The sequence below is a fragment of the Pseudomonas sp. fls2-241-R2A-110 genome, assembly GCF_030209165.1.
Lineage (GTDB): Bacteria > Pseudomonadota > Gammaproteobacteria > Pseudomonadales > Pseudomonadaceae > Aquipseudomonas.
Window position 1 is genome coordinate 1 of record NZ_JARVSN010000048.1, and the last position, 47,989, is coordinate 47,989.

The following is a 47,989-nucleotide window of genomic DNA, read 5'->3' on the forward strand; positions in this document are numbered from 1 at the left end:
CGCTTGGTTACTTGGCGCTTCTCCAAGTGACCCGCCGTCAGGGCGGAACCAATAGTCGCCATTACCGCAGAAACGGATATGTACCCAACCTCAACCTCAACCTCAACCCTAACTCCAACTCCAAAGCGTTCTTAACTGAACAGCTGTGTCTGGCGAATGAGTTTTCTGGACCGTGTAACCCGTCACACCGGTTGACGTTTCTGCAGCCAACTCAGAAATCCACCTTTCTTGATCGGCGCCGGTTTGGCCAGCAACGCCAACCGACTGTTTTGCGTACGCACCGCTTGCAACTTGTTCAGCGCCCGACCCACTTCAACCCGTTGCTCCATGCACTGGCGAGTCAGGGACTTGTCGATCCGGTAAATGATGCACGACGTCAATGTAGTAAAGGTCGCCTGGGACGGCGTGTCGGTGAGGATGCTTTGTTCGCCCATCACTTCGCTGGGGCCCATGCGTCCGGCTTCGGTTTGCCCGGTGCCATCGGGCACGGTGGCGCTGACCACACCCGTGGCGATCACCATCAGGCTGTCCGGTACGTCGCCCAATGCCAATACCACCTGGCCTGCGGCGTACTGCTGCGGGACCATAGACTGAGCCATCTGGTCACGCTCATCCTCGCTCAGGGAACGGAAGATTTTCACTTCATCAAGCAATGCCCGCGCGCGGGTCGTCGGCTCAATTACGCCATCGAGCTGCCGGGAAATACCCGCCGCTTCCAGGTGCCGATGGGCCAGGTCGAACAGTTGGTTGCGCACCTCGCTCTTTTTCCCAAGCTCGGCGATAAAGCCGCTGGCCACGTATACGGACATGGTTTCGCCGGCCTCTTTGAGCACCGCTTTGGGGGCCGGATTGAGCAGCAAGCTGCTGCTGCCCTGCAGTGTGCGCTCCAGTGCATCCAGCACCCGACGCGGGCGAATGTGGTTGGGCACCTGAATACTGATCGACACCCCGTGCATGTTGGCGGGACGACTCAGGTTGACGATTTTCGCTTTCGCTGCGACTGAGTTCGGCACCACCGCCGTGCTGCCGGCACTGGTCAGCAGGTGAGTCGCGCGCCAGTCGATGTCGAGCACTTTGCCTTCGACGCCATCGATCACGATCCAGTCATCGACCTGATACGGCTTGGTGGTGTTGAGTACGATCCCGGAAAACACGTCGCTCAAGGTGCTTTGCAGCGCCAGACCGACAACGATGGCCACCACCCCGGACGTCGCCAGTAACCCTTTGACCGGCAGTTCCAGCACATACCCAGCCGCCGCCACGATGGCCACCAGAAACACCAGCGCGCCGATGACATCTTGCAGCAATCGACCGCTGTGACCGATGCGACGCATCAGCACCAGGCCGATGACTTCGGTGAGTACCCGTGCCGCGTACAACCACCAGAGAATCCCCAGCGCCGTGGCGCCCAGTTGCACCACGCGATCTTCGGCAAACTGCGGCGCCAGCAAAGGGCTGACACCGGCGTTGATGACCAGTGCGCTGAACATCACGAACAGCGCCAGCCGCACACCGACCCGGGTAACGCGATGCTTGAACGGCGCGAGTTGCCAGAGCACCGCGTCGATCACCAGCAGCAGGGCGCTCCAGGACAGCAAATGAGCAAGGACGAAGGACATGGGGAAACTCCGTTTTCAAAAGGCAGACGGGAAAAAGCCTGCACGAGGGCAGGCTTTTTGGCAGTGCTTAGTTCAGATGAGTCTTGAGTTCCAGTGCCGCCTGACGCACCGCCGCTTTCACTTCCGGAATCTGGCTCAGCGGATTGAGCAAGCCGAAGTCGTGAATCATGCCGTTGTAGCGCACCGCCGTGACTGGCACACCGGCGGCGTCGAGGTGGCGGGCATAGGCTTCGCCTTCGTCACGCAACACGTCGAACTCGGCGGTTTGCACCAGCGCGGCGGGCAGGCCTTTGAGCTGCTCGGCGCTGGCTTGCAACGGTGAGGCATGGATCTGCGCACGCTCAGCCTGGTCGGTGGTGTAGTTGTCCCAGAACCAATTCATCATGCCTTTGGTGAGGAAGTGGCCCTCGGCAAATTGCTGGTACGAGCCGCTGTCGAACTGCGCGTTGGTCACTGGCCACATCAACAGCTGGAAGCGCAGCGCCGGGGTTTTCTGTTCCTTGGCCATCAAGGCCACGACTGCCGCCATGTTGCCGCCGACGCTGTTGCCGGCCACGGCCAGGCGCTTGCCATCGACGCCGATGTCTTTGCCGTGTTCAGCCACCCAACGGGTCGCGGCGTAGGCCTGGTTGATTGCGGTCGGGTAGTGCGCTTCCGGCGACGGGGTGTAATCGACATACACCGCGACCGCGCCGGAGCCGACCACCAGGTCGTGGATCAGGCGCTGGTGAGTCGGGTAATCGCCCAACACCCAACCGCCACCGTGGAAGAACATGAACACCGGCAATTCGCCTTTGACCTTGGCCGGCCGCACGATTTTCAGGTTGATGGTTTGTCCATCGACCTTGATGGCGCGGTCGCTGACGTCCACACCCGACAGATCAACCTTCACCGAGTTTTGCGCACCGGTCAGAACCGCACGGGCATCGACAGGGCTCAGCTGTTCAAGCGGCTTGCCACCACCCGCCGCCAGGGCTTCGAGGAAAGCTTGGGTCGTGTGTTCGACACCCGGGCTGCCAGCGGCAAAAGCGTTGCCGATGGAGAGGGCGAGGAGGGAGGCAGTCAGGGTTTTTTTGACGATGTTCATGGGTTAAATCCTTTTTAAGTTTTTCGACGTTGAGTACCTAAGGGTCAGGTTGCTGCCGGCTCTGTCGTTCAGGCCTCAGCAACACCGTGGACACAGATTAATGGGGTGCCGAAAACGGAAAAAGCGGCTATAAAGTGTTTGACTGTCAACCAGGGCGCGACAATGAACCCGTTCGAAGATATGCGTATTTTTTGCCAGGTCATGGACTCCGGCAGTTTCACCTCGGCAGCGGATCAATTGGGGCTGTCCAAGCAGTTCGTCAGCCGACGCTTGATGCAGCTTGAAGAGCGGTTGGGCGTGCGCTTGCTCAATCGTTCCACACGACGGCTGGACGTCACGCCACTGGGGCAGAGTTATTACGAGTCGGCTCTGCGCCTGCTTGGCGAAGTCGAGCAAGTGGAGCAGGGCATCGCCGGTCAGACCACCGAGCCACGCGGGACCATTCGCGTGAGCGCACCGTTGTCGTTTGCGCTGGCGCATCTGGGGTGTTTGTTGCCGGTGTTTTTGCAGCGCTATCGCGACGTCACCGTGGAGGTGGATTTGAGCGACCGCCCGGTGGATTTGCTCGGCGAGGGTTACGACCTGGCGCTGCGCATCGGCACCCTGGAAGACTCAACGCTGATTGCACGCCGCATCGCCGCGATCCAGCGCGTGTATTGCGCCAGCCCGGCTTACCTGACCGAGCGCGGCACGCCGCTCAAACCGGAAGACTTGCACAGCCATGATTGCCTGCCCTACGGCCACGGTCGTCAGGTGCAATGGCGTTTCGAAGGGCAGGGCAAGCCGCTGACAGTCAACGTGACCGGCAGGATGCGCGTCAACAACGGTGAACTGCTCAGGGATGCGGCGGTGGCCGGGATGGGGATCACGTACTTGCCGACGTTCATTGTTGGCGCGGCGCTGAAGGATGGCCGGCTGGTGTCGGTGCTGGACGAGTTTCGTCCGCCGCCACTGACGTTATCGGCGGTGTACCCGCAGCATCGCCAGAGTTCGCGCCCGGTGCAGGCGCTGATCGAGTTTTTGCGCGAGCGGCTGGATCAGGCTGAAGTTGGGTTGTAGAGCCGAACACAATTCCACTGTGGGAGCGACGGTGCGACGATTCGACTTGCTCGCGATAGCGATCTGTCATTGAGCAATGATGTCGACTGATCCACCGCTATCGCGAGCAAGCTCGCTCCCACAGGGTTTTGTAGTGATCTTTCGATCAGTGGATATCAGGTCCTTTTGTCATCACCTGGTTCACCACCGACATGAACACCATGGTCATCGCCGATTTCACCGGCACGATGAACACCGTGGTCATCGCCGATTTCACCGGCACGATGAACACCGTGGTCATCGCCGATTTCACCGGCACGATGGACGCCGTGGTCATCGCCGATTTCACCGGCACGATGGACACCGTGGTCATCACCCATTTCCCCTGCGCGATGAACGCCGTGATCATCGCCCGCTTCGGAGTGAGTGCCGCTGCGCCCCGATGAAGCCGAGTCGCCGGAGTGTCCCGGGCCATGATCGCTGCCGCTGTGACTGCTGCCGCTATTGCCGCCGCCGCTGCCACTGTTGCCGCCGCTGCCGCTTCCACCGTGACTGCCGCCATTGCCGCCGCCACCGCTTCCACCACTGCCGCCGCCACCGCCATTACCACCACCACCTCCACCGGATCCGCCGCCACCACCGCCAGAGCCGCCACCGCCGCCACCAGAGCCGCCCCCACCACCGCCAGAGCCACCGCCGCCTCCGCCGCCACTACCACCTTCCTTGGCCTGAACACTCGACACACCGGACAGGCTGTCCGGTATCAATACCGTAGACGCCGACAGAACTGCGCCAATAGCTACTGCAAGTAAAAGCTTGTTGATGTGCATGTCGTTCTCCGTCTTTTTATTCAGGTTGGAACGTTGATGAACAATGCAACGTGCTGCTCGATTCATAGGGTGAACACCACAGCGCGCCGATTAATTCAGTTGCACCTTGGATGAGCGATGAACGGTACAACTCAACCCCGTTCCAGAGGGTCAGTGAATACTTGAGGCCAGCTCGAAAATCGGGATGTACATCAGGATCACGATGACCCCGATCAGCAGGCCGATGAAGGTCATGAGCAAGGGTTCGAACAGGCGCACGAACCATTCGATCCAGCGGCTGATTTCCTCGTCGTAGAAGTCGGCGCTGCGCTCCATCATCTGGCCAAGGTTGCCGGACTGTTCGCCCGCACGCAGCAGGCGCAGGGACACCGGAGTCACCAAGTGGTTGAGTTCCAGCGCGGTGGACAGCGATTGCCCCTCGCGTACCCGTTCGCAGGCCTGGTCCAGGCGTGCGCGGGAGGCGACGGTGAGCAGGCCGCGGACCATGCCCATGGCGGTGACGAGGGGGATTCCGCCTTGTAGCAGGATTCCCAGCGAGCGATAGAAGCGCGCCAGTTCGTACATGAAGATGCGCTGATGGACCGCCGGGAGTTTTTCGATCACCCGGTCCACGCCCCGACGAAACGCCGGTTGGCGTTGCAGAAAGACGAGGGCGACGATGATTGCCAGCAAGGCGCCGAAGAATTCCCCCTGGTGCGCGTGCAGGAACATCCCGCTGCTCATCAGCACTTGCGACAGCCACGGCAGGTTCGACCCCAGGCCTTCGAACACCAGACTGAAGCGCGGCACCACGTAGCCCATCAAAAACAGCACCACGCCACCGCCCACCACCAGCAACAGCAGCGGATAGATCGACGCGCTGACGATTTTTTGCCGAACTTCGTCCATGCGCTGGCGATAGCTGACATAGCGGCCCAGGGCATCGCCCACGGCACCGGTCTTCTCGCTGGACTGCACCAGCGCCACATACAACGGAGGGAACACCGCCGACAACTGCGCCAAGGCCTGGGAGAACGATTTGCCTTCATAAAGCAGGCGCACCAGTTCGCTCAAGGTTTTGCGGGCCTGTGGCGCGGTTTCTTTCTCCGCCAGGCTTTCCAGCGCATCGATCAGCGGCAGGCCTGCGTTGAGCAGCGTGGTCAACTCCTGGCTGAACAACACCAGGTTGAAGGTCTCGCGCTTTTGCAGCCGCAACGCGCGCCAGTGTCGCTCGGCGTGCAGGCTGACCACCCGCAAGCCCTGGTCCTCGACGATGTGCCGGGCTTCACTGTGGCCGGGTGCCTCGACGGTCATCGAGACCACACCGGCCTTGCCCACGGCCTTGAGATGAAAGCGCATGGTCGCTTCTCCCGTCACTGCCAGCTGGTGATTTCGGCGTTTTCGCCTTCGCCGCCGGGTTGGCCGTCCTTGCCCATGGACAGCAAGTCGTACTCGCCGTTTTCACCGGGGCAGCGGTAGGTGTAGCTACGGCCCCACGGATCCAGCGGCAATTTTTTCTGCAAGTAAGGCCCGGTCCAGTGGGTTTCATCGCTGGGCGCGGTGATCAGCGCCTGCAAACCCTGTTCGGTCGACGGGTAATGGCCAACCTCAAGGCGGTAAAGATCCAGGGCTTTGCCCAGGCCTTCGATTTGCGCCTTGGCCACCTTCACTTCGGAGCGGCCCAGCTGGGCGAAATACTTCGGCGCGACGATGCCGGCCAACAGCCCCAGTACCACCAGCACCACCAACAGTTCGAGCAGGGTGAACCCGCTTTGAGTACGCGGGGCGGAACGCAAACGCTGATTCATGATGACCTCACACAGTCGGCAGAAGGGTCGCCATGAAGGCCTATGCAATTGCCATGCTCACCCCCACCCATCCTTGTTCAAGCCCCGTATTACGGGGCTTTGCGCTTTCGGCACAGTGCTTGCGTATGGCTGGTTCACTACCGGCCATTGGGGCATTACCCCCATTTTTCGGGGCCGGGCAGGGGAGGAAAAATAATGAAAACACTCACCGCAGGACTGCTCGGCTGTTTGCTGCTGACCAGCGTCGCCCAGGCTGATGTGTTCGTTTCCGTGGATGCCAAGGGCAGCTACGTGCTGTCCAATGTTCACCGTCCCGGCCGTAAGTACGAGCGGGTTATTCATGAGCCGGAAAAAGCGCTGGTCAGCCTTGATCAACAGCCCCAGATGATTGCTCGGCAGCCCTATGCCGAACTGGTTTCGGCGGCCGCCACGGCCAATGAGTTGCCGGCGGCGTTGCTGCATGCAGTGATCCGCGAGGAGTCGCGCTACAACTCGGATGCGACATCGCCCAAAGGCGCCGGCGGGCTGATGCAGTTGATGCCTGAGACCGCCCGGGAGATGGGGGTCAAGAATGTCTACGACCCGAAAGCCAACATCCAGGGCGGCGCCAAATACCTCAAGCACCTGATGACACTTTTCGACAATGACATTGCCCTCGCCGTGGCGGCCTACAACGCCGGGCCGCAAGCGGTGCTCAGCCGTGGCGGGGTGATCCCGCCGTTCGCCGAAACCCAGCGTTACGTGCCCAGCGTCCTGCGCCAATACCGCCGCTTGCAAGGCCTGGCGGTGGACGCGCCGTTGTGATCGGCAGGCTTGGGGACGTTCCCCCAATGTTGGGGTAACAGGGACCGGGCCGAAAAGTGGGGAATAAATGGGGAATATCCCCCGAGTTATCAAGTCGTTGCGCTAACTAACTGAAATATAACTAAATTATTTATGGCATGCGGTTTGCTCAAGGGGATTTGTCGAGATTTTCCCTGTGAGCACCCACAGCGAGGCCCGTGATCATGACCGGCATACCCCACGCTCATCACCTGCTTAACCTGCTGCTGTTTCTAGCGCCAATGTTTGGCATCGAGATGGCAGAAGCCGCCGCACGCTGCGAGCGTAATCTGGTGGCCAACATCGTGGCGCTCGACCAGCCTTTGATGTTCAACCGCCTCGGTGCGCAGAACGCCAATGGCATGATGTTCGCCCTGCGGCGTGACGTGGTCGACGACCGCAATATGTCCCTGGCCCAGGGCGGCGCGGCAGTGCCGGGCAAAGTCTCGCTGCGGCCCGACAAGCGTCCGCGTCCTTTGGTATTAAGGGTGGCCGCCGGTGACTGCCTGACCATCAACCTGCAAAACCTGCTGGCTTACCAGGCCAACCCCGGCGGCCACGAAAACGCCGATGGCGGGGTCGAGGGCGAAATCGAAGTAGGCAACGTCGACCACTTCAAAGTCGATGAGCAAGTCACCGACCGGCATGTCGGCTTCCAGGTCAACGGCATGCAAGCGGTCAACAGCATCGATGACATTGCCTCGTACACCGGGCGCAATGCCAATGCATTGATCGCTCCCGGCGGCACCCGTTCCTACACCTTGTACGCCGAGCGCGAAGGCGCGTTCGCGGCCAGCAGCCGTGGCGCGACCTTCGGTGGTGAAGGCGATGCGGGCAACGTGGCCAACGGCCTGTTCGGCCAGGTGGTGGTGGTGCCGAAGGGCGGGCGCACCTACCGCAACACCGTTACCGAAGAAGAGATGCGCCTGGCCAGTGTCGGGCGCACGCCGGCCGGTCAGCCGATCGTCGATTACCAGGCACGCTACCCTCAGCGCGAACCGTGGATCCGTGAAGGCAAGGCCGGCACGCCGATCATCAGCATGGTCGACGGCAATGAAATCATCTCCAGCGAGAGCGACGCGATTGTGATGGGCAGCAATGCCGACGGCAGCTTCCCGCCATCGACCTATCCGCTGGAAGCCATTGGCAAACGCAACCCGGCGATCCCCAACCGCCTGGAGCCATTCCGAGATTTCGCTTCACAGTTCCAGGATGAAACCGCTGCCACCCAGGCATTCCCCGCTTACTGGGCGGACCCGGTTATGGCTCACGTGCTGGAGCCGACCCGCGATTCGTTCATGATCAACTACGGTTCCGGCGGCATGGGCGCCGAGGTCGTCGCCAACCGCTTGGGCGTGGGGCCAATGCACGATTGCCTGTCCTGCGCCTATGAAGAGTTCTTCCTCAGCTCGCACACCGTGGGCGACGTCGCGATGCTTGTGGACGTGCCGGCCAACGCCGGTCTGGAAGGCATTCGCCCCGGTGAAACACCGCGCGCCGATCAGGTCGGGGTCAAGGCGACCATGGCGCTGTATCCGTCCGAACCGTCCAACGTCAACCACAGCTACATCGGCGACTTCGTCAAATTCCGCAACACCCACAACGGTCACGAGCAGCACATTTTCCATCTGCACGGCCATCAATGGCTGTTCAACCCCAACGACGACAATTCCGACTATGTCGACGCCCAAGGCATCGGCCCGGGTGCCGGCTACACCTATGAAATCGCCAACGGCGGTTCAGGCAACCGCAACCGCGTTGCCGGCGATGCGATCTACCACTGCCACTTCTATCCGCATTTTGCGCAAGGCATGTGGAGCATGTGGCGGGTCCATGATGTCTTCGAGGAAGGCACCAAACTCGAAGTCTCGCAACAGAGCGTCGACGGTTTTCACAGCGAACCTTATGCCCTGCGCAGCGGGAAACCGGCCGCCGGTGCCCGGGCCTTGCCCGATGGCGAAATCGTTGCCGGTACGCCGATTCCTGCGGTCGTGCCGTTGCCAGGCAAGGCGATGGCGCCGATGCCAGGCAAAGTCGCGGTGGTGCCGAAAATCGGCGAAACCCTGGTCGCCGGTGGCGATGACGATGAAGCGGGTGACGACGGCGAACACCACGGTGGCAGCGGCGGCGCTCAGGCCATAGGTTCCCTGGCACTGGTGGATCGCAGTGAAGCCAACCGCAATGCCGACGGCAGCCTGAAAAACCCGGGCTATCCGTTCTGGATCGGCGGCATGGAAACGTCGGTTGGCCAACGCCCGCCAACCCCACCGCTGGACATGCTCGACTCTGCCAAGGCGCAAGCCCTGAAAAGCAGCGGCAATGCCTTGTGGGCCAACCTCGATCCGGCGCAGTCCGGTGGTTGGGACGGCGGCCTGGGACGTCATTCGCTGGGCGGATTTTCCTCCGGTGGCCAGGCGCACACCGTGACCACGTCCCTGGATTTCTCCAAGGAAGTGACCCGCGCCAAGCCGCTTTACGTGCCTGAAGAAGGCACCGAAGTTGAACAGGCGGCCATGGCGTTCCACGCCAAAAAGGAACACCCAAGCTTCGCCGTGCTGCCGGGCAACCAAGTGGTGGCGCGCAACTTCCGCACCAACGGTGCGTTGCCGATGGCCGGCGCGCCGTACTACGAACCGTGCATGGACGATCGGCAAAAGCGCCTGACCAGCAGTGCCGGCATCGGCGAGTTCAATAGTGGCGAGCGAGTCGATGGCATGTCCTATAGCGGTTCCTCGACGTTCACCGCCGACCGGCCGCGCATCTACAAAGCCGCGAACATCCAGTTCGATGCGGTCTACAACAAGGTCGGTTACCACTTCCCGCAAGCGCGCATTCTGGCGCTGTGGGAGGACGCCTGGCCGGTAATCACCAAGCAGCGTCCGCCGGAGCCGCTGGTGATGCGCATGAACACCTTCGACTGCGTGCAGTACCAGCAAACCAACCTGGTGCCGGCCGTCTATGAAATGGACGACTATCAAGTGCGCACACCGACCGACGTGATCGGTCAGCACATCCACCTGCCGAAATGGGACCTGACGGCCGCCGACGGTTCGGCCAACGGCTGGAACTACGAAGACGGCGTGCTTTCCCCAGGTGCCGTGCAAGAACGCATCCACGCCATTCGCGAGTTCAACCAGTGCCAGGGCACCGATCCCCGTGACGGCACCCCGGCCTGCCCGAACGCCAAGAGCCACCCGTACTTCGGCCAGTTTGGCCGCGCCGATTGGCTCGGCGCGCGCACCGCGATGCAACGCTGGTTTGTCGATCCGGTGGTGAACAGCAAAGGCGTCGACCGGGGCCTTGGGACCATTTTCACCCACGACCACCTCGGCCCATCGACTCACCAACAGATTGGCCTGTACGCCACCGTGCTGGCTGAACCGGCCGGTTCGACCTGGTTCCACGCCGAAACCGGCGAGCCGTTGTACAGCGGCGCACGGCAGGACGGCGGGCCGACGTCGTGGCAGGCGGTGGTGTCCACCGGGGACCTGGACGGTGACGGCAAGAACGACAGCTTCCGTGAGTTCTTCCTCGAATACAGCGACTTCCAGCACGCCTATGAAGCCGGTGTGTATGTTGGCGCCGGCCCTAACGGCGTGCCCAATGCACAAGCCTTCCCGGCCACCGCGGACAGCTTCCGCTACGCGATCAACCCGCCGGTGCGCAAAGAAGCCGAGACCTTGCTGGAACAAGTGATCGAGGCGCGCGGTGGACTGACGCCCGGTTGCCCAAGCCGGCCTTGCCCACAAGCCATCTCGGTCGATGACCCCGGCATGTTCGTGGTCAATTACCGCAACGAACCGCTGGCCCTGCGGGTGTACGACCCGAACAAGGTCGGCCCGGACGGCAAGCGTGGCATGCAGGCCGACGGCCTGGGCGGTGACCTGGCGTACGCCATGCAAAGCCGCACCGACCGCGCGATCCCGGCGATGAACCTGGCGCCGAACCTGATTACCGCCGCCACCGGCCCAACCGGCGGCACCACGCTGTTCCCGCCGCACATCAACCGTGGCGGCGCGGAACCGGGTGACCCGTTCACCCCTATGCTGCGCACCTACACCGGTGACAACGTGCGGCTGCGGGTGCATGCCGGCGGTCACGAAGAAGAGCACAACGTGACCCTGCATGGCGTGAAGTGGCTGCAAAGCGGTTCCGGTTACGGCAACAGCTCCAACTCCGGCTGGCGCTCTTCGCAAATGATCGGGATTTCCGAGCAGATGGGCTTCATTGCGCCGGTCTCGATGATGTCCAGTGCTGCGGCGACCACGGGCGATTACCTGTACTCGATGGACGCTTCTCTGGAAGGCTACTGGAGCGGGATCTGGGGCGTGATGCGCAACTACACCGCGCAACGCAGCGACCTGTTCGCGCTGCCGAACAACCCGAAACCGGCCGGTGTGCGCAACACCGTGGCGTTTGACGGCGTCTGCCCACGGATCAGCGCCAACCCGAACGGCATCGGCACGCGGCCGACGGTGCAACGCAACTATGAAGTGGTTGCCGCGCTGGCCAATGACATCCTCGGCAATCCGTTGAACCTGTCCATGGGCGATCCGGCCGGCATCGGCCAACACGTCGGCGGGCCGTTGAATGCAGCAGGTGGGACCCTGGTGTACAACTCGCGAGCCGTGAACATTCCTCAGGTCACGGTCAGTGATCCTCAGGAGGGGACGACGTTTACCATCGGCGGGCAAAGCGGGCCGCTGCATGACCCGACCGCGATCCTGTATGTGCGCAAATCAGACCTCGATCCGGTCACCGGCAAGCTCAAACCCGGTGTGCCTGTCGAACCGCTGGTGCTGCGCGCGACGGCGGGTGACTGCATCAACATCACCCTGGAAAACCGCCTGCCCAGCGTGATGCCGGACTTGACCCAGACCGCGACAGTGATGGGCATGGTCAAGCGCGATCGCAACAATGGCGAGGGTTCGACGACCTTCAGCAATAACCTGATGCGGCCCTCCAGTACCGTGGGCCTGCATGCACAATTGCTGGCGTACGACATCACCAAATCCGACGGCACCAACGTCGGCACCAACCCGATCCAGACCGTGCCGCCACGGGTAGGCAACACCGGGGCGTACCCGACCCGTACCTATCAGTACTACGCCGGGCACCTGGAGCGCGAAGGCAAACCGATCTCGCAACTGGGCCGCAACGTCGACAACATCAACGCCACGGCCGTGGAGTTCGGCGGGTTGAATTTCACCCCGGCGGACGTGATCAAGCAGCCGCAAAAAGGCCTTGGGGGTGCGATGAGCATCCTGCCGATCGGCGCCACCTGGGTCGATGATGCGCGCAAAGTCTCGGCGACTGTCACCGCGCCCGGGCAAACCACCTACCGCGATTTTGCGATGGTCTGGCAGAAGGCCTTGAACATGCGCTGGGCCAACGGTCGTCCGGTGGAAGGCATTGCCTCGGAGGCCGGTGTGCCGACGGATCCGCAGGACAACTCGAGCATGGCCATCAACTACAAGACCGAGCCGATGTGGTTCCGCTTCGGCCTGCCACCGGACGCGCCGTTCGGCCACGCCGACGGCCATGGTTACGGTGACGTTCCCAACGCGCACATGGCCTTCAGCAACGCGCTGGTGGGAGGCGATCCGCAAACGCCGGTGCTGTATGTGAAACCGGGGCAACCGTTCCGTACCCACATCCTGATGCCGACCGGTGGCAGCCGTGGTTCGACCTTCCAGCTCGATGGTCACGTCTGGTCGGTGAACCCGTTCCAGTCGGAGAAGAGCGACACCGGTGGTTATCCGATGGCCACCCCGGGCGTGGGGTCCGTGCGCTTCGGTTTCAACCCGATGTCGATGTACGTCGGCGCCCACGAAAGCATCCTGCCGGCGGCGCACTTCAGCTTCATGCACCCCAGCGCCGGTGGCAGCAACGCGATCCCGGGCGACTACCTGTTCCGCGACTACGGCGCGTACGGCAACACCGCAGGGCTGTGGGGATTGTTGCGGGTGACCAACGAGCCTGAACCAGCGCCGGCACCGTAAGACGAGTGAGCGACACGGTTTTTGTGGGAGCGAGCAGGCTCGCTCCTACAAGGGATGAGGCAGACACAGATCTGTGAGGGGAGCGTTGTATGAACAGGACTATCAGAATCACCGTTGGCGTACTGGTCGTTGCGGTGGCGCTCATCAGCTTGGGCGTATGGCGCACCGCGCCGCCGAGCATGCTGAGCGAGGTTGCCCTGCCGGACACCTGGAGCGCTCAGAACCTCTCCCGTGACGGTGTGTCGGTGGCGCTGGAGGTCAAGCCATTGGCCAAAGACGGCGTGTTGCGTGAAGGCGAGTTTGCCGACGTGCAGTTCCGGGTCACCGACAGTGCTTCGGGCCAACCGTTATCGGGGGTGAACCCCGGCGCCTGGCTCGATCCGGAAACCGTCGCCGCCGACCAGGCCCAGGGCCGTGAACAAAGCTGCAAGGCACGGGTTGGGGTGTTCCTCAAATCAAGCATCGGTGCACGGCCGATGCTCGACCTCAACAGCTACTTCCTGTTGGTGATGAACCGCGACGCCAGCGTTTCGGTGGTCGACCCCTCGGTCTCGGTGGGCGGCATCACCAGCACCCTGGCACGTATCGACATCAAGCAGCCACCGATGGATTGGGTCACCCCCAAGGACAACAAGTGGGTGTTCGTTTCCATGCCGACCGCCAACGAAGTTGCCGTGATCGACAGCGCGCAATTCAAGTTGCTCGACTCGGTCGCCGCCGGCAGCAACCCGGTGCGCGTGGCCTTGCAACCGGACGAGCGCCTGCTGTGGGTGGGCAACAATGCCAAAACTGTCGAGGAATCCGGCGTCACGGTGATCGACGCCCGCAGCCTCAAGCCGCTCAAACACCTGGCCACCGGGGCCGGGCACCATGAAATCGCCTTCAGCAAAGACAGCCGTTACGCCTTCGTCAGTAACCGCGACGACGGCACCCTGAGCATTATCGAGATTGCCAGCCTGACCCTGAGCAAGCAGCTCAAGACCGGTTCGCACCCGTTGTCGGTGGCGTACTCGCCGCTGTCCCAGGCGATTTATGTCGCCGATGGCAAGGACGGCACCGTCACCGTGGTCGACACCAGCAGCCTGGCCGTACGCCGGGTGATCAAGATGAAGCAGGGCCTGGGCCCGATGGGTTTCAGCGCCGACGGGCGTTTCGGCATCGTCCTTAACACCCTGGAAAACCAGGTGGCGGTGATCGATGCAGCCACCGATTCGCTGATCCATGAACTGGACGTGTCCGCCGAACCCTATCAAGTGGTGTTCACCAAGGCCTATGCCTATGTGCGCGGCCTGGCCTCGGCCAAAGTCACGATGATCAACCTGTCGTCACTCGGGGCCGGTCGCACGCCGATCAGCCAGGGTTTCGAAGCCGGGCCTCAGGCGCCACGGCTGGCCGGTGATTTGCCACTGGCTTCGAGCCTGGCGGTGTCACGCGATGACAACGCGGTGTTCGTGGTCAACCCGGTGGACAACACCACCTATTTCTACGCCGAAGGCATGAACGCGCCGATGTCCGGTTACCCCAATCGCGGGCAAGTGGCGCGCGCGGCGATGGTCATCGACCGCAGCCTGCGCGAGGTCGAGCCGGGGCTGTACAGCGCGCGAATCAAACTGCCGGCAGCGGGGCGCTTTGACGTGGCGTTCCTGCTCAACCAGCCGAACATCATCCATTGCTTCACGGCACTGGTGGAGCCGGACAAGAACCTTCAACAGCACGCAGGCGTGCCGAAAGTGGAGTTCATGCTCGACAAATCCACCGCCGCCCTCGGCAGTCCCTATGTCGTGCGCTTTCGCATCGTCGAAGGCAAACAGAAGGCCCAGCGCAGCGGGGTCAAGGACGTTCAGGTGCGCTATTTCCGCGCCCCGACGTCGCGGGCCCAGCAGGTCGCCGCGCTGGAAGTGGGCAACGGCATTTATGAAGCCCCGGTGAATCTCGACCAGAACGGCGCCTGGTACCTGCACGTGCGGGCGGCGTCCCTGGGCGCGAATTTCGATGACACGACCTTTGCCAGCGTTCGGGTGTTGCCCGGCGATGCTCACTGAAGAGGAAACCGACATGAAGCGATTCGCACACCGTGGACTGCTGACGTTTTGCCTGTTGGCCGCCGGTATCGGTCAAGCCCTGGCGCACTCGGCGGATGAGCATTCCGGGCATGACATGCCGGCCAAGAGCGCCACGTCGGAAAGCGCCCAGGTCAAATTCGCCGACGTCGCGCTGGTGGACCAGAACGGTAAACCGGTGCGTCTTGAAAAGGATCTGGTGACCAACAAAATCGTAGTCATGAGCTTCATCTACACCAGCTGCACCACGGTGTGCCCGGTGGTGTCCTCGATCATGGGCAAGGTGCAGAAACAGCTCGGCGCGCGGGTCGGCGGTGAAGTGCAACTGGTGTCGATCAGCATCGACCCGCAGCGCGATGACGCCAAGCGCCTGAACGACTACGCACGCAACTTCCAGAACGGACCGGGCTGGAGCTGGCTGACGGGCAGCGCGCAATCGATCAACGAAACCCTCAAGGGCCTCGGCACCTTCAGCGGCGACTTCAAAAGCCACCAGCCATTGATCCTTGTCGGCGACGGCAACAGCCGCCACTGGACCCGCTATTACGGCTTCACCGATCCGACCGTGCTGACCCGCCAAGTCGAGAAACTCAGCGGCCAGCGCAACGCCCACGCCAAACACACCGCCATAGCCATGGAGCAACTGCCATGAAAGCGCTCGCGTTGATCTTCCTTACCATGTGTTTTTGCGTGATCAGCTTCCTGGCGTTTTCCCATGAAGAACACGCAGAACCCGCGCCTGCTGTCGCCGCTGCGCAACCGGCGACCGGCACCCATGATGCGAAAACCTGGTTCACCGACACCCCGTTGCAGGACCAGAACGGCAACACCCTGCGCTTCTACAGCGATGCGCTGCAAAACCGCGTGGTGCTGTTGAACGTGATTTACACCAGTTGCACCGATGCCTGCCCACTGATCACCCGCAAGCTCAAGGAAGTGCGTGAGTTGCTGGGCGACAAGGCCGATGGCATCACCTTTATTTCCCTTACCAGTGATCCGCTGCAGGACAGGCCAGCGGTGCTCAAGGCTTACACCTTGAAGCAGGGCGTCGATGGTCCTCACTGGCTTTTTCTTACCGGCGACAAGGCACAAATGGACCTTGTACTGGGGCGCATCGGCCAGATCGTGCCGACCCCCGAGCAGCATTCAACGCAGTTGGTCGTGGGTGACGTGGCCAACAAACGCTGGAGCAAGATCCGTCCCGATGCGCCGGCTGCCGCCATTGCCCAGCGCTTGCAGTTGCTGACAATGCCAGTCGCCGGTCGTTGAGTCCGGGCCATGAAAACGTCCCTCGTCCTCGGCCTGCTCCTCCTTGGCGGCATCAGCCTTGCCGCCCATGCGTTGCCGCTGAGCCCCAGCGAAAGCGCCGGTAAACGGCTGTACCGCGAAGGGGTGTCGGCGAGCGGCGAGCCGATCATGGCCAGGGTCGGTGCGGCGGATATGCTGCTGCCCGCCACCAGCCTGCCGTGCGCCAATTGTCATGGCGCCGACGGTCAGGGGCGGCCCGAGGGCGGGGTCCGGCCACCGGACATCAGTTGGTCGCGTCTTTCCAGCAGTTACGGTCAGCAGCAGGTCAATGGCCGCGATTACCCGGCCTACACCGAGGGTACATTGGCCCGTGCCATCCAGGAGGGGCGTGACTCGGCCAACAATCGACTGGACCCGGCCATGCCGCGGTTCGTGCTGTCGATGAATGATCAGCGCAACCTCATGGCTTACCTCAAGCGTGTGGCCGATGACCGCGATCCCGGCCTGAGCGCCGACAGCTTGCACCTGGGTACCTTGTTGCCGCGCCAGGGGCCGTTGAGTGAAGAGGGCGCCACGGTGGCGGCGGTGCTCAGGGGCTGCGTGGCACGGATCAATGAGGCGGGGGGCATTCATGGCCGGCAATTGCGCCTGACCATCCTCGACCCCGGGCCCGATCGTGCCAGTGCCGAGCAGGCGCTGGAGCGCTTGATCGGGCAGGAACAGGTGTTCGCCCTGATTGCGCCGTTGGCACCGGCACTCGACACGGAACTGGTCGAGCGTCTGGAACGCGCCGGTGTTCCGCTGATCGGGCCGCTCTCGCTCCAGGGCACGCCCCAGGCCAGTCGGCAGATTTTCGAACCGCTGCCGGGCTTGCGCGAGCAACTGTTCGCCCTGGCCGACTACGCCACCAGCAGTTTGCGCGTGCTGCAGGGGCCGACGCTGATCACCTACCCGGACGAGCCGAGCCAACGCCTGGCGGCGCAGACCCTCGGCCAATACCTGCAAGACCACGGCTGGCAGCAAGTACGGCTGCAACCCTACAACTCCGCGCAGGACGAACTGCCGTTGGGCTCGCGCTCGGTGTTCTACCTGGGCAGCAGCGGCGGTTTCAGCCAACTGGCCGAGCGCTTGCAGACGGCGGGTCAGGTGCCGTACCTGTTCGCGGCGTCGAATCAGGTCGCCGGCGATCTGTTTCAGGTGCCCCGTGATTTTTCCCGACGGGTGTTTCTGGCATATCCGTTCGTGCCCAGTGACTGGACGCTGGCCGGACGCCTGGCGTTGACGCAGTTGCGCGAACACCAGGGGCTCGGCGGTGAGCACGCGGTGCTGCAAGTCGGCGCCTACAGTTCGATGCTGCTGTTGAGTGAAGGCATGAAGCAGGCCGGGCGCGACGCCAGCCGCGAGAAGCTGATCAATGCCCTGGAAGGCTTGCACGATTTCGACACCGGGCTGACCCCGCTGATCAGCTTCGGACCGGGGCGCCGACTGGGCTTGAACGGTGCCCATATCGTCACCGTCGATTTGCCCGACCAGCGCTTTTATCTGGTGGCCCCTTACAAACCCATTGCCGCGACACCCTGATCGGAGGCCTGACAATGAAACTCAAGACTCTGTTGATCCTGCTCACAATGTGGGCCCCCGTGGCGTTGTGCAATAACGGTCCGGCTGCCGCGCGGGTCAATGGCGAGGAAATTTCCGAGTTCCGCCTGGAGCGCTATTTCGCCGAATTCCTGGAGGACCAGGGGCGGGCAGTGGCCAGCATTCGCAGTCCCAAGGCATACAAGCAATTGCGCCAGAAAGCCCTGGATGCCCTGATCGACAAGGAGTTGCTGTGGCAGGAAGCGCTCAAGCGCGGAGTGGTGATCAGTGACGAGGTGGTGAAAAACCAGATCGACCAGACCCGCCAGGCCATCGGCGGTGCCGAGGTGTTTACCCGCCGTCTAGCCGATGCCGGTTTTGACGAGGCCGGTTTTACCGAGTACACCCGTCGCGAGCTGGCCGCGCAGCAAGTGTTTGCCGATCTGGTCCGGGTGGCGGAGCCGGATGAGCAGCAGGTGCGCGCTTTCTTTGAGGAACATCGCGCTGAAATGAGCCGCCCGGAACAGATGCAGGCGCGGCACATTTTGATCAAGGTGCCTCAGGGGGCCGATGCCGCCACAGTTGAAGCCGCCCGGCTACGCTTAGAGGAGATGCGTGTGAAAGTCACTCAGGGCGAGGACTTCGCCAGTGTGGCCCGGACCGGCTCCGAAGACGCGACGGCTACCGTCGGCGGGGATCTGGGCTATTTTCCTCGAGGGCGCATGATGCCGGCGTTTGACGCCGCAGCGTTTGCCCTGGCCCCCGGCGAGGTCAGCGCACCGGTGCGTACGCCGTTGGGCTGGCATTTGATTTACCTACAGAACCACCAGGAGGCGGCCGATGTCTCAGAAGTTCAGGGGCTTGAAATGGTTCGGGCTTACCTTGCCCGACAGCAAAGCGCTCAGGCTCGTCTCCAGGTGTTGGCAACGCTTCGATCGAGCAATCGCATCGAGCGGATTGACGATGATTGAAGGTTTCCCCCCAAATGTGGGGAAAGCTTCAGGGGCAATTCCGAGTGCTTCCCCGCCTTTGGGGGATGGAGTTCCTGAGAGAAAAGTTTTTCCCATTAAAATCAATAAGTTGTATCGGTCGAAAACCGGCGCTCAGCCTGGCATGAAGTGTGCGTTAGCCTAATCAAGGCGCGTACTCCCAGGCACGAATATCGGACCTGCGGTTTCAAGGAGTCCACCTTGTTAAACAAAGTACTGGTTGTTGAAGACGAACAGCTCCTTGCACAAAACCTCCAGGATTACCTGCAGGCGCAAGCGTTGAACGTCCGGATAGCGCACAGCGGTTACGAAGCGATCGGCGAAGCCGAACGTTTTGAACCCGATGTGATGGTGTTCGATTACCGCTTGCCCGATATGGAAGGCTTTCAGGTACTCGATGCCGTCCGCCAGAACAGGAAGTGCCATTTTGTGCTGATTACCGGGCACCCAACCGCTGAAGTCTGTGAGCGGGCCCGGGAACTGGGAGTCAGCCATATCCTGTTCAAACCGTTTCCGATGGCGGAATTGGCCCGAGCAGTCTGTGACCTTTTAGGGATGCAGCGCGAACGCCGGGCAGGCGCAAGCCAATCCGAAGGATTCGTCGAACGACGCCAGAGCAGGACCGAGATTTTCCCGCTGCAGTTGTACGACGGCAGTTGGGTGCTGGCGGATCGTCGACGAAGCTCATCGACCTCCATGGCACCAGACGACGAACAATTGCTCACCGGGGAGTAGTGGCGCGACAAGCGGTTCCGGCCTCCACCGAAATTGCTCGCCGCGTCGACAGGGCTCAAAGCCCCCGGCGTTGGAGAGCAAGCCATGGACCGTCTATCCCTTGCCGTAGAACCGGCGCTGTTGGAATGTGTACCGTCCCGTTTTACCAGTGAACAACTGGCCCAGGCCCGGGCCAGGGCAACCAGTTCTGGGGAACGGGTGCTGGAAGCCCTCGGGGTGCTGTGCGAACTGGCCCCCATGCCCTTCATCCAGTGCTTGGGCGCAACCCTGCATTATCCGGTGCTCGACACCGACACGCTGTTCAAGGCCACCCCGGTGTTCGACCGGGTCACCCTGGCCCAATGCCTCAAGCGCGAATTTATCCTGCTGCGTCACGACGATGCCGTCATCGGCGTATTTGCCGACCCCTTCGATACCACACGTCTGGCCTGGATCGATGACTGCCTGCACGGTGCGCCGCTGTACCTGGTGCATGCCGACGACCTCAAAGCCTATCTGGCTCGCCATGAAGAGAGCTTCCACGCAGTGGAATCGCTCAACGCCCAGGCCGACGCCAGCATCGAAACCGATACCCTGCAAAGCCTGTCCCTGACCAGCATCAGCGAAGACGCCAGCGTCGTCGTCAAACTGGTCAACTCGACCCTGTACGACGCGCTGAAAATGCACGCCAGCGATATCCACCTGGGCACCACCGGCAGCGGCCTGGTGATCAAGTACCGGATCGATGGCGTGCTTAACAATATCAGCAAGATCCAGGGCAGCGAGTTCGCCGAGCAGGTGATTTCCCGGGTCAAGGTCATGGCCGAACTCGACATCGGCGAAAAACGCGTGCCTCAGGACGGTCGCTTCAAGATCGGCATCAGCGGTCGGCAGATCGACTTTCGGGTGTCGATCATGCCGAGCATTTTTGGCGAAGACGCAGTGTTGCGGGTCCTCGACAAACAGGACCTGGCAGACAAGGTCAGTGGCGTGCAATTGCAGGCCTTGGGCTTTGAAGAAGAAACCCTGCGTGCGCTGCGCCGGCTCGCGGCCGAACCCTACGGCATGGTGCTGGTGACCGGCCCGACCGGCAGCGGCAAGACCACCACGCTGTACGCGATGATCACCGAGATCAACCACGGTGTGGACAAGATCATCACCATCGAAGACCCGGTGGAATACCAACTGCCGGGCGTCCTGCAAATTCCGGTCAATGAAAAGAAAGGCCTGACGTTCGCTCGAGGCCTGCGCTCGATCCTGCGCCATGACCCGGACAAGATCATGGTCGGTGAAATCCGTGACCCCGATACGGCGCAGATCGCCGTGCAGTCGGCACTGACCGGGCACCTGGTGTTCACCACCATTCACGCCAACAACGTGTTCGATGTGATTGGCCGGTTCACCCAGATGGAAATCGACCCCTATAGCCTCGTCTCGGCCCTCAACGCCGTGCTGGCCCAACGGCTGATCCGGCTGGTCTGCAGCAGTTGCAGCGCGCCGAGCAATCCGAGCGATGAAGAGCTGCGCCAATCCGGCCTCGACCCGCAAAACGTCGACCATTTTCACTTCGTCCATGGCAAAGGCTGCGGTCATTGCCGTGGCACCGGCTATCGCGGACGTACCGCGATTGCCGAGCTGCTGCACCTGGACGATGAGCTGCGGCAGATGATCGTCGAGCGCCAACCCATTTCGAAAATCAAGGCACACGCGTGCAAACGTGGCTTGCGCCTGCTGCGCGAGTCGGCGCTGGAACTGGTTGCAGAGGGGCGGACCACGCTCGAGGAGATCAATCGTGTCACTTTTGTCTCGTGATCGTTATGTCGCCGTGCTCGGCGCCAGTGGTGTCGGCCTCGGTCAGCGCAAGGGCAGTGAAACCCTGTGGCTGGGCAGCGTCGGCTTTATCGACGAAGGCTTCCATGCCTGGACCGTCGCCCTCGAAACCCTCGACCGCTTGCTGGGCGAACACGCCCCCGCCGGTGCCGAATTGAGCGTGGTGATCTCCGGTCACTTCAGCCGCTTCTGCCTGGTGCCCTGGAGCGAACAGATCAGCAGCCCCGACGAACTGCTCGGTTTTGCCCAGCTGTGTTTCGAAGACCTCTACGGCGCACCGACGCAACCCTGGAGCATGGTGCTGTCGGCTGAGCCTGCGGGTTACGACCGGATCGCCACCGCGTTGCCCGAAGACTTGCTGGCACGCCTGCGCAGCCTGGTCAGCGGGCGTGGCCTGCGTCTGCGGTCGGTGCAACCGTACCTGATGGCGGCGTTCAATCACTTCGATAAAAGCCTCGATGCCGGTGACTTCCTGTTCGTGGTGGCTGAGCCGGTGCGCAGTGTTTTGCTGCTGGCGAGGGAAGGGCGCTGGACCTCGGTGCGCTCGGTCGGCAGCAACGACAGCGATGCCGCGCTGAGCGCATTGATCGGTCGTGAAAGCCAGTTGCAAGCGTCCACCAGCGAGCGGCCGCTGAACATCTACCTGCACGCGCCAGCTCGCATTGACGTGCAGCCTGACGTACCCGGTGTGCACCTGCGCACCCTCGAAGAGGACCGGACTGGCGTACGCGATAGTTTGTACGTCATGTCCCGGGCGGTGGCCTGACATGCGCGCCCTGACGCTCGACTTCCAGCCGCGCCGCCGCTCGGGCCCATTGGGCTGGAGCCTGCTGGCCGGCGGCGTGGTGTTGGTGATGACCTGCTTCATCGCGCAACAGCATGTCACCGAACAGGCCTCGCAACAGCAGGGCCATTTGCAACACGCCCAACGCGTCCTCACCGGCGACACCGGAGCCACTTCCACCCTGACCCCGGCTGAAACCCGTGAGCAGGCGCAGAACCTGGCGGAGATGCGCAAAGTTTCGCAGCAACTGCGCCGGCCTTGGGAACGCCTGTTCGCCATGCTTGAAGCCATGCCACGCGACAACATTGCCTTGCTGAGCCTGACCCCGGATGCCCGCAAAGGTCAGGTGCGCATCAGCGCCGAAGCGCGCGACCTGGAAGCGATGCTCGACTTCCACCGTCGCCTGGAAGCCAGCGATGAGCTGTCGGATGTGTCGCTGCTCAGCCATGAAATTGTCGTGAAGTCCCCTGAACAACCGGTGTTGTTCAACCTGTCGGCTAACTGGGAGATCGGCGATGCGAATCTCTAGATTGATCGTCCACGAATACCTGCAAGGCCTGGGTGTGCCCGGCGTGGCCGGGTTGGCGATGCTGTTGCTGGCACTGGTCTGGGCCTTGGGTGGCCTGATGCCTGACTGGAGTTCGTTGCAAACCCTCACCCAGCAGACCCGCGAAGCCGGTGAGTACCTGGCCAAGGTCGAGGACGGCAGCGTCGCCGCCCCGGTGGTGCCGCAACGTCAGCTCGATGACTTCCGCAGCAAGTTGCCGTCGCAGCCACAAGCCACCGTGGCCATCGACAAGATCTACGCGCTGGCGGCTCAGGAGCACATCACCCTGGCCCGGGGTGAATATTCGCTGGGCGTCGATCCCAAGACGCACCTGGCGCGTTATCAGATTCTGCTGCCGGTGCGTGGCAGCTACCCGCAACTGCGGCGCTTCCTGCATGCCTTGCTCGGCCAGTTGCCGGCCGTGGTGGTGGAGGACGTGGAGTTCCAGCGTAAAAAAATCGCCGACACCGACCTGACCGGGCGGATCCGCATGACCCTTTACCTGTCGAGGTCATGATGAATACCAAACGCATAGTGGGTTGGGTGGCGTTCTTCGGCGTATCGGCGGCGCTGACCTGGGGGCCTGATTACTTCATGCCCTCAGAGCAAGGCGATGCGGCGGTCGCGACCACCGTAACGCCGGCTAAAAGCAAAACCCGTGGCACGTTGCCGGGCACCACGGCCAGTGACAAACCGACCGTGATCAACGACCTGAGCCCGTCCGGCGACCTGTTCGCCGCCCGCAGTTGGAAAGCGGCACCGACACTGGCCAGCGTCAACGAACAACTTGTTAACCAGACCCCGGTGGTGCAAGTCCCCAGTGCGCCGCCGATGCCTTTCCAGTTCATCGGCAAGCTTGATGATCGTGCCGACCTGCAAGTGTTCTTGCAGAACGGCGAAAAAATATACGTCGTACGCAAAGGGGATGTGATCGACGACACCTGGCGGATCGAGGGGATTTCCGATGTGGAACTCCGCTTTGTCTACCTGCCTCTGCATTTGGCCCAGATCTTGTCTGTGGGGAGCACGCAATGAACAGATCCCGTTTGCTGATAAACCTTTGCCTATGTGCGGGGCTGGCAGCATGCAGCTCGGCGCAGGTCGCCAAGAAGGAAGGGACCGATTTGATGGAGTCGGGTCAGTACGAAGCCGGCCTGGCGCGTATCCAGGAAGGGCTCAAGGAAAACCCTCGCGACACCGAGCTGCACCTGGCCCTGACCAGCGGCCGTGCCCGCGCGGTGACGGCGTTGTTGACCCAGGCCGAAATGGACCGCTCCCAGCGTGATTTCGCCTCTGCCCGCCTGACCTATGGCCGGGTCTTGACCCTGGAGCCGAACAACCGCCGGGCCCAGGATGGCCTGCGTCAGCTGGAGCACATGCGCAGCCTGGACGACAAACTCGAACTGGCCCGCGGCGACCTGCGTCGCGGCGACATCTACGGTGCCGACCGCCAGGTCAAACAGATCCTCGAACTGGACCCCACGAATGAAGGCGCCCTGGAGTTGCAAGGCAATATCCACCTGGTGCAAAGCCGCAATGTGATTCCGTATCCACAACTGCGCACTCGCCTGGACCGGCCGGTGACCCTGGAGTTTCGCGACGCCAACCTCAAAACCATCTTCGAAGTGCTGTCCCAGGTCGCCGGTTTGAATTTCATCTTCGACAAGGACCTGCGCCCCGACATGAAAGCCACCATCTTCGTGCGTGACGTGCGCATCGAAGACGCCGTGGAGCTGCTGCTGCAACAGAACCAGCTGCATCAGAAAGTGGTGAATGAAAACACCTTGCTGATCTACCCCGACTCGCCGCAAAAGCTCAAGGACTATCAAGAGCTGGTGATGCGCACGTTCTACCTGACCAGCATCGACGCCAACACCGCGTTGAACATGATCAAGACCATGCTCAAGACCCGCGATGTATTCGTCGATGAACGCCTCAACACACTGACCATGCGCGACACCGAAGACGCGGTGCGCATGGCCGAAAAACTCCTGCAATCACAGGACCAGTCCAACCCCGAAGTGGTACTGGAAGTGGAGGTGATGGAAGTCGCCACGCAACGGATTCTCGACCTCGGTTTGCAATGGCCAAGCACCTTCGGCGTGGTCAACAGCGACGGCTCGGCCGTGACGCTGCTCGATCAACTCAAAGGCATCAACTCCAGCCGGATCACTATTTCGCCGTCGCCCCAGGCCAAGATCAACGCTCAGGACAACGACATCAACACCCTGGCCAGCCCGGTCATTCGCGTCAGCAACCGCGAGCAGGCGCGCATCCACATCGGTCAGCGTGTGCCGATCATCAGCGCCACCTCGGTGCCTTCGACCCAGGGCCCGGTCATCACCGAAAGCGTTACCTACCTGGACGTCGGTCTGAAACTGGAAGTGCAGCCGACTGTGCACCTGAACAACGAAGTGGCGATCAAGATCGCCCTCGAAGTCAGTAACGCCACGCCGCTGGAACCGACCCGCCAGGGCACGATTCCGGTTCAGGTCGACACCCGAAACGCCCAGACCACGCTGCGCCTGCATGACGGTGAAACCCAGATCCTGGCCGGCCTGATGCGCAACGACCACGGCGCCACGGGCAACAAGATCCCCGGCCTTGGCGACATCCCTGGCCTGGGCCGTCTGTTCGGCAGCAACAAGGACACCGTCGGCAAGTCCGAACTGGTGCTGTCGATCACGCCGCGCGTGGTGCGCAACCTGCCGTACCAGAGCCCGTCGGACATGGAGTTCACCACCGGCACTGAAACCAGCATGCACATCCAGGCGCCGGACCGCCGGATGGAAACACCGATCCAGAATGAACACATCGATCGGCCGGTGGCTTCGGCCACTACTACTGTCGTCGTTGAGAAACGCTGATCATGAACGCCTCGCAACGTGGTTTTACCCTGATTGAAGTCGTGGTGACGCTGGCCCTGATCGGCCTGCTGGCCGGTATGGCCGCGCCGCTGACCGAGACCGTGGTACGCCGGGGCAAAGAGCAGGAATTGCGCACGGCGCTGTACCAGATCCGCGACGCCATCGATGCCTACAAACGCGCCTACGACGCTGGCTACATCGAGAAGTCGCTGGAAAGCAGCGGCTATCCGCCGAACCTGAAAGTGCTGGTCGAAGGTGTGCGTGATGTGCGCAGCGCCAAGGGCGCCAAGTTCTACTTTCTACGGCGCTTGCCGCATGACCCGCTGACACCGGTCAAGCGTGACGACGACGGTGGCTGGGGCTTGCGCTCCTACGACAGCACGGCTCAAAACCCGCGTGATGGGGAAGATGTCTTCGACGTTTACTCCCATGCGCGCGGTAAGGGTCTCAACGGCATCGCCTACCGGGAGTGGTGAATCATGCGTCGGCAAAAGGGTTTTACCCTGCTGGAACTGATGGTGGTCATGGCAATCATCGCAACCTTGATGACCATTGCCCTGCCGCGCTATTTCAACAGCCTCGAGGCCTCCAAGGAAACCACGCTGCGCCAGAGCCTGTCTGCCATGCGCGAAGCCCTGGATCACTACTACGGCGACACCGGGCGCTACCCCGATTCCCTGGAACAACTGGTGGAGCAGCGTTACCTGCGCAACCCGCCGATGGACCCGATTGCCGAACGCAAGGACACCTGGGTGCTGGTTGCGCCACCTGACGGCGTGGCGGGCGGGGTGGCCGATATCAAAAGCGGTGCCACAGGGAGGGCGCGCGATGGCAGCCTTTACTCCGAGTGGTAAGCCTTCTGACGAGGCCGGGTTCACCTACCTGGGCGTGCTGTTTCTGATCATGTTGATGGGCATGGGCCTGGCCAGTGCCGGTGAGTTGTGGGCGACCGCCGCGCGCCGGGATCGCGAACGTCAGTTGCTGTGGGTCGGCACTCAATATGCCCAGGCGTTGCGCAGTTACTACCGCAGTTCGCCGGGGCTGGCGCAGTACCCCAAAAAACTGGAAGACCTGTTGGAGGACGAGCGTTTTCCGACCCCCAAACACCATCTTCGCCAGCTCTACCCGGACCCGATCGGCGCCGGGGAATGGGTCCTGATGCGCGGCTTCGACGGACGCATCACCGGCCTCAACAGCCCGTCCACGGACTTGCCGCTCAAGCAGACGGATTTCCCCAGCCAGTGGTCGGACTTCACCGGCATGGCGAGCTACACGGACTGGCAATTTGTCGCCGAGAAAGCCTTCCTCGACGGCGCCTCCGGCCCGGCGAAAAGCCAGTCCACCTTGCCTCAGGCGCTGTCGCCATGAACCGGCAATGGCTGGCGGCCCTGGTCCTGGCGTGGGTGGCGACGCTCGCCAGCGCCGCTGAGGAGGACGAGATGCTGGGTTTTATCATCGATGACACGATCTCGCACATCGGCCACGACTTTTATTACTCGTTCAGTGAACGCTTGCGCGCTACCAGCCCGATGGATTTCAACCTGGTGGTGCGCGAACGGCCTTCGGCGCGCTGGGGCAGCCTGGTGACCGTGGAATATCAGCAGCGACTGGTTTATCGGCGCTTCCTGCCGCCGAACACCGTGGAACTCAAGGATGAGGCTTATGACGCCGCTGACTGGGTTCGCGGGCAGATTGTGCAGCGCAAGCTGGAAACCTTGTTGCAGGACACGACGGACCTTGAGAGGGACGAATTATGAAAATGAAAACGTTCTTGCAGTGCACCTCAGGCTTACTGCTCGGGCTCGGAACTCATGCTCTGGTCCAGGCCACGGAGCTGGTCTACACGCCCATCAACCCCTCGTTCGGCGGCAACCCGTTGAACGGCACCTGGCTGCTCAACAACGCTCAGGCGCAAAACGATTTTGACGATCCAGATCTGAAGAAGCGCACAACGGTGCCCGGGACTTCGGCACTGGAACGCTTCACCAGTCAGTTGCAATCGCGGTTGCTGGGGCAACTGCTGGACAACATCTCCACGGGCAACACCGGGAGCCTGTCCACCGACGCTTTTATTGTCAACGTCGTCGACGACTCAGGAGCGCTGACCATTGAAGTCACGGACCGAGCGAGCGGTGAGGTTTCGGAAATTCGGGTGAATGGCCTGGCCCCTTGATGGGGATTTGGGTCGATGGGGAGTTAAGGACATGAAAAAAATAATAGCGCTAGGGCTGATGTTGGCGGCATTACAAGGGTGCAGTTTGCGTGACACGATGCCAGCGGAGCAGGACACCGAATCTCCGACCCTGACACCTCGGGCGTCGACTTATTACGATTTGCTCAACATGCCGCGTCCCAAGGGCCGGTTGATGGCGGTCGTGTATGGCTTCCGGGACCAGACCGGGCAATACAAACCGACCCCGGCCAGTTCGTTTTCGACCAGCGTGACTCAGGGGGCGGCGAGCATGTTGATGGATGCATTGCAGGCCAGTGGCTGGTTTGTGGTGCTGGAGCGGGAGGGGCTGCAGAACCTGTTGACCGAGCGCAAGATTATTCGTGCTTCGCAGAAGAAGCCTAATACGCCGGTGAATATCCAGGGCGAGCTGCCGCCGTTGCAGGCGGCGAATCTGATGCTGGAGGGCGGGATCATTGCGTATGACACTAATGTGCGCAGTGGCGGGGAAGGGGCGCGGTATTTGGGGATTGATCTTTCTCGGGAGTATCGGGTGGATCAGGTGTCGGTGAATCTTCGTGCGGTGGATGTGCGCAGTGGGCAGGTGTTGGCGAATGTGATGACGAGCAAGACGATTTATTCGGTGGGTCGTAGTGCTGGGGTGTTCAAGTTTATCGAGTTCAAGAAGTTGCTTGAGGCAGAGGTGGGGTATACGACGAACGAGCCGGCGCAGTTGTGTGTGTTGTCGGCGATCGAGGCGGCGGTGGGGCATCTTTTGGCTCAGGGGATTGAGCGGCATTTGTGGCAGGTGGCGGGGGATAATTCTTTGCCTGATAACAATGCGACGCTGGATCGGTATTTGACTCAGAACAAGGTGGTGCCTGAGGGGGAGAATGAGTGAGCCGTGGCGGCCTTCGGGCCGACCATGCTCTTCCCGTCCAACTGTGGGAGTGAGCCTGCTCGCGGTGGCGGCCTGATAGCCGACCATGTTGTTCTTGGTGTACATATCCGTTGCTGCGGTAACGGCGGCTGGCGGTTTCGCCCTTACGGCGACTCCCTTTGGCAAACGCCCCAAAGGAAGCAAAGGTCTTTGCCCCGGCGTCCGGCCCCTCGCTGGGGCTCGGTGTTCCTTCGTTCCGGCATTCATCTGGGGGCATCGCCTCCGGTCTGCTTCGCGACGACCTCCTCTCGATGTGTTCGACTTCGTCGAACGGCGCTACGCGCCTGCCCCCCAGATGAACGCCTCCACTCAGCCTGCCGAAGGGGCGGGTAGATCAAAAGCTGCAGGCGAGCTAACGCTCGGCCTGTTGAGTGGTGAGGAGCGGGCGGTACGCCTCGATTTTTTTATGACGTGATCGTTCCCACGCTCTGCGTGGGAATGCCGCCAGGGACGCTCCGCGTTCCGCTCTTGAAGGTGACGCAGAGCGTCACGGGATGCATTACCACGCGGAGCGTGGGAACGATCAATCAAGAGCTGCAGGCGAGCTACCGCTCGGCCTGTTGAGTGGTGAAGGGCGGGCGGCCTTTCGACGATGGCGGCCTGACAGCCGACCAATCTCTCTCAGATGCACCCAATCCAACTGTGGGAGCTGGCTTGCCAGCGATGGCGGCCTGCCAGCCAACCAATCTCTCCCAGATGCACCCAATCCCCTGTGGGAGCGAGCTTGCCAGCGATGGCGGCCTGCCAGCCAACCAATCTCTCCCAGATGCACCCAATCCAACTATGGGAGCTGGCCTGCCAGCGATGGCGGCCTGACAGCCAACCAATCTCTCCCAGATGCACCCAATCCAACTGTGGGAGCTGGCCTGCCAGCGATGGCGGCCTGACAGCCGACCAATCTCTCCCAGATGCACCCAATCCCCTGTGGGAGCGAGCTTGCTCGCGATGGCGGCCTGCCAGCCAACCAATCTCTTCCAGATGCACCCAGTCCCCCAGGTAATGTGTGGTGATTTTAGGGGGTATGTTTAATGGTGTTTAACGTTACTTCCTGAAAGCCACAGATCCTTGCGCCGTTGCCTACGACTGCGCCAGAATCCGCCGGCTTGTGTGCTTTGGGCCTGGTCTTTATCGTTTCCGGGTCGCTGAATTCAGCGGCCGGGTTTAGCGACCTGATCAGGTATAAGCGCTACAACGCTCCGTCTTTATTGCAGGCGCATGTCTGCAGTTTCGATATGGTGGCTGTGCGCGGGAGACCCTCGGGTCTGCCGGGTCTTATACCTCTCGGTTCGCTAACCTGCGTACAGCCGCCACCCTTACTTGTTTAGCGACAGGTGCCGGTGGTTCCAACAGGTATAAATGGAGATTCACCATGTTCAAATCCACCCCCAATCCCCCGGAAACCAACGACGTTTCCCCCTACGATCCCCTCGATCCGAAAAAGCTCAACGAAGCCGCCGACCGCGCGCTGGATCACTATCTCAATCCGCTCAAAGCCTCGATCCCTCCACGCAAACCCAGCACCATTTACCTGATCGCCCCAGACATCGACACCGAAACCCTGTTGGCTAACGCCTGCGAATCGCTGGCTTCGGCGAGTGTGATGGCGAGTGATTTCGCAGGCCAGTTGCAAGGCCCGCAACGCAACACGATGCTGGCCCTTCAGCAGATCATCATGCTGGGCGAGCTGGCGGTAAATCGGGCGCTGGATAACGTCGACCCGCAGGCATAAACCCCACCCACAGATCGTTCCCACGCTCTGCGTGGGAATGCCGCCAGGGACGCTCCGCGTTCCGCTCTTGAAGGTGACGCAGAGCGTCACGGGATGCATTACCACGCGGAGCGTGGGAACGATCAATGCACCCCATTCCCCTGTGGGAGCTGGCTTGCCAGCGATGGCGGCCTGACAGCCAACCAATCTCTCCCAGATGTACCCAATCCAACTGTGGGAGCGAGCCTGCTCGCGATGGCGGTGTGTCATTCAGCATTGATGGTGGCTGATACTCCGCCATCGCGAGCAGGCTCGCTCCCACAGGGAAGGTGTGCTGATTCGAGGGTGCTGTTTAATAGTGTTTAACGTTACTTCCTGAAAGCCACAGATCCTTGCGCCGTTGCCTACGACTGCGCCAGAATCCGCCGGCTTGTGCGCTTTGGGCCTGGTCTTTATCGTTTCCGGGTCGCTGAATTCAGCGGCCGGGTTTAGCGACCCGGGCTATCCAAAGTGCATCTATGCTCCAGACTTTTTTGCAGACTTTTGACGTCTGCAATGACGTTATGGTGGCTGTATGCGGGAGACCTTCGGGTCTACCGGGTGCCTTTGACCGGTTCGCTAACCTGCGTACAGCCGCCACCCTTACTTGTTTAGCGACAGGTGCTGGTGGCGCCATTTTCCAAAGGAGATTCACCATGTTCAAATCCACCCCCAATCCCCCGGAAACCAACGACGTTTCCCCCTACGATCCCCTCGATCCGAAAAAACTCAACGAAGCCGCCGACCGCGCGCTGGATCACTATCTCAATCCGCTCAAAGCCTCGATCCCTCCACGCAAACCCAGCACCATTTACTTGATCGCCCCGGACATCGACACCGAAACCCTGTTGGCTAACGCCTGCGAATCGCTGGCTTCAGCCAGTGTCATGGCCAGCGACTTCGCCGGGATGATGGAATGGCCGCATCGCAACACGATGCTGGGTATTCAGCAGGTCATCATGCTGGCTGAGCTGGCAGTGAACCGGGCGCTGGACAGGGTTGATCCGCAGGCATAACTCCCCCCCCCGGCTGATCGTTCCCACGCTCTGCGTGGGAATGCATCCCGTGACGCTCTGCGTCACATTCAAAAGCGGAACGCGGAGCGTCCCTGGCGGCATTCCTTTGCTGCGCGTGGGAACGATCAAACGGCAAAAAAAAACCGCGACCCCTTAACGGATCGCGGTTTTTTTACGCCCTGCGTTTACTGCTGCAACACCGTCGCCCGGTTGTCAGTACCCAGCTGTTGAACCGTCGCCATCTGGGTCATGCCGCTCTGATCGACACTGGCAATGTTCCCCGTACCTCCCTGGGTAACGTAGGCCACGTTCATGGTGTCAGCCTGTTTGACGGTGATCATGTTGTCGCTGCCATACAGCTGCGTGGTGTACGCCTGGTTGCCGCTGCCCGATTGGTCGAACTCGGTGGTGTTGCCTGAGCCGTTGCTGGTGCCCTGGGCCAGGTTGGTGGTGCCGCGCTGGTCGGCGATGAGGATGTTGTCGCTGCCGTTCTGATCGAAGTACAGCTCGTTGTAGTTGTCCGCCTGGCTGACCGTGGTTTTGTTGCCGCTGCCGGTCTGGTTGGTAGTCATGATATGGCCGACACCGTCTTGTTTGAAGCTGGCGACGTTGCCGTAGCCGGCCTGGGTGACGGTCGCGCGTTGGTTGCTGCCGAACTGGCCGCCCAGTTGCGGGCCTTTCCAGTTGCTGGCGTAGACCTTGTTTTCGCTGCCCACGGAAGTGGCGTTGAGCACGTGGCTGTCGCCGCTCTGGTAGGTGAAGTGGACGTTGCCGGTGCCTTGCTGGTACAGCGCGAGGACCGAGCCGACGGAGTCGAACTGGTCGGCGTAGATGGCGTTGACGTCTCCGACTTGCAGGACCTGGGCGTTGTTGTTCTGGCCGAAGCTCTGGTCGACCACGGTTTCGTTGGTATGCCCGTACTGGTTGACGGTGGCTTCGCTGGCGGTTTGTGCGCCTTGCCAGACTTCGGCGGCGTTGTAGTCGCCGAACTGGTTGACGGTAATGGTGCCGCCGTTGCCATCGCGCTGGTCACCATAAGCGTAGTTGCCTTCGCCGGCCTGGTTGAGGTTGATCTGGCCGCCCATGTGGGCGATTTGTTCGGCGGTGGCGTAGTTGGCGGTGCCGTACTGGATGATCATCGCGTTGTTGCCGACGCCCAGTTGAATCTGTTCGATGTTGGCTTCGTTGTTGTCACCGAACTGGAAGGTCTGGCCTTTGGTGGCTTCCTGGCTGTCCTGATAGACGAACGAGAAGTTGCCGCTGCCTTGCTGTTGTTGCAGCGCCTCGTTTCCACCCATGCCAATCGACTGGCTGGCATGGCTGGTGTTGAAGCTGCCGACCTGTTGTTGGGTGATGGTGCTGCCGTCTTCGAACAGTTGCTCGGCGTAGCCGGCGTTGTAGTCGCCGAGCTGATCCTGGGTGATGGTGCCGGTGGCGGTGTCTTGTACCGCGGCGGCATCGTTGCCCTGGCCGAGTTGTTGTTGGGTGGCGGTGCTGTACGGGGCCGCCGTCTGTTTCACATCGGCGATGTTGGCGGTGCCGACCTGAGACTGGTTGGACACGCTGTCGTCGGCCATTGCCTGGGCACTGACAATGACCAGTATGGCGGCGGTGAGGGGCGTCAGTTTGAACATGATGAAACCTCCAAGTGGTGCAGTGCTTTAGCGATATTGTTTGACCGAAACGCTCATGCCGTTCCCTGACTGCGTCACGGCGCTTGAAAGCCCCGTACCGGCCTGGTCGATGCTGGCGTCGTTGTTGTTGCCGTTCTGGGAAATCTGCGCGCGGTTGTGGCTGCCGTTTTGCGTGATGGAGGCGGCGTTGCCACTGCCTTGCTGGGTGATCATGGCCATCAGGTCGCTGCCTTGTTGCAGGATGTAGGCTTCCTGATTGCTGCCCGACTGGACGATGGTGCCGAGCAGCGACTGGCCGTTCTGTTGCAACAGCGCCACGTTGGCCTGGCCGTTCTGGTCGATCAGCGCGTGTTGGCCTAAGGGTGGCGGCAACTCGCCCAGATCGGCGGCGGGCGCCAGGTCGTCGTTGTCCATCAAATCGTCGGCGCGCACGCTGGCACTGCTGCAAAGCAGAAGCAGGCAGAGCAAGGCGGCGGTCGACATTTTCATGGCGTTGTCCTTGGGAAGAGGCCCGCCCCACCCACCGGATCGGCGGGTGGGGCGAGGGCTCAGTTGGCGGTGACCGTCACGGTGCGCACGGTGCCTTGCGACGAGCTAATGGTCGCTGTCGGGTTGGCTGACGGGATCACCGTGGTGGTGTTGTTCACCGTCAACCGCCAGCGTCCAGTCACCGGCACGGTGGTGGTGCCCAGGGTCGCCAGCCCCGTCGGGGTGCTGACCTGCACGGTGATGGTGTTGCCGGTGGTCACCGATGAGGTGCCCGCGAAGTCCCAGGTGAAGCGGTTGTTGGAACGGGCCGACACGGTGGCAGTGGTCACGGTGAAGGTTTCCGCAGCAGGCCTTGGCGAGACTTGTACCGTGACCGTTGCCGGCGTCGACAGGGCGCCGAAGCTGTCCCGGGCGATGTAGGTGAAGGTCGTGGTAAAGGCCGTGGTGACCGTGGCCGGTGGCGTGTAGGTGATCACCGTGCCGTCAGTGCTGACGGTGCCGCGACCTGCTGCCGGTTGAGTCAGGCTGGCGACGCCCAGCGGCACGTTGCCTTCCGGATCGGTGTCGTTGGCCAGCACGTTGATCGGAATCGCCACGCCCAGGGTCGCAACGGCATCGTTGACCGCCACCGGTGGCCGGTTAGGCGCCACGGTGATGGTCACGGTGGCCGGTGTGGTCGAGGCCAGACCTTTGGCGTCTTGAGCCTTGTAGGTGAAGGTGGTTGTCAGTGGCGCATTGACCGCGGCGGGCGGGGTATAGACCACTGCAGTCGTGCCGCTCAATGCCACGGTGCCTTGGCCGGCAGCCGGTTGGGTCAGGGCGGTGATGGTCAATGGCGTGTTGCCGTCGGGGTCACTGTCATTGGCCAGCAGGTTGAGGGTGATCGGCACGCCGAAGCTGGTGCTGCCGGAGTCGGCGACAGAGAGCGGTGCCTGGTTTTCGCCGGTGTCCGGTGCTGTCCCGACGACCACGACTGGCTCGGTATCACTGCCGCCGGCCGCGGATTTGACGGTGACGGTGGCTGGTGGCTGGGTCAGGTCGGCCACGGTGATTTTTTGCAGGGTGCCGGATTTCGACAGGCGTCCGTACCCTTGCGCAACCATGTCCGGCACCGCCACTTCGTCCGTGGAGGTGGCCTCGATCAGCAGGCTGTGATTGCTCCAGTTGTAGCGAGCGGTCTGGATTTTCACCACGTCGGTGAGTTTGCTCGACACCGCCGTAGGCCGGGTAGTGCCAGCCGCGTTGGTGGCGGTCACCACCACGACCGAAGGCACAGGGCCGGTGATCAGGTGATTGCCGAAGAACAACCCATTGTTGTCACCGACCATGGTGGTCTGGCAGGGCGTAGGCGGTGGTCCGGGGACCAGGGCGAGGCTTTCGCGAAAGCACAGGGTCGAGCTGTTGTCGGCATTGCCGAAGACTTCGACCCGAGTGCTGTTGCCGGTGCCGGAGGAGGTTCGGCGATAAGTGGCGCGGTTGACCTCCACATGGGTCTGTGCGCGGTTGTCGAGGACTTTGCCGGATACGGTGAAGAGGTTGGTCTGGATGGTTCCCGCCGGCCCCTGGATGCGCACGAAGTTGGTGTTGTTGGGGCTGCCGGTGACTGCTTCGGTGAGGTTTGGGTCACCGATAAACGTTTCTACCGACCCGCTGTCCGGGTTCACTTCGGTGTAAGGGCCGTTGACGCTGCGCAGGAATGGCCCGATGGCCCCGTTGAGCGCTCCGGTGAAATTGCCAGGGGCACCGATGCCGACATCTTTGGTGATGTTGATCGCACGACGGCCCGGCGTGGTGACGTTGACCGTTTCGACGCCGTACGGGTGGGTAATGGTGTAAGTCCCGGCGGTGGGCACGTTCACCCGGATACGAATCCGCGCGAAGCTTTGCTGATCGCCATCGACAGGAGTGCCCGAGGCGAATGCCGCTTCGACCCCGGCCACGTAGGCGTCCATCCCGTAACCAGCGGCGTTGTTGGGAATGGTGGCGTCGGCCAGGAACCAGAAGCCTTCGTCTGGCCAGTTGTCCGGGAACACCATCGGCAGGGTGTCATCGAAAATGCCCGGGGTCGGCAGCAGGGTGCACATGTAGGCCGGTGGCGTGGCGGCCGGCACCCGCGAGCTCGTGGCGCGCGACTGGCACAGCTCCAGCGACAGCAGATTGTTGTCCTGATACCACATCGGGAATTTCCCGGTGGCGAAGGTGTAAGGGCCGGGGTCGACGGCAGCGAGTTGCGCAAAAGCGCTGCCGGACAGCGATAGAGTCAGTCCCAGGGCGTTGAGCGCCAGGCGTGGCCAGTTGTTCATGATGCCTCCTGATGAGGATCTGGTCATGTGAGCGTTCATGGCAGGATGACCACTTCTTCGGTATCGGTGCCGCCATTGGAGGACGTCACGCGAACCTTGGCCGGTGGAATGGGCGAGATGCCGGTCGACAGGGTTTTCACTGCGCCGTCGCCACTGAGGGCACCGATGGCGGCACCGCTGCCGGACGTGGCGGTGAGCACCGGTGGCGAGGTTTCATCGCTGGTGGAGGCCTCGATCGTGAGTTGCCCGGAGTTGAGGCTGTACTCGGCGCGCTGGATCACCACCAGGTCCGATAACGGTGTCGACAGGGTGGTGGGCGTGCTGGTGGGAATGGCGATGTGGTTGTCGGCGGTCAGTTGCAAGGTGGTTGGCAAGCTCGGGTTCGTCGAAGACTGGGCGTACCAGCTGCCGGTGCCGTTGAGTTCTGTCAGGTTCAACACCGGGTTGTTGCTGGTCAGGGCGACGGTGCCCGGGGGCGGCGGCGCCAGGACGAACACGTCTTGCTGGGCCACTGGCGCACTGTCGCCGGCCTTGCGCGAATAGGTGCTGCGCTGGGTGATCATCGGTGTCGGCCGCACGACCGTGGACAACTTGCCGGAGACGGCGAATACCGTGGTGGTCAGGTCAATCCCGTTGGGGCCTTCGATGCGGATGAAGTTGGTGTTGAACGGGCTGCCGGTCACGGCTTCCGAGAGGTTCGGGTCGCCGATGAATTGCTCCGCGACCCCGGTCACCGGATTGGTCTCGGTATACGGGCCTTTGACACTGCGCAGGAACGGTCCGACGTCCCCCTTGAGGGCGCCGTCGTAGGTTTTCGGCGAGCCGATACCGATGTCGCGGGTCATGTTGATCGCCCGCCGCCCGGGGGTGTCGACGTTGAACACTTCGACGCCGTAAGGGTGGGTGATGACGTAAGTGCCGGCCGTGGGCACATCGACGCGGAGGCGGATCCGGGCGAAGCTGATCTGATCGCCTTCCGCAGGTTCGCCACCGCTGAACGCGGCTTCGACACCGCTGACGTAGGTCAGGTTGATGCCCCTGGCCGCATCGACGATGGCGCCATCGGCGGTAAACCAGAAGGCCTCGTCAGGGAAGTTGGTGGGAAAGACTAAAGGTTTGGTGTCGTCGTATATGCCGGGTGTCGGCAGCAGGGTGCACATGTACGTCGGGGCGCCAGGAGCACTTGGCACGCGCGAACTGACCGCCTTGGACAAACACAGGTCTAGGGTTCGACCATGGGTGTCCTGATACCAGCCGGCAAAGGAGCCGATGGCGGGTTGATAGGGGCCGGGATCGACCGCAAACAGCGCTGCCTGGGCAATGCCTTGGGCAAGCGCGCTGACGACCAGGGCGGCCGCCGATTTGGACAGTAAAGGGTGCATGAGTATTCCCTCTATCAGATTGCCTGCCCCGTGGGGATGGGGCAGTTCGCAGGGCTTCGGCAACTTCCATACCAATCTTTCAAAACCATCGGCAGAAGCCCGCAGTGAAGGCGTGCGGCGTGCAATCGGCTCGACCGGGCCGAGCGCGCGAGCGGGCGACTGTCCCCATCATTGGGGGTAGATAGGGGTAGTGGGGCACTCGGGGAATCGGTGGGGGTACATAACCCGAAGTCGGGCAAATGCCGGACAGTGGGCTATAAACCTATAGGGAGTTTCGGGGAACGACGTCCATGAATATCCAGACCAGAGCCCTTCAGCAAGAAGAGGCCGATATCCGCCTGAGCTCGCGCAAACAGCCGTTCAATCTGCTGCGCTGGTTTTCGCTGATCAGCATGGCCGTGATCGGTACGGTGGCCGTGGCGCTGGGGGCGGTGTCCACGCGTTTCGTGATCACCGAAAGCGTGCAGCGCGATGCGTTGCTTACCTCGCAATTCATCCAGGCGATTGCCTCGGCCGAGGTTCGCCATGTTGCCATCCCCAACGTGCGGACCATGGGCGAGTTGCTGGACCCGCGCAAAGACAAAGACTTTGTCGACGTCGATCCCTTGGCCCGTGCCAGCGCCCGAGGCGAATTCCTCGATCATGTCGAGCACTTGCCGGATGTGATCCTGGCCAACATTTATGCACCTGACCGCATGGTGATCTGGTCCACCAATCCGGAACTGATGGGCACTACGATCCATGCCGATGAAGACCTCGACCAGGCGTTCTCTTCCAGGATGCCGGTGTCCGCCAGTTACCACAACGTGGACAGGGGACGCATGGAGCAGAAGTTCGTAACGCCCCCGGATTACATCTTTATTGAAAACTACATACCGCTGTTCGATGCCGACCATGAAAACGTCACGGCGATGGTCGAGATCTACAAGGAACCCAAAGACCTGATCGACCGCATGGAGCGCGGCCTGGCGCTTATCTGGCTGGCCACGGCGCTGGGCGGGGGACTGATTTATTTTGGGTTGTACTGGATCGTGCGGCGGGCGGCGATCCTGTTGGCGACGCAACAAAAACAACTGATCACCAACGAAACGTTTGTGGCCCTGGGGGAGATGTCATCGGCGGTCGCCCATAGCCTGCGCAACCCGTTGGCGACCATTCGCTCCAGCGCCGAGCTGGCCCTGGAATTCGACAGTGGTGCGGCCCACAAGAACATCAACGACATCATCGGTCAGGTGGATCGAATGTCGAAGTGGGTTCGCGAATTGCTGCAGTCCTTGCGACCCCTTAATGATGAACCTGAGCCGGTGAACCTGGTGGCGGCTTTGCATGACAGCCTTATGGCCTTCGAGCATCAGATTGCCAAGGCCGGGGTTCACGTGGTGTTTGAGCCGAAGGAAACGCCGATGGTGCTGAGCCAGCAGGTGCAGCTCACGCAGATCCTCAACAGCCTGCTGGCCAATGCCGTGGAAGCGATGGACAGGGGCGGCACGCTGACCATCACGCTGGAACCGGCCGATGCCAAGGGGATTGGCGTGGTGGTGAGCGACACCGGCAAAGGCATGAACGAAGAACAGCGCAGCATGGCGTTCCGGCCTTTCTTCACCACCAAGCAAGGCGGGCTCGGTGTCGGGCTGGTCCTGGTGAAGCGGATCATGGAGCGTTTTGGTGGCGCGGTGAAACTCGAGAGCCGCGAAGGCGAGGGTACCCGTGTCCGTCTGTCGTTCAAGCGCATTCCCTGAACCTGGGTATGAACTTTCCCCGTTAGCGGGTGTCTGGCCCCAGTCGTTTTCCCCGGTCATGGCACATTGATGTTGATAAGCCATTGTTTTGTAGCATGTTAATGCTTTCGTATAAACCTGTTACAAATATGGCCGGCTCTTTGCAAAACCACCATCACCCCCTTCATGACTTCGAGGCGGCTGGTGATGGACAGAAAAGCGCGGTACCCCTTCAAATGGTTTGGCCTGATGGCGCCCTTGAGCGTCATTCTCACAATGACTCTGGGCACAGCGACACTGCGCGCGAGCCCTATCGATGACGAGCGACAGCCAGAACCTTCCGACCCCTCGGCTTACCAAGACGAACCGGCTGACGAACCGGCCGCCCTGAACGCCATTTTGAGCATGCCGGAGGCCAACTTGGATTCCTTCGATTTGCCCAATGGCGTCAAAGGCACTCGGGACGAGACTCGCAAGGAAAACGTCCTGCCGCCGCCGGTGCAGACCAGTTTCAATTACCCCACCAATGGCAAGCCGAGCCCGTTGTTCGGTGCCCAGCCGTTCACTCAGCAGCTGGTGCTGTTCGAAGAGTTCGGTCCGGAAAAACTCGACCCGACCACACCGGCGGCACCCTTGGGGTTTCCACCGGCAGCGGTTGGTCCGTTGCCCCAGCAAGACCCCAACAACGCGGCTCGCAGTGCGCCACCGAGCGCAGCGCTGGATGCGTTCTTGCGGCAACCGGGGCTGACCCCGTTCCCCAGCCAGTATTCGAACGTGGTGGACCGCAACCCCTGGCAGGCGCAGATCGAGATGTTCCTCAACCGCCGTATCGGCTCCTCGGCCGAAGGTCGTCCACCAGGAAAAGGCTGGTCGCATCAGCGCTGGAACGAGTTCTACCCGCAAGTGGCTTACAAAACCGTGCAAACCGGGGCGAGGCTCAACAGCGGTTGGCGTGACAGCCACCAAATGCACGGTTATGCCGTGGGCGAATTCGGCCCCGGTGGCCTCTATCACAACGTGGCGGGCGTACCGGCAACCAATGGCACCTCCAAAGGCGTCGACCCGCGTTTCCACCCGAGCATGCCGGTGCAGAACCACAACTCGGTGTGGACCTTCGACGGTACCTTGCCGCCAAAACTGCTGATGGTGCGGTACGGTCAGCCGGTCCTGATGCGTCATTACAACGGCTTGCCGATCGACCCGTCGGCCAACATGGGCTTTGGTCTGCACACCATCACCACCCATGAACACAACGGCCACGCACCGGCGGAAAGCGATGGCTATGCCAACGCGTTTTTCTTCCCCGGGCAGTATTACGATTATCGCTGGCCGATCCAGTTGGCCGGTTACGACAGCATCAACACCGATGCCCATGATCCGCGCGCGGCGTTCCCTTGCGCACCGGGTGAAACCCTGTGGACCAACGACGTGAGCCCTAGCCGCAAGACCTGCGATCACGGCACGATCAAGATCCGTGGCGACTGGCGCGAAACCATGAGCACTCACTGGTTCCACGACCACATGCTCGATTTCACCGCGCAGAACGTCTACAAGGGCAACGCGGCGATGATGAACTACTACAGCGCCCTGGACCGTGGCAACGAATCGGTGAACGACGGCGTCAACCTGCGTTTCCCCAGCGGCAGCGCCTTGCCGTGGGGCAACCGCGACTACGACGTCAACCTGGTGTTCGCCGACAAGGCCTGGGATCAGAACGGTCAGTTGTGGTTCAACCCCTTCAACACCGACGGCTTCCTCGGTGACCAGGTGCTGGTCAACTGGCAATGGAAACCGACCCTGGACGTGCGCGCCCGCAGCTATCGGTTCCGCATCCTCAATGGTTCGGTCTCGCGTTACTTCAAGTTCGCGATAGTGCGTGAGGTCAAGGGCACCAGCGGCGAGTTCCAGGGGCCGAAAAACTCGGGCGTTTCCTATAGCCGCGTGCCGTTCCACATGATTGCCAACGACGGCAACATCATGGAACACAGCGTGCCGTTCGACGGCACGATGGACCTCGATGCCGATGGCGATAAACAGAACCACAACGCGATCCTGCCAACCCAGGGCATCGCCGAGCGCTTCGACATCATCGTCAACTTCGCGAAAAACGGCATCAAGCCAGGCGACAAACTGTTCGTGGTCAACCTGCTGGCCCACGACGACGGCAAAGGCCCGAAAGAACCGATCCCGTTGGGTGATGTGCTGTCGGAAAAATACCTGGCGGTGATCAAGCAAGGCAGCAAAGGTCCGCAGTGGGACAGGGGCGACCCGGGCGTGGGCAAGGTCTTGCAGCTCAACGTCAAGGCCTACACCGGTCAGGACCTGGCCATGGACCCTGCGGCGTACGAACCGGCCAAACCGGGTAAAGCCGAAGGTCTGGTGATGATTCCGCTGAAGATCCATCGCGATAATCCCGCCGACAAGGCTCTGCTGGCCAACGCTCGTCACCGCACCTTCACCTTCGGCCGTTCCGACGGCACCGATGAGGCGCCGTGGACAGTCAAGACCGATGGCGGCTTCGGCTTCCACATGGACCCACGGCGCTTGAACGCGGCGACCCACTTGGCGAGCGGTCCGACCGATGCCGGGGCATCAGGGTTCGGCACCCTGGAGGTGTGGAACATCAGACTCGGCGGCAGTGGCTGGAGCCATCCGGTGCATGTGCACTTCGAGGAGGGGATCATTCTCAGTCGCGGCGGCAAGGCGCCACCGGAATGGGAAAAATGGGCCCGCAAAGACGTGTATCGCATCGGTTCGGAAAAGGATGGGCTGGACAACGTCGAGATGGCGATCAACTTCCGCGAGTTTGCCGGGACCTACATGGAGCACTGTCACAACACCCAGCATGAGGACAACTCGATGCTGCTGCGCTGGGACATTGAGAAACCCGGGCAATTCCAGTTGATGCCGACACCGTTGCCGAGCTGGGATGGCGTGCGCTACGTGAACTCCGCCGCGCTGCCAACCTTCCGCACTGGCGATGGCCTGGGCCCTAAAGTGGTGGTCAAGCCATGAACCGGGAGCGCGTCGAAAGGACTGTGCATACGCCGCGCTCCCGCTTCCAGGGCTTGCACCTGATGTTGCTGCTGATCACCTGCCTGCTGGCCAGTCAGGTGCTCACAGCCCATGAAGGAGCCTTGTCGCCGACGGAGTCGGCGACACCCTGGGGCGGCGACTATTTCCCCAACACCCTGCTGACCGATCAGGACGGTCGGCAGGTGCGTTTTTTCGATGACCTGATCAAGGACAAAGTGGTGGTGATCAATTTCATTTTCACTTCGTGCAGCGACTCTTGCCCACTGGAAACCGCGCGCCTGCGTCAGGTGCAAAAGTTGCTCGGGGACCGGGTCGGCCAGGACATCTTTTTCTACTCCATCAGCATTGATCCCCTCAGCGACACGCCCGAGGTGCTCAAGGCTTATGCACAACGCTTCAAGGTCGGACCCGGCTGGAAGTTTCTGACGGGTGAATTTGCCGACGTCACTGACCTGCGAAAAAAACTCGGGCTGTTCATCGAAGGTGTCGACAATGGACGCAACAAGGACCACAACCTGAGCCTGATCGTTGGTAACCAGAGTACGGGCCGCTGGATGAAAGCCTCGCCTTTCGAGAACCCGTGGATCCTCGCGGACCAGTTGGCCAACACGTTGCAGAACTGGAAGAAAGCCAGCGTTGAAGAAAGTTACGCCAACGCGCCTGAAATCCGCCCGCCGAGCAATGGCGAAGAACTGTTCCGTACCCGCTGCGCGTCGTGCCATAGCCTGGGTCCGATGGACGGGCAGGGGATCGGCATGCGCAGTATCGGCCCTGACCTGATCGGCGTGACGCGCCAACGTGACCCGGCCTGGCTCAGTCGATGGATTCGTGAACCAGACAAGATGCTGGCGGAAAAAGACCCGATTGCGGTGGAGTTGTTTGAACGTTTCGACAAAATCCCGATGCCCAACCTGCGTCTGGATGAGAACGCCGCGCAGTCAATCATGGGTTTTTTACAGGAAGAAACCGAGCGCCAGAAACCGATGGAAGCGGCGCAGGCGCAATAGCGGCGAAATACTATCAGTGAGGCCGTCCGGCGCGATCAATGCCACCTACACTGATCGGTGAAACGGCTGAAAAGGCGCGATGCATGCCTCAGGACATTCCCATGCAGAACCAGGAATCACCCAAAACAACGGTACCGCAGGTGTCTGCAGCAGACGCCCCGGCCCGTAACGGACAGTTCAATCTGCTGCGCTGGTTTTCCTTGGGCAGCTTTCTCATCATCGCGGCTGTCGCGTTGGGGTTGGGCTATGTCTCTACGCGTTTTGTCGTCGATGAAAGCGTCGAACGTGATTCCATGCTCACTGCGCAGTTCATCCAGGCCATCGGTGATGGAGAAATTCGCCATGCCGGCATCACCCCGGAAAGAACCATGGGTGAAATGCTCGATCCACGCGATGAAAACGCCTATCCCGACGTCAATCCGGGTGCCCGTGCCGCGGCCCGCACAGAGTTTCTCGATCATGTCGAAAACCTGCCGGACACGCTGTTGGCGGTGGTGTATGCGCTGGATCGCACCGTGGTCTGGTCGACCAACCCGCAAATGATCGGCATGCGGGTCGAAGGTGATGAGGAACTGGACGAGTCCTTTGAAATGAAGGAACTCGTGTCCACCAGCTACCACAAGATCGACGATGAGCGTCCCGAACAGATGCTGCTGCGCGAGCCCAAGTACCTGTTCATCGAGAATTACATTCCGATGTTCAATGCCGACAAAAGCAAAGTCATCGCCATGGTGGAGATCTACAAGGAACCGGCGGACCTGGTCGAACGCATCCAGCGCGGTTTCAAAGCCATCTGGCTGGCGACCGCGCTGGGTGGCCTGGTCATCTACCTTGGGCTGTTCTGGATTGTGCGGCGCGCCTCGATGCTGCTGCAAAGCCAGCAGAAACAATTGATCACTAACGAGACGTTTGTCGCTTTGGGGGAAATGTCATCGGCGGTCGCTCACAGCTTGCGCAATCCGCTGGCGAATATTCGCTCCAGTGCCGAACTGGCCCAGGAAATCGCCAGCGATGGGGCACAAAGGAACATTGGCGACATCATCAATCAGGTCGACCGCATGTCGCGCTGGGTCCGGGAGTTGCTGGTGTCGTTGCGGCCCATGAACGACGACTACGAGACCGTGGACCTGGTACTGGCCATCGACGACACCCTGAGCGCGTTCGATGCACTGATCAAACGTTCGAACGTGCAAGTGCACTTCACACCGCAAGCTTGCCCACCGGTCGTCAGCCAACAGGTGCTGCTCACGCAAATTCTCAATAGCCTGTTCGCCAACGCACTGGAGGCCATGCCCAAGGGCGGCCTGCTCAGTATCGACATAGAACAACCGTACCCCGGGCAGGTACGGATGACGTTGAGCGATACCGGCAAAGGCATGAGCAAACAGCAGCAGCAAATGGTCTTCAAGCCATTTTTTACCACCAAACAGGGAGGGTTGGGCGTTGGCCTGGCCCTCGTCAAACGAATAATGGAACGTTTCCAAGGCTCGGTTGAATTGACCAGCCAGGAGCAGGAAGGAACCCGCGTCTGTCTCAATTTTAAAGTGGCAACGGGAGGGGACTATGGAGCACAGCATACTGCTGGTCGAGGATGATGAACTCCTGGCCGAGAATATTCAGACCTACCTGGAGCGCAAAGACTTCGAGGTGACGGTCTGCCACTCGGCTGAAGAGGCGTTGGAGCAATTGGGCACGTTTGCTCCAGATGTGGTGTTGACTGATAACTCGCTGCCGGGCATGAGCGGTCATGACCTGATCCAGAAGCTGCGCATCAGCGCGCCGGATCTGAAAGTGATCATGATGACTGGCTACGGCAATGTCGAAGACGCCGTGGTGGCGATGAAAGAGGGCGCGTTTCATTACGTCACCAAACCGGTGGCCTTGCCAGAGCTCAAGCTGCTGCTGGACAAGGCTCTGGCCACCGATCGCATGGAGCGCACGCTGTCGTTTTATCAGGAGCGCGAGGCGCAGAAGTCAGGCGTGCAGGCACTGATCGGTGAGTCGGCACCGATGCACTATTTGAAAAATACTATCGCCCAGTTGCTCGACGCCGAACGGCGCATGGCCAACACCGACCTGCCGCCAGTGCTGGTGGAAGGTGAAACCGGTACGGGCAAGGAGCTGGTGGCCCGGGCACTGCACTTCGACGGTCCGCGCAGTAAAGGCCCGTTCATTGAGTTCAACTGCGCCTCGATTCCTTCCAATCTGGTGGAATCGGAACTGTTCGGCCACGAGAAGGGCGCCTTCACCGATGCCAAGGACCGCCGTGTCGGTCTGGTCGAAGCGGCTGACGGCGGCACGCTGTTTCTCGACGAAGTCGGGGAAATGGACCTGCTGCTGCAAGCCAAACTGCTCAAGCTGCTGGAAGACCGGACCATTCGCCGGGTCGGCTCGGTCAAGGAGCGCAAGGTCGATCTGCGGGTGATCAGCGCCACCAACTGCAACCTCGAGCAAATGGTTCAACAGGGCAAGTTCCGGCGTGACCTGTTTTTCCGCCTGAGGATCATTTCGATCAAGGTTCCGCGCCTGTATGCCCGTGGCGAAGACATTTTGCTGCTGGCTCGACATTTCCTGGGGACCCACGGCAAACGCTATGGCAAGCCGAACCTGCATTTCAGCGATCAGGCTGAACAACTGCTGCTCAGCTACAGCTGGCCGGGCAACGTGCGTGAGCTGCGCAACATGCTGGAGCAAACCGTGCTGCTGGCGCAGAGCGATACGATTGCGGCCCATCAGCTCAATGTGTGCCTGAGCCTGGTGGATGATCCGATCGTGCTGCAAGAACCCCAACACCATGAGTCGCGTCCGATGTACAGCGCCAACGAGTCGATGAACCTGCCGGAAGTCGAGCGCGACATGGTGCGCAAGATGCTCGACAAGACCGACTGGAACGTCACCAAGTCGGCACGGTTGCTGGGCCTGAGCCGCGACATGTTGCGCTACCGGATCGAAAAACTCGGCCTCGCTCGCCCGGACAAACGCCAGTGGTGAATCACTGCATAATTGGTCCTTGGCGGCTGAGGCACTCGAGCAGACACGAGGGGTCGGGGACTTCTTCGTTCACGTAGACGCCGTGTTCGGCGTCGTAGGAACGGATGAAGACCCGGACGGAGGCGTCCGCGACGGTCGGTAATCGGGAGTCGTGGAAGTCATGCTGGCTGGCAATCGGGATGAAATTCCCAGGGGCCGTCGAGATGTAGGAACCCGGCGGCACAATGCTCATGGACGGCGGCACCGGGTGAGCGAAGGGCTGGTCGGCCCCGTAATAATTGAACTCACTGCTGTAGTCGGTGGTGGGTGTCAGGCTGTCGTCCGCCTGGGCGCCAGTGATGGCGGTCAGGCTGAGGGCGATCAATAGCGGCAGATCTGTTTTTTTCATGGCAACACCTGTGAAGTCGGCTGTCCCGCACATCCCCAAGGCCATTAACTATAGCTGCCGTACAGGCACGCGTCCGCGATGCCCGGGTTACAACATTCCAACAAACGCCAAATGGGCTTTTTCGAAGGCCTGACCTAGACTCGTGCCGGTCAATCAAGACCGAATGAGGACGCGCGCAAATGGACATGCCGACCAACGAAAAAGCCATCGCCAGCAACCGCGATGCCTGGAACGACTCCGCCCGACACCACAAGAACACCCCCGAATGGCAGGCGCTTTTGATCGCCGTGGGGCAGGGGGATTTCTCCTGCCTGGATGCAACGTTGACGGGTGTGCTGGAACAGGTGGGCGTCGACTGCAAGGCTGTGGTGCAACTGGGTTGCAACAACGGGCGCGAAAGCCTCTCGCTGTTTGCCCTGGGCGCCCGCAGTGTGGTGGGCATTGATCAGTCTGAAGCGTTTCTCGCTCAGGCGCGGGAACTGGCGTCCCGCTCGCCCCATGAACCGAAATTCATCGAGGCAGACATTCATCACCTGCCCACTGAGCTTCACGACCGGTTCGACAGGGCATTGATCACCATCGGCGTGCTGAACTGGATGCCGGACATGGCGCAGTTTTTCCGCCATGTCGCATGCACCCTCAAGCCCGGCGGCGCGCTGGTGGTGTACGAAACCCATCCGTTCCTGGAAATGTTCGACCCGGAATCAGAGGACCCCTATCGCCTGGACAGCTCGTACTTTCGCAACGAACCGTTCGTGCAGAACCAGCCGATCGTCTACGAAGGCAAAGTCGACCAGCCGGCCGCTTCGTCCTACTGGTTCGTCCACACCCTGGGCACGATCCTCACCGGCGCCATCGAGGCGGGGCTGCAGATCAGCCACCTCAAGGAATACCCGCATTCCAACCGAGAAGAACTCTACGACCGGTATGAACAGCAGAAAGCGCAGCTGCCATTGTGCTTTACGATGGTGGCGGTGAAGCGCGAGTAAATGTGTTGCACCAACTGACCCCTTCGCGGGCAAGCCCGCTCCCACAGTTGATCTTTGTCGAACACAAATGCGGTGTTCACTGAAGCTCCCTTGTGGGAGCTAGCCTGCTGGCGATAGCGATTTACCAGTCACCGCAATGCTGAATGTGCCACCGCTATCGCGAGCAGGCTCGCTCCCACATTTGTTCGTCGTCGAACACAAATGCGGTGTTCACTGCGGATCCCTTGTGGGAGCTAGCCTGCTGGCGATAGCGATTGATCAGTCACCGCAATGCTGAATGTGCCACCGCTATCGCGAGCAAGCTCGCTCCCACAGTTGATCGTTGTCGAACACAAATGCGGTGTTCACTGAAGATCCCTTGTGGGAGCGGGCTTGCT

39 protein-coding genes are annotated in these 47,989 nt (G+C 61.3%); 29 read left to right on the forward strand and 10 right to left on the reverse strand.

Translation table 11 applies throughout. The annotated features are described in order from the left end of the window. Positions 1-182 precede the first annotated feature (182 nt). On the reverse strand, positions 183-1,619 hold the full coding sequence (locus tag QRN31_RS30785; RefSeq protein WP_285436640.1) for a mechanosensitive ion channel family protein: 1,437 nt from the start codon (positions 1,617-1,619) through the stop codon (positions 183-185). Positions 1,620-1,686: 67 nt separating this feature from the next. After that, on the reverse strand, positions 1,687-2,706 hold the full coding sequence (locus QRN31_RS30790; protein ID WP_285436642.1) for an alpha/beta hydrolase: 1,020 nt from the start codon (positions 2,704-2,706) through the stop codon (positions 1,687-1,689). Positions 2,707-2,868: 162 nt separating this feature from the next. Here QRN31_RS30790 and QRN31_RS30795 point away from each other — a divergent pair, with 162 nt between their 5' ends. Next, a complete protein-coding gene (locus tag QRN31_RS30795; protein WP_285436643.1) occupies positions 2,869-3,765 on the forward strand; it encodes a LysR family transcriptional regulator in 897 nt (298 codons plus the stop codon). 155 nt (positions 3,766-3,920) lie between these two features. Here the strand turns inward: QRN31_RS30795 and QRN31_RS30800 are convergent, their stop codons facing one another. The 3 genes from QRN31_RS30800 to gspG form a co-directional block, all read right to left on the reverse strand. After that, positions 3,921-4,574 carry a hypothetical protein gene (locus QRN31_RS30800; RefSeq protein ID WP_285436646.1) on the reverse strand — a complete coding sequence of 218 codons (654 nt, stop codon included), beginning with the start codon at positions 4,572-4,574 and terminating at the stop codon, positions 3,921-3,923. Positions 4,575-4,724: 150 nt separating this feature from the next. Beyond that, positions 4,725-5,912 (reverse strand): type II secretion system F family protein, encoded by a 1,188-nt coding sequence (locus QRN31_RS30805; protein WP_285436648.1) that lies wholly within the window; start codon positions 5,910-5,912, stop codon positions 4,725-4,727. 14 nt (positions 5,913-5,926) lie between these two features. Further along, on the reverse strand, positions 5,927-6,361 hold the full coding sequence (gene gspG / locus QRN31_RS30810; RefSeq protein ID WP_285436650.1) for a type II secretion system major pseudopilin GspG: 435 nt from the start codon (positions 6,359-6,361) through the stop codon (positions 5,927-5,929). A gap of 195 nt (positions 6,362-6,556) precedes the next feature. Here gspG and QRN31_RS30815 point away from each other — a divergent pair, with 195 nt between their 5' ends. From QRN31_RS30815 to QRN31_RS30920, 22 genes are all read left to right on the forward strand, one after another. Further along, complete coding sequence (locus QRN31_RS30815; RefSeq protein ID WP_285436652.1) at positions 6,557-7,165, forward strand: transglycosylase SLT domain-containing protein; 609 nt, start codon at positions 6,557-6,559, stop codon at positions 7,163-7,165. Positions 7,166-7,368: 203 nt separating this feature from the next. After that, positions 7,369-13,185 carry a manganese-oxidizing multicopper oxidase MnxG gene (mnxG, locus tag QRN31_RS30820; protein ID WP_285436654.1) on the forward strand — a complete coding sequence of 1,939 codons (5,817 nt, stop codon included), beginning with the start codon at positions 7,369-7,371 and terminating at the stop codon, positions 13,183-13,185. Positions 13,186-13,274: 89 nt separating this feature from the next. Continuing rightward, positions 13,275-15,227, forward strand: coding sequence for a cytochrome D1 domain-containing protein (locus QRN31_RS30825; protein WP_285436656.1), 1,953 nt, complete (start codon positions 13,275-13,277; stop codon positions 15,225-15,227). A gap of 13 nt (positions 15,228-15,240) precedes the next feature. After that, a complete protein-coding gene (locus tag QRN31_RS30830; protein ID WP_285436657.1) occupies positions 15,241-15,897 on the forward strand; it encodes an SCO family protein in 657 nt (218 codons plus the stop codon). Continuing rightward, positions 15,894-16,514, forward strand: coding sequence for an SCO family protein (locus tag QRN31_RS30835; RefSeq protein ID WP_285436659.1), 621 nt, complete (start codon positions 15,894-15,896; stop codon positions 16,512-16,514). Before QRN31_RS30830 ends, QRN31_RS30835 begins: the two co-directional genes overlap by 4 nt. A gap of 9 nt (positions 16,515-16,523) precedes the next feature. Beyond that, positions 16,524-18,074: a cytochrome c/ABC transporter substrate-binding protein gene (locus QRN31_RS30840; RefSeq protein ID WP_285436660.1), complete on the forward strand. Its 1,551-nt coding sequence runs from the start codon at positions 16,524-16,526 to the stop codon at positions 18,072-18,074. 14 nt (positions 18,075-18,088) lie between these two features. Then, on the forward strand, positions 18,089-19,042 hold the full coding sequence (locus QRN31_RS30845; protein WP_285436662.1) for a peptidylprolyl isomerase: 954 nt from the start codon (positions 18,089-18,091) through the stop codon (positions 19,040-19,042). 219 nt (positions 19,043-19,261) lie between these two features. Continuing rightward, a complete protein-coding gene (locus tag QRN31_RS30850; protein ID WP_285436664.1) occupies positions 19,262-19,795 on the forward strand; it encodes a response regulator in 534 nt (177 codons plus the stop codon). A gap of 84 nt (positions 19,796-19,879) precedes the next feature. Beyond that, entirely contained in the window at positions 19,880-21,586 is a 1,707-nt protein-coding gene (locus QRN31_RS30855; protein ID WP_285436666.1) for a GspE/PulE family protein, read from the forward strand. Continuing rightward, the gene (locus QRN31_RS30860; protein WP_285436668.1) at positions 21,567-22,370 is read left to right on the forward strand and encodes a hypothetical protein; all 804 of its coding nucleotides are present in this window, start codon (positions 21,567-21,569) and stop codon (positions 22,368-22,370) included. Before QRN31_RS30855 ends, QRN31_RS30860 begins: the two co-directional genes overlap by 20 nt. Position 22,371: 1 nt before the next feature. Continuing rightward, positions 22,372-22,917 (forward strand): PilN domain-containing protein, encoded by a 546-nt coding sequence (locus QRN31_RS30865; protein ID WP_285436670.1) that lies wholly within the window; start codon positions 22,372-22,374, stop codon positions 22,915-22,917. Continuing rightward, entirely contained in the window at positions 22,904-23,452 is a 549-nt protein-coding gene (locus QRN31_RS30870) for a GspMb/PilO family protein (protein WP_090182685.1), read from the forward strand. Before QRN31_RS30865 ends, QRN31_RS30870 begins: the two co-directional genes overlap by 14 nt. Beyond that, entirely contained in the window at positions 23,452-23,970 is a 519-nt protein-coding gene (locus tag QRN31_RS30875) for a hypothetical protein (protein WP_285436672.1), read from the forward strand. Before QRN31_RS30870 ends, QRN31_RS30875 begins: the two co-directional genes overlap by 1 nt. Beyond that, positions 23,967-25,802, forward strand: coding sequence for a secretin GspD/PilQ domain-containing protein (locus QRN31_RS30880; protein WP_285436673.1), 1,836 nt, complete (start codon positions 23,967-23,969; stop codon positions 25,800-25,802). Before QRN31_RS30875 ends, QRN31_RS30880 begins: the two co-directional genes overlap by 4 nt. 2 nt (positions 25,803-25,804) lie before the next feature. Beyond that, the gene (locus QRN31_RS30885) at positions 25,805-26,278 is read left to right on the forward strand and encodes a type II secretion system protein (RefSeq protein WP_285436674.1); all 474 of its coding nucleotides are present in this window, start codon (positions 25,805-25,807) and stop codon (positions 26,276-26,278) included. Between the two features lie 3 nt (positions 26,279-26,281). Further along, the gene (locus QRN31_RS30890) at positions 26,282-26,656 is read left to right on the forward strand and encodes a type II secretion system protein (protein ID WP_285436675.1); all 375 of its coding nucleotides are present in this window, start codon (positions 26,282-26,284) and stop codon (positions 26,654-26,656) included. Continuing rightward, entirely contained in the window at positions 26,631-27,170 is a 540-nt protein-coding gene (locus QRN31_RS30895; RefSeq protein WP_285436677.1) for a type II secretion system protein, read from the forward strand. The genes QRN31_RS30890 and QRN31_RS30895 overlap by 26 nt, the downstream gene beginning before the upstream one ends. Further along, the gene (csgE, locus tag QRN31_RS30900; protein ID WP_285436679.1) at positions 27,167-27,559 is read left to right on the forward strand and encodes a curli production assembly/transport protein CsgE; all 393 of its coding nucleotides are present in this window, start codon (positions 27,167-27,169) and stop codon (positions 27,557-27,559) included. The genes QRN31_RS30895 and csgE overlap by 4 nt, the downstream gene beginning before the upstream one ends. Then, entirely contained in the window at positions 27,556-27,975 is a 420-nt protein-coding gene (locus QRN31_RS30905; protein WP_285436680.1) for a curli assembly protein CsgF, read from the forward strand. The genes csgE and QRN31_RS30905 overlap by 4 nt, the downstream gene beginning before the upstream one ends. A 31-nt stretch (positions 27,976-28,006) precedes the next feature. Further along, positions 28,007-28,873 carry a CsgG/HfaB family protein gene (locus QRN31_RS30910; protein ID WP_285436704.1) on the forward strand — a complete coding sequence of 289 codons (867 nt, stop codon included), beginning with the start codon at positions 28,007-28,009 and terminating at the stop codon, positions 28,871-28,873. Between the two features lie 1,408 nt (positions 28,874-30,281). Continuing rightward, positions 30,282-30,641: a DUF6124 family protein gene (locus tag QRN31_RS30915; protein ID WP_285436682.1), complete on the forward strand. Its 360-nt coding sequence runs from the start codon at positions 30,282-30,284 to the stop codon at positions 30,639-30,641. 674 nt (positions 30,642-31,315) lie between these two features. Beyond that, positions 31,316-31,675 carry a DUF6124 family protein gene (locus tag QRN31_RS30920; protein WP_285436684.1) on the forward strand — a complete coding sequence of 120 codons (360 nt, stop codon included), beginning with the start codon at positions 31,316-31,318 and terminating at the stop codon, positions 31,673-31,675. 185 nt (positions 31,676-31,860) lie between these two features. Here QRN31_RS30920 and QRN31_RS30925 read toward each other — a convergent pair whose 3' ends face one another. From QRN31_RS30925 to QRN31_RS30940, 4 genes are read right to left on the reverse strand one after another with little or no spacing between them, the layout of a single operon-like run. Next, on the reverse strand, positions 31,861-33,309 hold the full coding sequence (locus tag QRN31_RS30925) for a curlin (RefSeq protein WP_285436686.1): 1,449 nt from the start codon (positions 33,307-33,309) through the stop codon (positions 31,861-31,863). Positions 33,310-33,336: 27 nt separating this feature from the next. After that, positions 33,337-33,798 (reverse strand): curlin, encoded by a 462-nt coding sequence (locus tag QRN31_RS30930; protein ID WP_285436688.1) that lies wholly within the window; start codon positions 33,796-33,798, stop codon positions 33,337-33,339. Positions 33,799-33,857: 59 nt separating this feature from the next. Then, positions 33,858-36,101, reverse strand: a complete 2,244-nt coding sequence (locus QRN31_RS30935) for an Ig-like domain-containing protein (protein WP_285436690.1) — start codon at positions 36,099-36,101, stop codon at positions 33,858-33,860. A 35-nt stretch (positions 36,102-36,136) separates the two neighbouring features. Beyond that, a complete protein-coding gene (locus tag QRN31_RS30940; protein ID WP_285436692.1) occupies positions 36,137-37,483 on the reverse strand; it encodes a hypothetical protein in 1,347 nt (448 codons plus the stop codon). A gap of 290 nt (positions 37,484-37,773) precedes the next feature. Here QRN31_RS30940 and QRN31_RS30945 point away from each other — a divergent pair, with 290 nt between their 5' ends. The 5 genes from QRN31_RS30945 (at position 37,774) to QRN31_RS30965 (ending at position 46,235) form a co-directional block, all read left to right on the forward strand. After that, a complete protein-coding gene (locus QRN31_RS30945; protein WP_285436694.1) occupies positions 37,774-39,222 on the forward strand; it encodes a sensor histidine kinase in 1,449 nt (482 codons plus the stop codon). 186 nt (positions 39,223-39,408) lie between these two features. Continuing rightward, complete coding sequence (locus QRN31_RS30950) at positions 39,409-42,216, forward strand: multicopper oxidase domain-containing protein (RefSeq protein ID WP_285436695.1); 2,808 nt, start codon at positions 39,409-39,411, stop codon at positions 42,214-42,216. Next, the gene (locus tag QRN31_RS30955) at positions 42,213-43,244 is read left to right on the forward strand and encodes an SCO family protein (protein WP_285436697.1); all 1,032 of its coding nucleotides are present in this window, start codon (positions 42,213-42,215) and stop codon (positions 43,242-43,244) included. The genes QRN31_RS30950 and QRN31_RS30955 overlap by 4 nt, the downstream gene beginning before the upstream one ends. Before the next feature lie 101 nt (positions 43,245-43,345). Further along, positions 43,346-44,839, forward strand: a complete 1,494-nt coding sequence (locus QRN31_RS30960; protein ID WP_285436706.1) for a sensor histidine kinase — start codon at positions 43,346-43,348, stop codon at positions 44,837-44,839. After that, positions 44,808-46,235, forward strand: a complete 1,428-nt coding sequence (locus tag QRN31_RS30965) for a sigma-54-dependent transcriptional regulator (protein WP_285436699.1) — start codon at positions 44,808-44,810, stop codon at positions 46,233-46,235. Before QRN31_RS30960 ends, QRN31_RS30965 begins: the two co-directional genes overlap by 32 nt. Before the next feature lies 1 nt (position 46,236). On the opposite strand, the gene QRN31_RS30970 is transcribed toward QRN31_RS30965, so the two are convergent. After that, positions 46,237-46,623: a hypothetical protein gene (locus QRN31_RS30970; RefSeq protein WP_285436701.1), complete on the reverse strand. Its 387-nt coding sequence runs from the start codon at positions 46,621-46,623 to the stop codon at positions 46,237-46,239. Positions 46,624-46,802: 179 nt separating this feature from the next. On the opposite strand from QRN31_RS30970, the gene QRN31_RS30975 reads away from it, so the two are divergent. Beyond that, the gene (locus QRN31_RS30975) at positions 46,803-47,612 is read left to right on the forward strand and encodes a class I SAM-dependent methyltransferase (RefSeq protein WP_285436703.1); all 810 of its coding nucleotides are present in this window, start codon (positions 46,803-46,805) and stop codon (positions 47,610-47,612) included. Positions 47,613-47,989: the final 377 nt, after the last annotated feature.

Bases quoted from the DNA above. Each gene is read 5' to 3' on its own strand.
- QRN31_RS30795 (WP_285436643.1), top strand. From the start codon at position 2,869: ATGAACCCGTTCGAAGATATGCGTATTTTTTGCCAGGTCATGGACTCC.
- QRN31_RS30955 (WP_285436697.1), top strand. From the start codon at position 42,213: ATGAACCGGGAGCGCGTCGAAAGGACTGTGCATACGCCGCGCTCCCGC.
- mnxG (WP_285436654.1), top strand. From the start codon at position 7,369: ATGACCGGCATACCCCACGCTCATCACCTGCTTAACCTGCTGCTGTTT.
- QRN31_RS30890 (WP_285436675.1), top strand. From the start codon at position 26,282: ATGCGTCGGCAAAAGGGTTTTACCCTGCTGGAACTGATGGTGGTCATG.
- QRN31_RS30940 (WP_285436692.1), bottom strand. From the start codon at position 37,483: ATGCACCCTTTACTGTCCAAATCGGCGGCCGCCCTGGTCGTCAGCGCG.
- QRN31_RS30910 (WP_285436704.1), top strand. From the start codon at position 28,007: ATGAAAAAAATAATAGCGCTAGGGCTGATGTTGGCGGCATTACAAGGG.
- QRN31_RS30960 (WP_285436706.1), top strand. From the start codon at position 43,346: ATGCAGAACCAGGAATCACCCAAAACAACGGTACCGCAGGTGTCTGCA.
- QRN31_RS30840 (WP_285436660.1), top strand. From the start codon at position 16,524: ATGAAAACGTCCCTCGTCCTCGGCCTGCTCCTCCTTGGCGGCATCAGC.
- QRN31_RS30975 (WP_285436703.1), top strand. From the start codon at position 46,803: ATGGACATGCCGACCAACGAAAAAGCCATCGCCAGCAACCGCGATGCC.
- QRN31_RS30830 (WP_285436657.1), top strand. From the start codon at position 15,241: ATGAAGCGATTCGCACACCGTGGACTGCTGACGTTTTGCCTGTTGGCC.
- QRN31_RS30970 (WP_285436701.1), bottom strand. From the start codon at position 46,623: ATGAAAAAAACAGATCTGCCGCTATTGATCGCCCTCAGCCTGACCGCC.
- QRN31_RS30855 (WP_285436666.1), top strand. From the start codon at position 19,880: ATGGACCGTCTATCCCTTGCCGTAGAACCGGCGCTGTTGGAATGTGTA.
- QRN31_RS30845 (WP_285436662.1), top strand. From the start codon at position 18,089: ATGAAACTCAAGACTCTGTTGATCCTGCTCACAATGTGGGCCCCCGTG.
- QRN31_RS30915 (WP_285436682.1), top strand. From the start codon at position 30,282: ATGTTCAAATCCACCCCCAATCCCCCGGAAACCAACGACGTTTCCCCC.
- QRN31_RS30790 (WP_285436642.1), bottom strand. From the start codon at position 2,706: ATGAACATCGTCAAAAAAACCCTGACTGCCTCCCTCCTCGCCCTCTCC.
- QRN31_RS30805 (WP_285436648.1), bottom strand. From the start codon at position 5,912: ATGCGCTTTCATCTCAAGGCCGTGGGCAAGGCCGGTGTGGTCTCGATG.
- QRN31_RS30815 (WP_285436652.1), top strand. From the start codon at position 6,557: ATGAAAACACTCACCGCAGGACTGCTCGGCTGTTTGCTGCTGACCAGC.
- QRN31_RS30875 (WP_285436672.1), top strand. From the start codon at position 23,452: ATGAATACCAAACGCATAGTGGGTTGGGTGGCGTTCTTCGGCGTATCG.
- QRN31_RS30800 (WP_285436646.1), bottom strand. From the start codon at position 4,574: ATGCACATCAACAAGCTTTTACTTGCAGTAGCTATTGGCGCAGTTCTG.
- QRN31_RS30880 (WP_285436673.1), top strand. From the start codon at position 23,967: ATGAACAGATCCCGTTTGCTGATAAACCTTTGCCTATGTGCGGGGCTG.
- gspG (WP_285436650.1), bottom strand. From the start codon at position 6,361: ATGAATCAGCGTTTGCGTTCCGCCCCGCGTACTCAAAGCGGGTTCACC.
- QRN31_RS30965 (WP_285436699.1), top strand. From the start codon at position 44,808: ATGGAGCACAGCATACTGCTGGTCGAGGATGATGAACTCCTGGCCGAG.
- QRN31_RS30950 (WP_285436695.1), top strand. From the start codon at position 39,409: ATGGACAGAAAAGCGCGGTACCCCTTCAAATGGTTTGGCCTGATGGCG.
- QRN31_RS30865 (WP_285436670.1), top strand. From the start codon at position 22,372: ATGCGCGCCCTGACGCTCGACTTCCAGCCGCGCCGCCGCTCGGGCCCA.
- QRN31_RS30895 (WP_285436677.1), top strand. From the start codon at position 26,631: ATGGCAGCCTTTACTCCGAGTGGTAAGCCTTCTGACGAGGCCGGGTTC.
- QRN31_RS30930 (WP_285436688.1), bottom strand. From the start codon at position 33,798: ATGAAAATGTCGACCGCCGCCTTGCTCTGCCTGCTTCTGCTTTGCAGC.
- QRN31_RS30920 (WP_285436684.1), top strand. From the start codon at position 31,316: ATGTTCAAATCCACCCCCAATCCCCCGGAAACCAACGACGTTTCCCCC.
- QRN31_RS30885 (WP_285436674.1), top strand. From the start codon at position 25,805: ATGAACGCCTCGCAACGTGGTTTTACCCTGATTGAAGTCGTGGTGACG.
- QRN31_RS30905 (WP_285436680.1), top strand. From the start codon at position 27,556: ATGAAAATGAAAACGTTCTTGCAGTGCACCTCAGGCTTACTGCTCGGG.
- QRN31_RS30785 (WP_285436640.1), bottom strand. From the start codon at position 1,619: ATGTCCTTCGTCCTTGCTCATTTGCTGTCCTGGAGCGCCCTGCTGCTG.
- QRN31_RS30835 (WP_285436659.1), top strand. From the start codon at position 15,894: ATGAAAGCGCTCGCGTTGATCTTCCTTACCATGTGTTTTTGCGTGATC.
- QRN31_RS30870 (WP_090182685.1), top strand. From the start codon at position 22,904: ATGCGAATCTCTAGATTGATCGTCCACGAATACCTGCAAGGCCTGGGT.
- QRN31_RS30935 (WP_285436690.1), bottom strand. From the start codon at position 36,101: ATGAACAACTGGCCACGCCTGGCGCTCAACGCCCTGGGACTGACTCTA.
- csgE (WP_285436679.1), top strand. From the start codon at position 27,167: ATGAACCGGCAATGGCTGGCGGCCCTGGTCCTGGCGTGGGTGGCGACG.
- QRN31_RS30825 (WP_285436656.1), top strand. From the start codon at position 13,275: ATGAACAGGACTATCAGAATCACCGTTGGCGTACTGGTCGTTGCGGTG.
- QRN31_RS30925 (WP_285436686.1), bottom strand. From the start codon at position 33,309: ATGTTCAAACTGACGCCCCTCACCGCCGCCATACTGGTCATTGTCAGT.
- QRN31_RS30945 (WP_285436694.1), top strand. From the start codon at position 37,774: ATGAATATCCAGACCAGAGCCCTTCAGCAAGAAGAGGCCGATATCCGC.